This is a genomic window from Pseudoalteromonas sp. CNAT2-18.1, assembly GCF_022347865.1.
Classification (GTDB): Bacteria; Pseudomonadota; Gammaproteobacteria; order Enterobacterales; family Alteromonadaceae; genus Pseudoalteromonas; species Pseudoalteromonas ruthenica.
Genome location: NZ_JAKRFR010000005.1, coordinates 401,496 through 446,121, shown reverse-complemented (window position 1 = coordinate 446,121; position 44,626 = coordinate 401,496). Strand labels below are relative to the sequence as shown.

Genomic DNA, 44,626 nt, shown 5'->3' with positions numbered 1-44,626 from the left:
TTGAGATGTTCCGTAAGCTTCTAGACGAAGGCCGTGCAGGTGAGAACATTGGTGCCCTACTACGTGGTACTAAGCGTGACGAAGTAGAGCGTGGTCAAGTACTAGCAGCTCCAGGCACAATCACTCCACACACCAAGTTCGAAGCAGAAGTATACGTACTGTCTAAAGATGAAGGTGGTCGTCACACGCCATTCTTCAAAGGCTACCGTCCACAGTTCTACTTCCGTACAACTGACGTAACTGGTGACATCCAGCTACCAGAAGGCGTAGAAATGGTAATGCCAGGTGACAACATCAAGATGGTAGTAGAGCTAATCTGCCCAATCGCGATGGATGAAGGTCTACGCTTCGCAATCCGTGAAGGTGGCCGTACAGTTGGTGCTGGTGTTGTAGCATCAATCGTAGAATAAGCTTTTACGCTTAAGAAAGAGGCGCCTTAGGGCGCCTTTTTTTATGCGTGAAAACCTAATCGGCTACCTTCACGGCCGTGAAGGGCGACGAGCGACCGAAGCACAGCTTTGCAGCGCTCGGAGGTGAAGGCATGGATGCCGACAGGAACCAAGCTTGATGGATGAATTCCTTGCAGGGTAGTGATACAGGTCGTTCTACCCTTACTCTCCACCGCCAATATAAACACCAAAGGCCACTTCAGCGGCCTTTTAAACACTCTTCTTTTATTATCTGTCACTATACTCACTTCTGAGTTTAAAACGCCCCATAGCTCTCTGTAGTGCGATCTTGTCGCGTTGGCGACGACAACCAAAGAGGGAGTGATTCGACTCCCTCTTTGGAAACTCCGCGAACCCGTAATTCGCCATTGCTTCCGAACTCAGGTTTTTGCTAACCGCTCCACTTAGGCTGCGACACGATTTAACGGCACTTCCCTGTGCCGGTAAATCTAGCTCGGCGTCGTGCCTCGCTGTCTTAGCCACGCTCCACAGCAAACGCCGATTTCTCCAGCGCGAATTTAAACGGGAAAGTCGATACCTGTAGGTCAGGTTTCAACCTGACAATTTTTGTCGGGTCGCCGACTACGACCAAAAGGAAATGTTTGTCCATTTCCTCTTGGGACACCTAGGACACCCCAACATTGCATCATTTCCTCAACGCTCTACGAGAAATGAACGTAACCAACAGGCACAGAACGTCCCTGCTCTGAGCCTGTTTTCGCCCGCTATCCATGTGGACGATCACTCTTCTCGTATCTCGTTTCGGATGCAATGTAAGGGGGATTTGGCTGATAGATAGGTGGTAAAATCACACAGTAGTACTGAATGGAAAAATGGCTGTAAGCTTCAATTCTTATTACTTCATTCGGTAAATTTAGTAGCTGTAATTGGAGATATTCGTTTTTTACTACGTTGATAGTATCTTAAAAAGTTGTTTTCATCTTCGTCTACTATTAATATTAGGGTTACTAAGTAACGCCACTATAGTTTTGAGTGTTCTTTACTTGTAAAATTAAGCTTATGTTTTTTAGGGAAGAAATGAGTACATTAGCCAAAGATTTAAAAGCTGCTGCAACAGCCAGCGATAGTTCAATGCTTCCATACTTTATATGCGTTGGCATCATTTCTTCAATTGTTACTCTTACAATTGCAATATTACGATTCATGAATCGGCGTCTTGAGATTAAAGTCCAACATAAAAAGAATTTGATGGATTACAGGGCGCAAATACATAAACAATGCTTAGAAGAAAAAGCTAAACGCTTTAAAGCTGTGCGACAGGAGGCTGAAGATGCAAAGTGATTTAATTACGATTATCTTGGTTACGTCTGCTATATGTGTATATGTGTTGCTTTTTGCTTGGTTGGCTTTGAATGCTAAAGAAAAGCTTGTGGAAAAGGTCGATAACTACCTAGGTTCAGATGCTCCAGACTGCATGAAAGAACAAGCGTTTTTTGTATTTGAATCGTGTAGTGATGCGTTTATGTTGCATCGTGTAGTGTTATCGATTCTGTTCAACGGAAAAGAGCGCCTTGATTCTGAAGAAGATCAATCAAGACGGAGAGAGTTTCTTAGGGAGTCAAGCATGCTTACTTCCGAAAATCGTAAATACCACAAAACTCTTATGGAAGAACTATTTAGAGTAATGGTAATTCGTTCCCCTATATTTTCTCTGATTTTAGCGTTAGTTACTGCGCTGCTAGCAGTTTTAGGTTTCATTCTGTTTAAGAGCTTTGATAAAACGACAGATAATTTGAGAGACGGAATTCGAAAGTCTTTTTACCCTCACTAAGATATATATTCAATGGAAGCCTCCCGATGGAGGCTTCTATCTATGAGAATTTTGGTTGGCTCTTTTTGCCAACAAACATTCTAAATAACGCTTTCGTGCTATGAAGCCTAAAGCCTTTACTCCACGACTGCCGTCATCCTTGAAATGCAACGCAAATCACCGATACTGTTGTAAACCTTTGCTTCCCACTTAGGTGAGCGGCTGCCCAATCGCGATGGACGAAGGTCTACGCTTCGCAATCCGTGAAGGTGGCCGTACAGTTGGTGCTGGTGTTGTAGCATCAATCGTAGAGTAATAGCTACTCTCGAGAAAAAGGTCGCTTAGGCGACCTTTTTTTATGCCTGAAATTCGGGTGTTGTTGTAGGTTAGGCTAAAGCCCAACCCACAGAAACAGATGTTGTAGGCAAAGCTTTAGCCTTGCAACCGGCAAAGGCGGTCATATTCCAGAGGCCAGAGCCTAGCCAAAACCGTGTTCCTTACCTGTCTATCTTACATGGTTAGGCTGAAGCCCAACCTACAGGGGGTGTTGTTGTAGGCAAGGCTTTAGCCTTGCAACTGCCAAAGGCGGTCAGATCCGAGAGGCCGGGGTTTAGCAGACAACCGTGCTGCTTAACTATTTCTCACACATGGTTAGGCTAAAGCCCAACCCACAGGGCCTGATGTTGTAGGCAAGGCTTCAGCCTTGCCACCGCCAAAGACGGTCACATTCCAGAGGCCAGTACCTAGCCACAACCGTGTTTTTTATATGTTTCTCACACATGGTTAGGCTAAAGCCCAACCTACAGGTCCTGATGTTGTAGGCAAGGCTTTAGCCTTGCAACTGGCAAAGGAGGCCACATTCCAAAGGTCAGTGCCTAGTCACAACCAATTATTCACAGCGTAGTGAGATTCAACTGTATCTGCGAATCTATACTCACTCATTCCTCTTGATATCATTGCGTCGCAATGAGAGCGTCTACCAGCTCAATGCTACCTCACCTATGATGTTGTCTACCGGAACGAAGCCCCAATAGCGGCTATCTAAGCTATTATCACGGTTATCTCCGAGCACAAAGTAGTGATTATCCGGCACTTTCCACTTTGATTTTCCTTGATAATATCGCTCAGTTCGTGGGGAGGCATGTTTGTTTAGCCAGATATTATAAGTGTGTTCCTCTATCGACTCTGAATAACCCTGATACGGCGGCTCGCTTATAGCGCCTTGCTCAATTTGATGCAGAGCTTGCAAAGGTGCACATTGAGCATCAAGCGTATCGCACGCGGGTTGAATGAATACTTGCTTGCCCTTCAGCGCTATCGTATCCCCGGGCAGGCCAACAACGCGACTTATGTAGTTGATACTGAGCTGCTCTGGGAACTGAAAGACAATAAGGTTACCTCGCTGAGGCCTTTTGGAAGGGGATTCTTTTTTTAGTTGAATGCCCGCTAAGCGGTGATTTTCATAACCGAGCTTATTTACCACCACTACGCTATTAGGCGTTAACGTAGGGCTCATCGAAGAGGATGGTGCAGCAAACAATTCAAAGGCATTGATTCGCGTAAACAATATAAGTACCAGAAATAGGATGAAACCTAACAGCGATATCCACCAGTTAGCATACCAACTACGGGGTTGGTTGCTGTCATAGTTTTTTGCGAGCCAAAGAGTGTGGATGAACATCAATATAAGTAATAAAAATGCGAGATCGATGTAGCTAGGTAAAAAAGGTGTCAGCTTGGGGCCTAATAGAGCGACCAGTGCAAAAAGGCCCAAATATGCGAAAAATAACCGTCCTCTATTAACATAAAGGAACGCGAAAGGTTGCATAAAAATACCTAAAATGACTGAAACCCAAGTATTTGGTTTCCATAGCTGTTTTTGAGTTGTCATACTTATCCTTGTATATCTTGTTCTCCATGGTGGGAGTCATGACTCTACAACAATTCCCATTAAAGGCCAAAGGTATGGTGTTTTTCCTGTTAGGTTGAAGCCCGGTGTTTCTATTCGCTATTTACTGAATACCTTAAACCTTATTTTCCGTGTATCCATGTCGATGCAGAGGGATTGGGCTGATACATTGATGCTTATAAAAAGAAATGAGCATATGGTTGTAGGTCAGGCTTTTAGCCTGACAGCGTTGATTTTTCTTTTGCTACCTTTAAAGCTCATGATTGCCTTTTTTATTAAACCTACCTACAACGCTAAATAGTGTTATCTTGTAGGGGAGTGAGGTAGTAACCTAAAGGGGAGCGATAACCCTCTTCTTTAGGAAGTTTCCTCCCCCGAGAAGCATTTATTTTCGCTCTTTATTCATGAGTAACATAAGTGTTATTGAGAAGTTAACGGCTTTGGTATGGCTAAAGCCTTGCCTATTTATTTTCAGACTGAAGTCTGACCTACAGGTGATCATCCCGCTTTAAAGCCCTGTGCCTTTTGAACGCTTCTCCACCACCGCAGCCGTCATCCTTGAAATACAGCACAAATCGCCAGCGCTGTTGTAAATTTTTATCTCCCACACTGATGAGCGGCCGCCTAGATGCACGGGCTTGGTCACGGCTTTAAGTGTGCCGGTGCGTGAGGCTTTAAGGTGGTTGGCGTTGATCTCCTGGCCGACGCAGTAGTATTTGCGGGTATCGACCACAAAATTGGCGGCGTAGCTGGCCACAGTTTCGGCTAATGCCACGTAAACGCCGCCATGAACAATGCCCATGGGGTTATATAATTCGTTGCTCACAGGGAGGCAGGCGACCAGGTAATCGTCGCCTATCTCTGTAATCTCAATGCCGAGTTTAGTCATTAAGGTGCCTTTTTCACCTACACCTAAATCAAGCTTTTTACATAAGGCTAAATCAATCTCTTGGGCCCAAATACTCATCTGTAATCCTTAAATAGCAACGCGGGTAAAGGTTTTAATTCGGTGTTCAGTGGCTAATGTATCGACATAGTTGAGTACATGCTCTGGAAAGGTTAAGCCTTTGACCACAGTGAGGTTGCGCAGAAAAGGAAACAACGCCACATCGGCCCAAGTAATATGTTCTGGGGTTTGCAGCCATGTTAACTCACTCAATGCGTGCTCCATCGTGGCGATGTCAGCGTCGCTATTGGCTAACACGCTATCGAAAGATTCGCCCAGGCGCTGCTCTTTCTTCTCGCGAAAATAGCTGATAGCGGTATCAATAGCGTATTCCGGCAGGGCCAGTTGCGGCCAACGCACAAAGGTCAGCCGTAAAAAGGTTTCAAGATGCTTTTCAACCCACTGCTGGGCTTGACTAAAGTGCTCTCCCTGTGACAGCTCCTTGTTGGCAAGAGTACAGAAATACTCGGCAATATCTAAGCTTTCGGCCATCGCGGTATCATCATCTTTGACCAAAATAGGCACTATTTTTTTACCCACTAACTGGTTGGGCGTGGCCTCGTCATCGTTGAGTAGGAAGCGCACATCCACCTCTAGCCCCAAGGCGCGTGCAACCAGTAATGACTTTATACAATAGGGGCAATGTTCAAATATAAACAGCTTCATAAAAAATACCTCAGAGCTTGCGAATTACTACCTTTTGGCCTTAGCTGTAACTAAACAATAGTTGCCGGACGAAAGCAAACTTTCGCCATTAGATCATCATGCAATATGAATCCGTTTACGAATTTTGGTTTACTCACAGCAGTCCACAGGATTGGTTTAAAAAAAGCGCCGACTTTGACGCCACAGTAAAAAAGCAATTTTTACCTACTTACGAGGCAGCGCGCCAAGGCGAGCTTTATTCTTGGCGAAAATCTGCTCGAGGCGCGTTATGTGAAATTATAGTGCTGGATCAGTTTCCTCGTAATATGTTCCGCGATACGGCCCAAGCGTTTGCAACCGATGCACTGGCTTTATGTTTGGCGCAGAATGCGGTGGAGAAAAAGTTTGCTTTAGAACTTGATGATACCGAGCGTAGTTTCTTATACATGCCCTATATGCACAGTGAGAGCCAGGCGATTCATGTGGTGGCAGAGCAGCTTTTTCGGCCCTTAAGTAACTATAAATATGAACTGGCTCACAAAGAAATCATTGACCGTTTTGGGCGTTATCCACATCGTAATGATATTCTCGGTCGGCAATCGAGCGACGCTGAGCAGGCGTTTTTGAATCAGCCTGGTAGCCGCTTTTAGTTAAGGGCTTTGTGCCCAGCGCTTCGCTTGTTCACGTTGTTCATAACGAAAGGATTTAACCTCTGCATGAATAAAGTGTGCGCCAAGGTGCTTGGCAAAGTCACCAAGCAACGAATTGGTGGCAATGGCTACTTTATTCACCTTTTGATGATGGTCGCGCACAAATTGCAGATGAGAGAGTAACGCGGCAAATGAGTCCCACCCCGGAAAGTGTTCAGTAGCAATAATGAGAGCATGTAGCTTTGCATGCTGTTCAATATAAGGGTCGATAATACGCACGGCTGCTGCAAAGTCTTCTGCTGTCAGCTGGCCTTGTGGTTCGAGTAGGGCGGTATTGTGTGTTTCGTTTATAGTGATATTGAGCATATATCCTCGCCAACGAGTTCATTGGATGCTCTATCAATATAGAATATTTACTTACAAGCGGTTGGTTATTGGTGCAAGGTTGTAGGTAGTGCGCTGAGGTTTAAAGTTTCACCTACGCAGCTTTGCAGCAAACTCTGAACTTGGTCTTTTTCGTTTTGCGAGTAGCGAAGGTCATATTTGCTCATGATGTAATTAAAGCGCTGAATGTACTGACAGCGGTAATCTTGATGCGGCGGCAACCATTGCCAAGGGCCTTTTGCGCCTTTGCTACGATTTAGGCCATCATCAACAGCAAGCAAATTCTCCATATCGTTGGCAAATTGTGCCTTTTGCGAACGACTCCAAGTGGCAGCACCGTGTTCATAGGCAAATTTAAGCGGCACAATATGGTCTATATCTAAGTCATCGTCATTGCGTAGTATCTGCCCCGAATAAGGGTCATGCCACTGGCCGCTGGTGACGGTGCAGCGCGCTTGAGTGGTGTAGCTTACATCACTGTGTGATTGGGCAATCAGCACTTCAGCACGGGCGTCTTGGCAGTCGTGATCGGTGTCTAACCAATGTGGCCAGTTATCCCGATGATAACTATTTTCTGATGTTTGTTTAGTGTAGTTCTTTGGTAAACGTCCACCGTCTGCTAGACAGCTTTCTAAGTTCGCATAGGGGGTAAAAGATTGAGTGCGTTGATAATGAGCCGAATCTTCAGGGTGACAAAGGCCGCTGCGCGACATCTTGACCGTATCGGCTTTGCACGCACCTATCGTCAGTGCCGAAATAAGTAAAAGGAACGCTGAAAATACACCTTGGCGAGTCATCTAACTGCTTAATAACATGACTAAAACAGCGCTACTTTAAAGCATTGTCGCGCATTCGTCACCTATCACTTTATGAGTATGAGGTGAGGTTGCATATGAACAAAAGCGAAGTTGCATTAATTAAGGTTGCAACGGTCAGCAAATTCCCTGATTTTATTTGCGATTTTCATTTAACTGTATATACTCACAGTTAAATGTACTGTATGGAAACCCAGTTGTATGCGCCCATTAACTAAACGCCAATCGCAAATTCTTGAGCTGATTAAAGTCTTTATTAAAGATACCGGCATGCCGCCGACGCGTGCAGAAATTGCACAAACACTGGGGTTTCGCAGTGCTAACGCCGCAGAAGAACATCTTAAGGCGTTGGCTAAGAAAGGCGTAATCAAAATGAAGCCTGGCGCGAGTCGAGGTATTCAATTGGTCGAGGAAGAAGAACCCGAACAATTGGGCCTGCCTTTAATTGGCCGCGTTGCTGCGGGCGAGCCCATTCTTGCCCAACAGCATATAGAGAGTCACTGCCAGATAGACCCACTGTTGTTCAAGCCTGCTGCAGATTATTTGCTGCGCGTAAATGGCATGAGTATGAAAGATATCGGCATTATGGATGGTGACTTATTAGCGGTACATCGCACTCAAGTGGCTGAAAACGGCCAAGTGGTGGTCGCGCGGGTTGATGAAGATGTCACCGTGAAGCGCTTAGAAAAAGCTGGGCGTAAGGTTCTGCTGCATGCAGAGAATGAAGAATTCACACCTATTGAAGTCGATTTAGAGAACGAATCCTTTAATATTGAAGGCTTAGCTGTAGGTGTGATCCGAAACGCCGACTGGATGTAATTAAATTTACTTATTTTGCCTCTAATAGGTCTGTTATTAGGGGCTTTCCCCATGTTCCCTCCTTAGCCACAGTGCTTTCTAACAGCTTGAATCTACCTGTTAATTTATTAATAAAACGTAAACAAAAATAGTGTATTAACTTGCTATTAGCTCAATCTTTGACTAATTGGTTATATTACAGGCTTTGCTGGTCGGTTTTTCAACAGTTTATTTAGGGTCAAAGTTGTCGACTGGTAAAAGCATAATAATAACGAAGATTGGGTATTAAGCTGTAACCGCCTCTTCCTTGCATTGCGCAACAATAAGGAGATGGTACACATGAAGAAGCTGAGCTCCCTCATGTTGCTATGTCTGTTATTCCCTCAATTGGTGTCCGCGAATAGCAAGTACAACTTGCGCCAAGGGGTAACTGACATTAGCGAAAATGTTTACCAACTACACATGACCATATTTATTATATGCTGTGTGATTGGTGTGGTTGTTTTCGCGGTGATGTTTTGGGCGCTGCTCAAACACCGCAAGTCAAAAGGGGTCACCCCCGCTACCTTTCATGAAAGCACCAAAGTAGAAATACTTTGGACAGCGATTCCATTTGTTATTCTTATAGCTATGGCTGTTCCGGCCACCAAAACCCTGATTGCTATGGAGGATACAACAAAGGCCGATATCACCATTAAGGTGACTGGTTCACAATGGAAATGGCACTACGAGTATATGGGTCACGATGTGGGCTTCTACTCACTGCTGTCAACGCCTCAAGAGCAAATCAAAAATGCGCAAAATAAGGGCGACAATTACCTCCTCGAAGTAGATAAACCCTTGGTTATTCCCACTAATCAAAAAGTACGTTTTTTAATGACCTCAGATGACGTCATTCACTCTTGGTGGGTGCCCGATTTTGCAGTAAAGAAAGACGCTAACCCTGGGTTTATCAACGAAGCTTGGACACGCGTAAACGAACCGGGTACGTATCGCGGCCAGTGCGCCGAGTTATGCGGTAAAGACCACGGCTTTATGCCGGTGGTCGTAGAAGCAAAACCCCCTGAAGAGTTTGACGCTTGGCTGGCAGAGCAGAAACAAGCGAAGCAAGCTCAGGCGCAGGCCGATGCTGAGCTGCTAGAACAAATCCTCTCTGAAGATGAGCTAATGGCATCGGGCGAGCAAGTGTACATCACGCGCTGTGCAGCTTGTCATCAGCCTACGGGGCTCGGTTTACCTGGAGTCTTCCCCGCCATTAAAGGCAGTCCAATAGCCACCGGCGATATTAACGACCATATCGATATTGTGGTGCACGGTAAGCCAGGGACTGCGATGCAGGCATTTGTCGGTCAACTTACGCTTAAAGAGTTGGCTGCGGTGGTTACTTACCAACGCAATGCCTTTGGTAATGAAACCGGTGACATCGTTCAACCAAGCGTGATTCAGGCCTATATTGATGGGGAGGAACAATGAGTACAGCAGCTGCAACACATGAACATCACGGGCCTGCAACCGGAATAAAACGCTGGCTTTTTACTACTAACCACAAAGACATCGGCACCTTGTACTTATTATTTTCGTTGTTGATGTTTTTAACCGGTGGCGCCATGGCAATGGTGATCCGAGCCGAGCTATTCCAACCAGGACTTCAGCTGGTTGACCCTCATTTTTTCAACCAAATGACCACAGTACATGGTTTGATTATGGTCTTCGGCGCCGTGATGCCTGCCTTTACGGGCTTAGCTAACTGGATGATCCCCATGATGATTGGCGCGCCAGATATGGCTTTGCCGCGAATGAATAACTGGAGCTTTTGGATTCTGCCATTCGCTTTTGCCATCCTATTGCTGTCGCTGTTTATGGAAGGCGGCGGTCCGGCCTTTGGGTGGACCTTCTATGCGCCCTTATCGACCACCTACAGCAACGACAATACTGCCCTGTTTGTATTTGCCATTCACATTATGGGGATAAGCTCCATCATGGGGGCCATTAATGTCATTGTCACCATCGTTAATATGCGTGCTCCAGGGATGAAGTGGATGAAATTACCGCTATTTGTGTGGACCTGGTTGATCACTGCGTTTTTATTAATTGCAGTGATGCCGGTGTTGGCGGGTGCGGTGACCATGGTGCTCACTGATAAGTATTTTGGCACTGATTTCTTCAATGCCGCCGGTGGTGGCGACCCTGTGATGTTCCAGCATATCTTTTGGTTCTTTGGTCACCCGGAAGTGTACATTATGATTTTGCCAGCGTTTGGCATTATCTCCACCATAGTTCCTACCTTTTCACGCAAAAAACTGTTCGGCTATTCGTCCATGGTATATGCCACGGCCTCCATCGCCTTGCTGTCTTTTGTGGTGTGGGCCCACCATATGTTTACCACTGGTATGCCATTGGCCGGGGAATTGTTCTTTATGTACTCGACCATGTTGATATCGGTGCCAACGGGAGTAAAAGTATTTAACTGGGTAGCCACTATGTGGCGCGGTGCCATCAGCTTTGAAATACCAATGATGTTTGCTATAGCCTTTATTGTGTTGTTTACCCTCGGGGGCTTCTCAGGATTGATGTTGGCAATTACCCCAGTGGATTTCCAGTACCATGACACCTACTTCGTGGTGGCGCACTTCCATTATGTTTTAGTGACCGGGGCGGTGTTCTCGATTATGGCCGCTGCTTATTACTGGCTGCCAAAATGGACTGGGCACATGTATAGCACCACGTTAGCGAAATGGCATTTCTGGCTGTCGTTAGTCAGCGTTAATGTGCTGTTCTTCCCCATGCATTTTGTAGGTTTGGCGGGTATGCCACGACGTATTCCAGACTATGCGCTGCAGTTTGCTGATTTTAACGCCATTATCAGTATTGGTGGTTTCGCCTTTGGACTCTCTCAACTGCTGTTCGTTGCCGTGGTGTTCAAGTGCATCAAGGCTGGAGAGCAAGCACCAGCGAAAGTGTGGGATAGCGCAGAAGGCTTGGAGTGGGAGGTAGCATCTCCGGCACCCTACCACACCTTTGAAACGCCACCTAAGGTGCAGTAATGAACCACGCACCGTTATTAAAGAAACTAGTCATCAGCGTCATCGGCATGTTTGCGTTCGCCTTTGCCTTGGTGCCGCTTTACGACGTGTTCTGCGAAGTAACAGGGCTTAATGGTAAGCCCTCACTCGAACAGGCGCAGCAAAGCGAGCATGTGGATGACTCTCGCGAAGTGACGGTGAGCTTTACAACCCATGCGCAAAGTGGTGCCCCCTTTGAAGTGTTAGCGCAAAAGCAAGAAGTGGTGGTGAAACCCGGGGCGATGACAGTGGTGACATTCGCCGCAGCGAATACCAGTGGTGAGCCGCGAGTCATGCAGGCTATTCCATCTGTTTCTCCAGGGCTCGCAGCCAAGTATTTACACAAATTGGCGTGTTTTTGCTTTGACCAGCAGCCGCTACAAGCCAATGAACGGCTTGAATACCAATTGCGCTTTTATGTCGACCCTGCGTTGCCGCAGGAGTATGAGGAATTAACGCTGTCTTACACCCTCTTTGATATCAGCGCTAAGCGACAAGACTTACTCGCAGCGCAAGCGCGATAAACCGAGCGAGGTTAACGAAATGAGTAATCAATACGAAAAATATTATGTTCCGGAGCAAAGCCCCTGGCCGATAGTGGGGGCTGTTGCGTTGTTTTTTATCGCTGTGGGCGCGGGTCTTAGCGTTATGCAGTTAGAGCAAGGCGGTGGCTCTGGTACCTATTGGCTTATTGCTGGTATTGCAGTGCTGGTGTACATGCTGGTGGGATGGTTTCGCAATGTGATTAATGAATCACAAAGTGGCTTGTATTCGGCGCAAATGGATCGTTCTTTTAAACAAGGAATGAGCTGGTTCATTTTCTCAGAAGTCATGTTCTTTGGCGCTTTTTTTGGGGCACTATTTTATGCCCGTATGTTGGCTGTACCTTGGCTTGGTGGTGAGGGTAATAACTTGATGACCAACGAAGTGTTATGGCCTGAATTTAGCGCCTCATGGCCGCTAGAGTTAACACCAGGCGGTGATACAACTCAGGCGATGGGATGGCAAGGTTTGCCGCTAATTAATACCATTATTTTGCTAGTTTCTTCGGTGACTTTACAGTTTGCGCATACTGCAATTGAGAAAGACAACCGTAAACAGCTTACGGTGTTTCTTGCCCTGACGGTGATACTCGGCGCGGTATTTCTGTTTCTTCAAGGTGAAGAATACATTCACGCATATCAGGATCTAGGCCTTAAGTTAGACTCGGGTATTTATGGCAATACCTTCTTCTTGCTCACAGGCTTCCACGGTATGCATGTCACCTTAGGGGCGATCATGCTTACCGTGGTACTCATTCGCGTAATCAAAGGGCACTTTAGCAGTGAAAAGCACTTCGCATTTCAGGCTGCGGCTTGGTATTGGCACTTTGTTGATGTGGTGTGGTTGTGTCTATTCGTATTTGTGTATGTGTTGTGATCGGAGAAGGGTTAAAGCGCAGCAAGCCAGCTTGCTGTGCGAGCAGAATAATAATCAGGACGATGGCGCACAAGGCAACACGTTTGCCTAAGTAGTGCGACATCGGCACCTTGGAGTCAGACTTCAGCATAGCCAACATGGCACGGAATAAGGTGTATATGACAAAAAGTAGCAGCGCAACAATAATAATTTTTATAAGCACAGTGCAGTTTTCCTCTAATTGGTGTGCGAGTGAATACTCATAAGCTTAGCGCATTTTTGTGGAGTAGCATTGTCGTGTTAGTAGTAAGTACTTGTGTAGGCTTGGGTTTCTGGCAGTTAGATCGTGCCGAGCAAAAGCAAGAGCGCGAGCAGCTATTACAGCAATGGGCCAGTAAAGGGCGCATTCCTTTTACCCAAGCTCAGCGCCTGATCAATTCAGATGTTGATGCTACAGGTATGCAAACCGCAGTGTCTGGTCGTGTGCTACAGCACTACTGGTTGCTTGATAACCAGGTTTATCAAGGCCGGGTTGGCTACGACGTATTGGTGCTGGTTATGCCTCAAGGAGCTAGTCGGTGGCTACTGGTCAACCTTGGCTTCATTGTTGCGCCAACAACACGTGAGCAACTGCCTCAGTTGCAGCTACCGACACAGATAACGCTTGATGATGTGCTCATTAAAGAAGGCCCGTTAGGGTCAATTACCTTGGCGCAAAGCTCACCATCAATGGGTTGGCCTAAGCGTGTACAGCAAATCGACATAACACAAATCGCGAATCAAGCGAGAGTCCCCGTTTATAATTTTATGGCGTATGCGCAAACGCCTTCGCCGTTAGTTGCTACCGAGCCACATTACCAGCCTGTGACCATGCCTGCAGAAAAGCATATAGCCTATGCATGGCAGTGGTTTCTCATCGCCTTAGCGGCGTTATTGATTGCGCTTACCGCCTTTTGGCGTGCAAGGAGAGGGTATGACAAATCGTAAACCATTAGTGATTTTTATTGCTTGTTTCATTATTCCCGTTGTTGCGGCTATTGCCGTTCTTAAAAGTGGCTGGCTACCAGCAAGTACCAGTAATAACGGCACTTTAATGAGTGAGCAGGTGGAACTTGAACAGTGGGGCCAATACCCCGTGTCGCCCTGGACTATCGCGCTAGTGAACCAAGCTGATTGTGGCCCTTGCCAAGCTCAGTGGCAAGACATGCAGTCGCTCTATGTAGCGCTCGGGAAAAACCAAAGTAAGGTGCGCATGGCAGTACTAGGGGAGAGGCCACGCAGCGCCGAGGTACCCGAGGTGTTGCATGTGGATTCAGTGCCCAGTGCATTAAAAGCAGGTCATCTGTACTTGATAGATCGCCATGGTTTGGTGGTATTGGAATATGACTACGCTGAGCAGGAGCAGCAAAATCGACTTATCCATAAAGGATTACTAAAAGACATTAAAAAACTACTTAACTATTCTCGCAGCAGCTAACGAGGCCAGTATGACAAAAAATTATAAAACTCTGGTGTTATGCACTGCCATTCTCGCAGTGTTGGTGGTGGGCTTGGGCGCTTATACACGTTTAAGTGATGCAGGGCTTGGGTGCCCGGATTGGCCCGGTTGTTATGGCTTTCTCACCGTACCCGATCAAGCCCATGAAATACAAAAAGTGCAGCAGCACTTTCCTGGTGCGCAGGTAGATCAAGGTAAAGCCCTCAAAGAGATGGTGCATCGCTATTTTGCCGGCGGCCTAGGCTTATTGATCCTAGCTTTAGCAGTGTATGCATTACGCCATGCAAAGTTGCCCCATGTCCCGTTGCGTCTACCAATGGTGTTGTTGTTACTGGTTATTTTCCAAGCCTTACTGGGCATGTGGACGGTGACCATGAATTTACAACCTTTGGTGGTGATGGGGCATCTTCTTGGTGGCTTTTCCATTGCTAGCTTACTGTGGTTACTTTACCTACGAACCCATTCTCAGCCCGTATTTGGTGGCGACCCCGGAGCGCGAGCAAGTCTAGGTTGGAGCCTGTCCGCGTTAGTTGTGGTGGTGATACAGATTGCCTTAGGGGGATGGCTCGCGGCAAATTATGCAGCCACACATTGTATTGGTTTCCCGATGTGTGCGGGCAGTGAGGCGTTCTCACTCAGTAGTGTTTTCCAGCTACCTACCGAGCACAGTAATTATGAGTTTGGGGTGTTGTCGTTCGAATCGCGTATGTCTATTCATCTATTGCATCGCTTTGGCGCACTCATTACCGCCGTGGTGTTGCTCAGTGCCATGTGGCAGGTATTTCGCAGTGCGCAATCACAGATGATTAAACAGGCGTGTGGCTGGGTTGTGGCGGCCTTAGTGGCGCAAATAAGTTTAGGTATCGCGTTAGTACAGATGAGTATTCCGTTAAATGTGGCACTTGCCCATAACTTGATGGCGCTATTGCTATTACTGACCTTAGTGCGGTTGTGTTATCTACAAAAATCAAAAAGTTAATAAGGGAGCAGGCTATGAGCAAAGCGATTTATTGGCAGTACGGAGATAGTAAAGACACCACATGGCGTGATTATTTAGCCATGTGCAAAGCGAAGGTTGTGCTGATGTTGGTATTAACCGCTTGGGTTGGCGTAGCTTTAGCTCCCGACATGGGGCGCAGTTGGCTATTACAAGCTGTGAGCTTACTGGGTATTGGCTTATTATCAGCAGCCGCAGCGGTGATTAACCATATTGTGGACCGAGAAATTGATATGAAAATGGCTCGCACTCGCCATCGCCCGGTGGCCCGTGGCAGAGTGAGTGAGCGCAATGGCTTTATGTTTGCAGCACTGATTGGTGGGCTTGGGTTTGCTGCTTTGGTTAGCGCTGCTAACTGGCTGTGTGCCATTTTGACGCTGATGGCACTGGTGGGTTACGCAGTTGTATATACATTATTTCTAAAGCGGGCAACGCCTCAAAATATTGTTATCGGGGGGCTTGCAGGGGCGATGCCTCCTTTGCTTGGTTGGGTTAGTGAAACGGGTCAACTTGCTGCAGCACCATGGCTCTTGGTGATGATCATTTTTACTTGGACCCCTCCGCATTTTTGGGCTTTAGCTATTGCTAGAGAGGCAGATTATCGTCGAGCGAATGTGCCTATGCTACCTGTGACGCACGGTATCGATTTTTGTAAGACATGTGTATTGGCGTATACCGTGATTCTCGCCTTAGTGTGCATCTTGCCCTATTTAATTGGTATGTCAGGGCTATTTTACTTGTTATCAGCAGTTATTCTTAATGGTGTGTTTATTGCCTACGCTTGGCGTTTAAAGCGCGAACAGGACCATCGCAGTGCAATGGCCGTTTTTAAGTTTTCAATTGTGCATTTAATGGTACTCTTTGTCGCATTGTTCATAGATAAGTGGATGTTTTATGTGGCGTAAATTAGGCGCGGCCGCGCTATTTTCTGTTCTGCTACAAGGGTGTTCAAAGCCGACATTAGAGGTTGATGCGCTGGTGTATGAGCCAGCCAAAGTCGTGAAGCCATTTAAGCTGAAAAATCAACACGGCAACGATGTCGGCGTTGATGATTTAAAATCGCAGTGGGATTTGCTGTTTTTAGGTTACACCAGTTGCCCTGATGTGTGTCCCATGACCTTGGCAAAGCTCCGGCAGGTAGAAAAAAAGCTTGCCATGGAAGATATAAACGTTTGGTTTATATCAGTAGATCCTAATCGCGATACTGCACAAAAGCGTCTACAGTATATTAATTACTTTAATCCTAATTATCAGGCCGTGTCGGGACCGCACAAGGCGCTTTACCCCTTTGTCCAGAATTTAGGGCTAATTTATGCAGTGACTGAAGAGCAAACAGGAGACTATTTAGTGGACCACAGTGCCTCGGTGGCACTGGTCGATCCGCATGGGAAAATACGGGCTATCTTCAAACCTGAATTTAAAGCTGGCAGTGTACCAACCATTAATACAGACACCATGATCAAGGACCTTAAATCTATACTCAGCTACTACGGTGGCTGAGCCAGTACCAGCGTGTCCCCCTTCGGTTGTCTATACATAGGCAACCAATTCACCTAACTCTCTATTTATTTAAAGATTTTTTTACAAAATTCGCTGGCAATCTAACTAACTAGGTCTAAGCTTTTGATATGAGAAATGTTAAATGCTCAAGCATAATTTATGTTTAGGTTGCCTAACGAATTAACCATTTCACAAGTTGAAAATTTACAGGCAGAGCTACTGAAGCAGCTCCAGCAGGGCAGTGATCTATGTTTGGATATGAGCGATGTAACTCGCGCCGATACTGCCTGTATTCAGCTTTTGTGTGCGTTACAAAAAGCATTACAACTTGGCGATCACAGCATTACATGGGAAGGCTCGAGTGAAGCGCTCATAAACGCTTGTCAAAGCTTGGGTGTAGCCAATTATTTAGCGCTAAATGGAAACTAAATTAGGGGTGGGTATGACGAAGATTCTAGCCGTGGATGACTCAGCTTCAATGCGTCAAATGGTGAGCTTTACCTTGAAAAAGGCAGGTTATGAAGTCACTGAAGCGAAAGATGGCAGTGAAGCGTTAGCGATCGCCAAAAAGGATAAGTTCGATGCCGTGATTTCAGACGTCAATATGCCGGTTATGGATGGCATCACCTTGATTCGAGAGCTAAGAACCTTAGGTGACTACAAATTTACCCCTTTGCTTATGCTTACTACCGAATCCGGGCTAGATAAAAAGTCTGAGGGCAAGGCTGCGGGGGCCACCGGCTGGATAGTTAAACCCTTTAATCCAGACCAACTACTTGCAGTAATGAAAAAAGTAATTCGCTAAGGCTGCGCGGCTATGAGTATCGATCTCAGCCAATTTTTCGAAGTTTTCTTTGAGGAGAGTTTCGAGGGCCTTGATGCCATGGAGAGTGAGCTGTTAAATCTTACTCCAGGCGAAGCCGATAGCGAAACGCTCAATACCATCTTCCGCGCAGCCCACTCAATCAAAGGCGGCAGTGGTACTTTTGGGTTCACTTCAGTGTCCGATTTTACCCACGTTTTAGAAACCTTGCTGGACCAAATACGCCAAGGTCAGCGTCAACTTGAAGCACAGCACGTAAACCTGCTATTGCGTTCGGTCGACTGCTTGCGAGAGATGTTGCAGGCACTGCAAAGCGAACAAGAGCCAGAGCTAGACACTGCCAAGGAGCTACAGCAACAATTTGAGGAAATTCTCGGTCTAAGTGAAGGGGAAGTGGCGGCCAACGAAAACGAAGCGAGCGCTTCACCGTCGCAGCAAGCAGAAACTAACACCTATCAAATTTTATTTAAACCGCACCATCATTTATTCAAAACAGGCAATGAACCCCTATTTATGCTCAGTGACTTGGGTGATCTCGGATCCATTGAAGTTGAAGCTGATTTATCCGCCATCCCTGAAATTCAGAATCTACAGGGTGATGAATGCTTCATGTCTTGGAAAGTATTTTTGCAAACTGAAGCAACACAAGAGCAAATTAAGGAAGTGTTTGAGTGGGTAGAAGATGATGCTGATATCGATATTAGTCTGTGCGGAGGTTTGTTCTCAGAGCAGGAATCATCCGCGCCGACTGAACCACTGGAGCACGATGATGCTGCACAGCAATCAAGTGAAAACGAACCGGTGGCCCAAGCGACTCAAGCACCGGCAAGTAAAGGCAAAGCAAATAAAGCTAAATCTAATGAGTCGACTTCCATCCGTGTTGGCATAGATAAAATTGACTCGTTAATCAATATGGTGGGTGAACTGGTTATTACGCAATCCATGCTCAGCCAACTGGGTGAGCAGGAAGTGACCGAAAATACCCTGGCTGCGCTGCAGGAAGGGCTTGCACAGTTAGCGCATAATACCCGCGATTTACAAGAAAATGTCATGCGTATTCGCATGCTGCCAATTAGCTTTGTATTCAGCCGATTCCCACGTTTAGTGCGAGATATTTCGCAAAAACTCGGTAAGCAGGTGGAGTTAAAAATTCTTGGCGAGGGTACCGAGCTTGATAAAACAGTGATGGAGAAGATCTCTGACCCCATGGTGCATTTAGTGCGCAATTCGTTAGATCACGGCCTAGAGACGCCAGAACAGCGTAAACAAAGTGGTAAACCTGAAATTGGCACGGTGACACTCAACGCCTTTCACCAAGGCGGCAATATTGTGATTGAAATAATGGACGATGGCCGAGGCCTAAATACCGAAAAAATCAGAGAAAAAGCCATCGCTAATGGCCTAATCGATGGCAATGAAGAGCTCAGTGACGACGACATTAACGAGCTCATTTTCGAACCTGGGTTCTCCACAGCCGACGAAGTGAGTGACATCTCCGGGCGCGGTGTCGGGATGGATGTGGTGCGCCAGAACATTAGCTCCTTAAGCGGTTCTATCGAAGTGGTGTCGACACCCGGTACGGGGTCAACTTTTACCATCCGTTTGCCACTAACGCTCGCTATTTTAGATGGTCAACTGGTCCGCATTGCCGAACATACCTATATTGTGCCGCTCATTACCATCGTTGAGTCATTACAAATTGATACGAATAAGGTCAGCCGGGTCGGCAAAAGCTTGGAGGTACTGCGGCTGCGTGATGAATATATTCCCATTTTACGGTTATACCAATTGTTCAATCATCATGATGCCATTACCGAACTTGATAAAGCTCTTCTGGTCGTGGTCGAGTGTGATAACCAAAAAGTGGGCCTGCTGGTGGACGACTTACTGGCGCAACAGCAAGTGGTAATAAAAAGTTTAGAGGCGAACTATCAGAAGGTTGATGGTGTTTCCGGTGCAACTATTCTCGGAGATGGGCGGGTATCGCTGATCGTTGATATTGCCGGGTTAACCAAAATGGCCGGTTTGAAAAAGCCAGGTGCACAAGAGGCACTCATTGATGCTGCAGCCCTGCATGAGGAGCAGGTATGAAAGTAGAAGGCATTAACGAACATATTATCTTGCAGAATAATCAGGGTCACATTCAGCAATACCTGACATTCATGATGGCTGACGAAGAGTACGGCATGGATATCCTGAGTGTACAAGAAATACGTGGTTGGGAGGAAATAACCGCGATTCCTAATGCCCCAGATTATATCAAAGGGGTCATTAACCTCAGAGGAACTATCGTACCGATCATTGACTTGCGTTTGCGCTTTGGGATTGAGCCACAGCCTTACGGGCCACTGACGGTCGTCATCGTGGTTAAAGAGCAAGTAAGAGAGAAAACTAAGGTAATGGGCTTGGTGGTTGACGCTGTGTCCGATGTTTACGCAATTAATCAACAGGATGCGAAAGGGATCCCGGAATTTAACGATTCAAGCGACAACGAACTGGTGGAGCGACTCGTTAATGTAGGGGAAACCATGGTCATTCTTCTGGATTTGCCAAAAATACTCGATTGTTAATGGCGAACAAGTACTAACAGGGTGGAAAAGCATGGGCTGGTTTACTAAGGAATCAAACACTTCAAATGAAGACACAATGCTATTAAAGGCATTAAACAGGTCTCAAGCAGTGATCGAATTCACCCCATCGGGGAATATCTTAACCGCTAATGATAACTTCCTGCGCGTGATGGGTTATAACCTTGAAGAAATCCAAGGCCAACATCACCGATTATTTGTCGACGCCAAGGAGGCTTCAAGCCCCGAATATAAACGTTTTTGGCAGCGTTTAAGCGCCGGCGAATATATTAGCGATGAGTTTCGGCGTGTAGACAAATCTGGAGAAGATATCTGGATCCAAGCATCGTATAACCCCGTTATGAATCAGCAGGGTGAGGTCGTTAAGGTGGTCAAGTTTGCCACCGATATTACCGAATCTAAGCTCAAGCGAGCCGAGCTAGAAGGACGAGCAAAAGCGATATCACGGGCGCAGGCGGTGATAGAGTTTGAGTTAGATGGCACCATTATCACTGCCAATGATAACTTCTTATCAACCTTGGGCTACCGCTTGGAAGAGATTAAAGGCCAGCATCATCGCATGTTTGTCGCCCCTGAGGAGGCGGCAAGCCCTGAGTATACTGTTTTTTGGCAGCGCTTAAGCCAAGGTGAGTATAATTCAGGACAATACAAACGTATCGGTAAGAATGGCGCAGAAATATGGATCCAAGCATCCTACAACCCTATTTTTGATATGAATGGTGACCCTGTAAAGGTAGTGAAATATGCCATTGATATCACCGAGCAGCGCCAACAAGAACGACAAGCACGGGAGTCAGCGCGCCTAGCAAGTGCATTAAAGGTTTGCCAAGCCAATGTCATGATGGCTGACAACGACCTTAATATTGTGTTTGTTAACGAACAAGTCAAAGCCATGCTGCGCAATCGCGAGAAACAAATTCAATCAGCATTGCCTAACTTTAAAGTGGATGACTTGATAGGAACGTGCGTGGATGACTTCCATGCTAAACCGTCGCACCAGCGGGCAATGCTGGCAAAACTTGATGAACCCTACAACACTAACCTTAAACTTGCCGGGCTGACTTTCAACCTAATAGCAACGCCTTGGGTTGACGAAGATGGCAAGCGTCTAGGGACCATTGTTGAATGGCAGGATATGACCGAAGAGCTTGCTCGAGAGGAGAAACAAAAACAGGCAGCACGAGAGAACCTACGTGTACGCCGTGCCTTAGATAATGTCTCGACCAATACCATGATTGCCGACAATGACCATAATATCGTGTATTTGAACGAGGCGGTGGTCAACATGATGCGCAATGCTGAGCGAGACTTACGCAAAGACTTACCCAACTTCGACAGTAACAACTTACTTGGTCAAAACATTGATGTATTTCATAAAAACCCAGCGCATCAACGCTCAATGTTAGAGAAACTCTCTACCACCTACAGTACAGAGATTGTCGTCGGTGGGCGGACCTTCGGATTAGTTGCCAATCCAATATTAACCGAGGAAGGTGAGCGTGCGGGGACCGTAGTCGAGTGGGACGATCGCACCGCCGAGGTCTCTATTGAAAAAGAAATTAATGACTTAGTAGGCGCTGCTCGCCGAGGGGAGTTGAATGCTCGCGTGAGTTTAGATGGCAAAGATGACTTCTTCCTGCGTTTATCTAAAGGCCTCAACCAACTGGTAGAGGTAGTGGATGAAGCAGTGGATGAAACGGCCACTATGCTGGATTCATTAGCTCATGGTGATTTAACTAAGCGTATTGATAGTGACTTCCAGGGAGCCTTCGAAAAGCTCAAGCGTGATGCCAACAGTACCGCTGATAAGCTCACCGAGATGATTGAGAAGATCACCAGCTCAGCCAACTTGGTGGCAACGGGAGCGGAGGAAATCTCACAAGGTAACACCGACTTAAGCCAGCGTACCGAGGAACAAGCTTCATCGTTGGAAGAAACCGCATCGAGTATGGAAGAGATGACCAGCACGGTGAAGCAAAATGCCGATAATGCCAAGGTTGCCAGTGAGCTTGCAGAGAAAACATGCGACAAAGCCAAGCAAGGTGGCGACGTGGTTAATCGTGCTGTCTCAGGCATGGCAGAGATTAACGAAGCGAGTAAGAAAATTGCCGACATTATTGGTGTTATTGATGAGATTGCTTTTCAAACCAACCTGCTTGCACTTAATGCCGCCGTGGAAGCGGCGCGAGCTGGTGAGCAAGGTCGCGGCTTTGCGGTGGTTGCCGGTGAAGTGCGTAACTTAGCACAACGCTCAGCGGGTGCGGCCAAAGAAATTAAGGAGCTTATCCGTGACAGTGTCGGCAAGGTTGAGGATGGCACCGTATTAGTGAATGAATCAGGTGCAACGTTGCAGGACATTGTTGAGTCGGTGCAAAAAGTAACGCAAATGATCTCTGATATTTCAGAAGCCTCAATTGAGCAAAGTTCAGGTATTGAACAAGTAAATAAAGCCGTGGCGCAAATGGATGAGATGACTCAACAAAATGCAGCCTTGGTTGAACAAGCCTCTGCTGCTAGCGAATCGATGGCGGAGCAGGCCAATAGTATGCGCCAGCTACTGAGTTTTTTCTCCATCAATATGCAAGCAGCTCTTCCGGATATGAGTACCAGCCCGAGTAATGCTGTGAAACGTTTGAACGGAGCTAAAACGCAAGCAAATAAATCACCTGCCCCCTCAGGGAATAACTTTGTTGATGATGGAGACGAGTGGGAAGAATTTTAATAGCGTAGTGGCTACATGATGTGCCCAACTAAAGTGCGTATTGGCGAGGAGGCCCAGCAATGTCGGAGTTTATTTTTACAGATAAAGACTTTAAAAGTATTGCTGGGCAAGTTTATCAAGCGTGCGGCATCGTGCTCGGACCGCATAAACGAGAAATGGTGTATTCGCGGCTGGCAAAACGGTTGCGCCAATACGGGTTTACCAAATTCAAGCAATACCTAGCGTTTTTGGAGCAGCATCCCGAGCAGGAGCTGAGCCACTTTATTAACGCATTGACCACCAATCTAACGTCATTTTACCGTGAGAAGCACCACTTCGATTACCTAGAAAAGGAGCTGCTCCCGCGAGCGTTAAAAGAAAATACTCGCGATCATAAAATTCGTATCTGGTCGGCAGGGTGTTCCACAGGCGAGGAACCATACTCCATTGCGATGTCGGTTGCCAAAGTTTGTCCGCGTGTTGGCTGGGATATCAAGATTCTCGCGACCGATTTAGACTCCAATGTGCTGCACAGCGCACAACAGGGAGTGTACAACCAGCGACAGGTCACAGGGATCCCGGAGCCACTGTTGAAAACATGGTTTTTAAAAAGCCGCAGTGGCGAACAAATGAAAGTGAAGCAGGCACTACAGAAGTACATTACTTTTAAGCGCTTAAACTTACTCGAGCCTTGGCCTATGAAGGGCCAATTCGACGTTATTTTTTGCCGAAATGTAGTGATTTACTTCGACAAAGTGACCAAAGAGCACCTCTACAATTTATTTGCACAGCGGCTCAAACCCGGAGGACACTTATTTTTAGGCCACTCCGAAACCATGGGTAAAGAGCAAACTCAGTTCAATAACCTAGGTCGTACTATGTATTCTAAGGTAGGTTCATGAACCCAGCATTCAAGCCAACCTTACGCGGGTTTGAGCAAATAAAACGGTTTTGGGACTCAGGCCGCAATAAAGTGATGGCTAAGGTGTTGCCCGGTGAGTTTTATGTCACCAAGCAAGATGAGTTGGTGTCAACGGTACTGGGATCATGTATTGCTGCGTGTATCTACGACCCGGTAATGGGGATCGGTGGTATGAATCATTTTATGTTACCCAGCTCTTTGCAGCTGGAGCAAATAGATCCCGATAGCACCGACTGCCGCTATGGGAACTGGGCAATGGAATTTTTGATTAATGAAATTGTTAAAAATGGTGGATTGCGCAAGAACCTACAAGTGAAACTATTTGGTGGCGGCAAGATTATTCGCTCTATGACCGATGTCGGTATGGGCAATATCCGCTTTGCCAATGCATATCTAAAGGAGGAAGGGCTCAACTTGGTTGCACATGATGTAGGTGGCCCTTGGCCGAGAAAAGTGCTCTTTCACCCAGAATCAGGCGCAGTGAAGGTGAAAAAGCTGCGCACAATGCACAACGACACTATTCAGAAACGAGAACTGAAATACCTTCGCGATCTTGAGCAGACAGACAGCAATACCGATATTGAGCTGTTTTAGGAGTGACCATGATCCGTGTATTAATTATCGATGACTCAGCGCTAATCCAGTCACTATTAAAGGAAATTATTACTGACGCCCATGATATGGAGGTGGTGGGCTGTGCCAGCGATCCCTACCAGGCAAGGGAGATGATAAAACAGCTCAACCCTGATGTGCTCACTCTCGATATTGAAATGCCAAAAATGGATGGCATCAGCTTTTTAAAAAACCTCATGCGCTTGCGACCAATGCCGGTGGTGATGATTTCGACACTGACCCAGCAGGGCGCACCCATTACACTCGAAGCGTTGGAGTTGGGAGCTGTAGACTTTGTTGCTAAGCCCACCAATAATGTTCGCGCCCAAATGCAAGCTTATGCAGGTTCAGTACAGCAAAAAGTGCGCACTGCGGCTAAGGCCAACATTCGTCGTCACTCCAGCAAAACACTTGCGCCGGTAACCGTTCAAAAAGACCAACAGTTTAAACTCAACCACCTCGTAGCCATAGGTGCATCTACCGGTGGTACCGAAGCTATTAAAGAAGTGATTACTCGCTTACCTGAAAACTTCCCTGCGGTGGTTATCACCCAACACATACCACCGGTATTCAGCCAGTCTTTTGCCATACGTATGAATAATGTTTGTGCGATGCAGGTGCATGAGGCAAGTGATGAGCAAGTCATTAAGGCGGGCAATATCTATATCGCGCCAGGTGGCGAGCACCTGATGGTGCAGCGTAAAGGCGGTAAACTGGAGTGTCGGTTGTCATCAAGCGAACCGGTTAATCGTCATCGTCCAGCGGTGGATGTGATGTTTTCGTCCATTGTTGAGCAACAACTAGCTAAGCACACCTGTGCACTATTACTAACGGGCATGGGGGCTGATGGTGCCAAGGGGCTGTTACAGTTAAAACAGGCAGGAGCAGTAACAGCGGCCCAGGATCAGGCAAGTTCAGTGGTTTGGGGCATGCCCAAGGCCGCCATTGACCTTGGGGCCGCACAGGTAACCTTGAGTTTAGCTAAATCTCCGCAATGGCTTATTGAGCAGGCGAAGAAGTGATCACCCAAGGTTGTGAAAACCAAAAGTAGCGCCCGCTCGCTTGTTGTGAAGGCGCAGTGCAGTTGTAACGGGCACGCCCGTCTCCCAACTCTTGTTTAGCGGTGATTTTAACCTGCTTAGCAGAGAGCCAGTTGAGTTCGGCCCGACCTTGACCAGACACATAGCAAGCGAATTGATTTTGATGAAAGCCTTTTTCTTTGAACGAGATCGTCAGTTCAGGTTGGCGTTTTGTCGTGACCGTATCGTCATAGGTTAAGGTATCGATATGAAACGGCAGGGATGCCAGTTTAGTAGACAGGGTATCCAAGTCTGCATAAAAACCAGATGCGGGAAAACGTGGTAAACGCGTAAAGTCGTTGTCTGGGCCTACGGCCCCTGAATGTTGTCCTATGCCAACATAACCCATGTCTTGCACCAGTTTTTGTAAGGCTCGGTCAAATTCGCCATAAGGGTAGGCTAAATACTTTAAGCTGTAACCCAACTCTTCCTCTATACGTTTTTCTGAATACTGTAAATCCGCGCGGATACGCTCTTGCCATTGGGCGTCACTCTCGCCATCTAAGCGGTGGTGCAGATAGTCATGCTGAGCGCTATGATTAGCGATAAGGGCACCTTGCTGACTGAGTGTCTTGAGCTGCTCCCAGGTCATGACATAGCTGCGCTGCTCATCAATAAGTTTGGGGTTAACAAATATGGTATAGGGGTAGCCGAACTCGTTAAGAATAGGCGCTGCTTGCTCAATGTTGTTGTCGTAACCATCATCAAAGGTAATGGCCACGGTTTTATCATTATAGTTTTCGCCCTGTTTGAGTCCTTCAATCAGAGTGTCTAACGCAATGACTTTAAAATCATTTTTTTTAAGGTACTGCATATGAGCACGAAATGTACTGGCATCAACACTGGTGACCTTAGGCAAGGTTTTACTTACGTGATGATACTGTAGAATAACGGCAGCTTGAGCCGATGCGCACGCCAGTGCAAAGAAAGAGAAAATTACTACATGGGACACTTTTTTAAACATAATACCCACCATAAAAGCTTATTGATGCTTGCTGGGCCTATGATTCTATCGAATATCACCGTGCCATTACTAGGCTTGGTTGATACGGCGGTCATAGGTCACCTCGGGAGTGCCCATTATTTAGCAGGTATAGCCCTAGGTGCAACGGTTATTTCCATGTTGTTTTGGCTGGCGGGCTTTTTGCGCATGAGTACCACCGGGCTTATTGCCACGGCCTATGGCGAACAAAACAAGCGCCAGCTTGTGGCCTCGCTACAGAAAAGTATCATGTTAGCGCTGCTGGTGGCGCTACTACTTATTGTTTGCCAGCATCCTTTAGCCTGGTTAATGGCACAACTCTCCGATGCCTCGGCGCAAACAATTGAGCAAGCCAATCATTACTTTTATATTCGTATTTACAGTGCCCCCGCAGCACTGAGTAACTTGGTGTTGTTGGGTTGGATGCTCGGTGTACAGTATGGTCGTGGCCCTTTTCTGCTGGTGTTATTAACCAATGTGGTCAATATAGCACTCGATCTTTACTTCGTATTGGGCCTAGAAATGGGAGTCAAAGGTGCGGCCTTAGCATCCGTGATGGCTGATTACTGCGCTCTCGTGTTTGCACTGTGGTTAGTGAGCCGTTTATTTAAACGCCATCAATTACAATGGCACTGGTATTTATCCCCTAAACTACTGCAGTTAGGCGCCTTGTTGCGTCTCAATGGCGATATTTTCTTTCGTTCGCTGATGCTGCAGCTGTGCTTTAGCTTTATGACTTTTTACGGGGCGCGTCTTGGTGATGTGGTGTTGGCGGCGAACGCGGTGTTAATGAATTTCTTACTGCTAATCAGTTTTGCTATGGATGGTATTGCTTATGCAGCGGAGGCCAAAGTGGGGCAGGCTAAAGGGGCCAAAGATGAGCAACGTGTGCGTATGTGGGTGCGTATCAGTATGCAATGGGGCTTAGTTTTTGCGTTGCTATATGCACTTATCTTCCTACTCGGTGGTGGGCAAATTATTCGTCTGCTGACCGATGTGCCCGCAGTTAACGCCATGGCGATTACTTATTTACCTTGGCTTATCGCCATGCCACTTATCGCTATGGGCTGTTTTCTATTCGATGGTGTTTTTGTGGGGCTAATGCGGGCCAAGGATATGCGCAATACCATGATCTTCTCAGCAGCTGTGGGCTTCTTTGGTGTTTTTGCCCTGACTCAAGGTTTAGGTAATCACGCGCTGTGGGCGGCGATGGCGGCCTTTATGGGCTTGCGCGGGATTACTTTGGCGCTGCGTTATCATCGTCTGGCCAAGTCACATCAGTTGCTGATATAACCTGCGAAAAGCGATTAGCAAAAATTCCCAGATAGCCCCAAAAGGCAAAAAATAGGGCAACGGCGAGTAGAATAAGGCCAGGGACTTGTAACAGTGGTACATAAAAGTAGCCTGCCGCAATCAGGCCCATGGCGATGGCAAATAAGCCTAAACCGATAAAAAATCGCCTGAGGCTTAGCTTGGGCTCGCTGCCCAAGCTATATACTAGGCGTTTAAACTTAGTAGTATGAGTGTTCGCCACGGCTATGCTCGGTGATATCACGCACGCCAGAGATTTCGCTAAATTTAGCGACCATTTCCTTCTCGATACCCTCTTTGAGGGTCACATCAATCATTGAACAACCATTACAGCCGCCGCCGAATTGTAAAATGGCAATGCCATCAGCGGTAATTTCTACTAGCTGTACTTGACCGCCGTGATTCGCAAGCTGTGGGTTCACATCAGTTTGCAACATGTGCTCTACACGCTCCTCTAATGAGGCATCGTCAGACAACTTACGTGCTTTAGCATTAGGTGCTTTGAGAGTGAGTTGTGTGCCCATTTGGTCGGTAACAAAGTCGATTTCGGCATCTTCCAAAAAGGGTGCACTCTCACTGTCGACAACAGCATCGAAGCCATTGAAGTTCAGACGAATGTCACCTTCCTCAACGGCATCGGCAGGGCAGTAAGACACCCCGCACTCAGCTTGTGATGTGCCAGGATTGACAACAAATACACGGATGTTGGTGCCTTCGGCTTGCTCACTAAGCAATTTGGCAAAGTGGCTTTGAGCAGATTCTGAAATTGTGATCATAGTAACAACGCTATACTTGACTATTTTACTCGGTTACTGCGTATCATACTCTGCTCATCGCGTTGTCGCCAGTGTTGACCGTAAAAAGTTGGCTTAATTTTAATCGGGTGGTAGCGTGAGGACTATGGTCCTCTAACAGCAATAAATTCCATGCGTCGAATACTTTTTCTAGTGGTGCTTTTATTTGCATCTTCACTGAGTGCTAAGCCGCTCGACTACTACTTTAACAATGATATTCAGTTCGATCCTAATGTCCCTACACCTCAGTCGGTGCTCGGGTATGAAGTCGGTGAATGGCATGTACGCCACGATCAACTGGTTTACTATATGCGTGCTTTGGCCGATGCCAGCGAACGTGTCAATATTGAAACCATTGGTTACACCCATGAGCAGCGACCATTGCTGATGTTAACGTTTGCTGCACCACAACGCCTAGCCGATATCGAACAAGTTCGCGCACAACACTTAGCGCGCTTAGAGGGTGAGCCAAGCACGAACGATGACCCAGCTGTGGTTTACATGGGTTATAGTGTTCATGGTAATGAATCTTCAGGCAGTAATGCGGCGTTATTAGTGGCGTATTACTTGGCCGCAGCACAAGATCAGCGTGTTGAGAAGCTACTCAATGACACTGTGGTGCTGTTGGACCCGTCGCTGAACCCAGATGGCTTGGCACGTTTTGCAAACTGGGCAAACTCAAACCGAGCCATGACACCCAGTGCCGACCCTCACACACGCGAACACGATGAAAACTGGCCGAGCAGTCGCACTAACCATTATTGGTTTGACTTAAATCGCGACTGGTTACTACTGCAACACCCTGAGTCTCGGGCACGTATTGCTCAGTTCCATAAGTGGCAGCCCAATGTGCTGACCGACTTTCATGAGATGGGGCCAAACAGCACTTATTTCTTTCAGCCAGGCATACCATCACGGAAAAACCCGCTAACACCCAATGGTAATGTTGATCTAACCAAAGCCATCGCGAAACATCATGCTCGCATCCTTGATAGTGAAGAGCGCTTATATTTTACCGAAGAAGCATTTGATGATTTTTATGTTGGTAAAGGTTCCACTTACCCAGATGTGAATGGCAGCATCGGTATTCTCTTTGAGCAGGCGAGTAGCCGAGGCCATGTTCAAGATACTGTTAATGGTCAAATGGACTTTGCTTTCACCATAAAAAACCAGCTCCTCACTAGCTTCTCTACTTTTGACGCGGTGCTTGAAAACCGTCAGCAGCTACTTGATTATCAGCAGGACTTTTACCAACAAGTAGGTAAGCTCGCAGATAAAGACAAGTTGAAAGGTTATGTGGTGAGCGCACCTAAGGATGCTACCCGTTTAGATTATTTCTTAGAGTTACTCGCGCAGCATCAAATTAAGGCTTATGCACTCGAAGAACAAACCACTGTTGATAAGCACACGTTTGCTGCGGCTAATAGCTACTTTGTGCCACTGGCGCAACGCCAATACCGACTGATTAAGTCAATTTTCTCTGAGCAGCAAAGTTTTAACGACAATACCTTTTATGACGTATCTGCTTGGACACTTGCCCATGCCTTTAACCTTGAGTTTGCGCCATTAAGCAGTACTTGGGGGCTGGAGCTTGCAGAGCAGCCATGGCAACAGGGTGCGCAGCCATCAGCGCAAGAACTAACAAGACACTACGCGTATGCCTTTGAGTGGTTCGACTATGATGCACCTAAATTATTGAGCTACTTGCTGCGTGAGGGAGTCAACGCTCGCGTTGCCTTAGCACCACTGAGTGCAAAAAGTGGTAACGCGACAAAAGAGTTTGCGGCGGGATCTATTGTTATTCCAGCAGGCATACAACAACACGAACATTGGCTAGATATTTTAAATGAGGCGCAACAACGCTTTGCTATACCTATCGTTGCCTTGGATTCAGGATTAACCAGTAAAGGCGTTGATTTAGGTTCGCGGCAGCTTGCTCCTGTGCACTTACCAAAAGTCTTGCTGGTGGGCGGTAAGCAAACCAGCCAGTACGAGGTGGGCGAGCTGTGGTATTACTTAGATCGCCATGTGGGTATCACGCCAAGCATTATTGAGTTGGACAACCTAAGTGGTGTGAATCTAGATAATTACACCCACATCGTGCTCGCCAATGGCCGCTACTCGGCAATGAGTAAAGCGCAAAAAGTGGCACTACAAAAATGGGTTAAACGCGGTGGTGTTATCTGGGGCCAAAAAGGTGGAGCTAAGTTCTTGGTTGACCAACAAATACTAAAAGCCAGTTATGTATCGCGTAAAGATATGGCCGCAGTATTCGCAACCGAAGGTCTCAAATATGGTGACCAAGATATGCTTGCCGGTAAGCAGCGTATCGCCGGGGCTATTTTTAATACGGAAGTCGATTTAACGCACCCGCTGAGCTACTCGTTAACTCGTAAGCAGCTGCCAGTATTCAAAAACAGCACCTTTTTGCTTGAGCAATCCAGTGCTCCATTTGTTAACGTAGCGAAATACACCGAGAAGCCGTTATTAGCTGGGTTTACCCATGATAATAACGTAACGCAAATCGCTAATGCAGGAGCCATTGTTGCGCACTCATATGGGCAAGGTACGGTGGTCGCGATGACAGACAATCCGGTTTTCCGAGGTTTCTGGTATGGCACTAGCCGTATCTTTAGTAATGCCTTATTCTTCGGTGAGCATATTCACGCTCGCGGTGAATAATCCAAAGAGCCGGCTTTAGCCGGCTCTTTTTACTTTGCGGTTAGGCACACAACCCAGGCCGATACCTCTTTTGCCCCAGCGTCTTTTAACTTACGAGCAGCATTGTCTACGGTAGCGCCTGTGGTCATGACATCATCAACGATGGCAATGTGCATACCCTGAACACGCATTCTAACGGTAAAGGCGTTAGCTAAGTTTTTGCGTCGCGAACGCGCTCCCAGCTTAGCTTGTTGCTTTGTGCTCAATGGTCTGGCAAGAGCATTGGCGACAAATAAACCTTGTGGCACCGCCTGCTGCCAAAGCAGCACACATTGATTGAAGCCGCGCCAAACAAGCCGGGGATGAGCTAAAGGGATAGGCACGATACTATCAGGCCATTGCCAATTATCAGCACGGCTAAGAGTATATAAATGCTGCTGTAAAAGCTGTGACACGGCGACCTGGTAGTGCAGCTGATGGGCGTACTTGTATTGCTTTAGCCAAGTACTCACGGGTGGCCGATACCACTGCAAAGCCACTAAGTGATCAACATAGCGCAATGGAAACAGTCGTTGAATATCGGCACGAACTAATAAGTCGGGCTCAGTGAAGGTGCTAAATGTCGCGCAACAGTGTTGACATAACTGTGCACCTATCGGCAGAGACTGTGAACAAAGCTTGCAGTACTGCGGAAATAGCCAACTGCGCAGGTGTGATAGAGCGTCCATTGCATAACCTTTAAATCCCGTTATTATTGCTACATTGCGTGCTTGGGCTCTTAGCCCAGGCGATCCGTTTTAATAGTGGGTGTGGTCGTTAGAAAATGCAAAAACAATTGGTGTTACTGCACGGTTGGGGAATGAATAATAAGGTATGGGAGCTTATTCGCCCAGAACTCAACTTTTTATTTGATGGCGAGGTACGTGCGTTGGACTTGCCAGGATATGGTGAGAGTCAGCAGTTACACACTTATGATTTACCGACTATGAGTGCGGTGCTTGCAGATCAACTGCAGGACAACAGCGTTATCGTGGGGTGGTCTTTAGGTGGGTTGGTGGCGCTTTACCTTGCCTATTTTCACCCGCATAAGGTCAGCAAAGTTATCCTTGTGGCATCCACTCCATTTTTTGCCCAACAAGCCGACTGGCCGGGTATAAAAGCACAGGTTCTAGAAGATTTTAGCTCGCAACTGCTGAACAACAGCGCAAAAACCATCGAACGCTTTTTGGCTATTCAAGCAATGGGTAGTGATACCGCCCGTGCCGATACAAAGCAATTAAAAGCGTTACTTAAGCAAGCACCACCGCCTCAGGCTGAGGCATTGCGCCAAGGCCTGGATATTTTACAACACCATGACTTACGCCACGAGTTTGCCCATATTAAGCAACCAGTGGGTGCTATTTTTGGTCGTTTGGATGCCTTGGTTCCCTACAAAGCTATTGCACAAATGCAGGCGTTGCGTAGCGATTTAGATATCGCCGTGCTTGATAAGGCCTCTCATGCGCCTTTCATATCTCATAAAGATGAATTTTTAGCTACTTTAAAATCAATGCTTTGACCTAAAACCAGCGAGACATAGCCGAAACACCTTTATTTCGTCTACTTTTTGCGCAATAATAACTATAAGTGTAATTGTAATGTAGGTGGGAAAGTTATGCCTGTAGGAGCTATTTTTAATGCTGGTGTAGAAGGCTTTAATCGCGCTCAACAAGATGTTGAGCAAGCGACCGCTAACATTAATCGCGCCACTATTGAGCGCCAAGACCAACAGCAAACTCAACAGGGTCGTCAACTTCAAGGTGCCAATGCTGATGAAGCGGTAACGGCTCCGGTGTCACAGGCTCCGCGCGTGGATGAGGAGCTGGTGAATCTTAAAGTAGCTGAGTTCAACGCTAAAGCTAACACTGAGTCAATTCGTACTGCCGATGAAGTGTTAGGAACAATTATTGATATTCGTGCATAGACATGAACATAGTCACGCCAACGCCAACTATTAATTTTAATACCGCAAACGTTTACACCGAGAGTGTAAGGCGTGACAACCAGCTGCGCGAAGTGATCCCCGAGCCTAAGCAGCCAGCACAGAGCGCAACCGATAATAAAGCTGCATCAGACGCAGACAAGGCACGTAATCCCGGTCAGAGTAAAGACGCGCAAAGCAGCGAAAAAGAAACAGTTGCCCAGCAGAAAACGATTAACGAGCGCGACAGTGAGGGGTCTGAGGAGCAATCTAGCGAGCAGCAGCAACAGCAGCGCGAGCAGGAACAGCAACAAATCCAAGAGCTTGCAGAACGTGACCGTGAAGTTCGAACCCACGAACAAGCCCATGCATCGATAGGGGGTCAATATGCCGGCTCACCGAGCTACGACTATCAACGTGGTCCAGATGGCAAAAATTACGCGGTGGGTGGGGAAGTACAAATAGATGTGGGTGAAGTACCGGGCGACCCACAAGCAACCATCGAGAAGATGCAGCAGGTACGCTCAGCGGCGTTGGCGCCAGCAGAGCCCTCCGGTGCTGATCGAGCCATAGCGAATGAAGCAACGCAAAAGCTGGCCCGGGCTCAGGCTGAGTTGGCTGGGCAACAGCTCAACATCTCTGAAGAGGACGAAACGCCAACACCGCCAGCATTCGCAACCAATGAGCCTACTCGTCGTTTTGAGCGTGACCAAGAGGTTGAATCAAGAGCCCTGCGTATTGCCGATTTTTATCAGCAAGTCAGTGCGCCGCAAGAGCGCAAGCAATCGGCTTTTATGGCGCAGGTTTAGCGCTACTTTCCCCTTACTCGTCACCCCTATACTCGACACATTTCCTATTTCTGCCTGAAATGATTTATTTAAAAGCAACGGCACCATCATAGCGACTGCTGATGCGTTAGTGAGGGCAAAAAAAACGCAGCGGTTGCTGCGTTTTCTATCTTAAAAAAGCTTACTTCTTAAGTTTGGCAAAGGCCTCAGCGAATGCATTACCCATAGCGGCGTTATTCGCTTCTTTAGGCTTGCGCGGTGCGCCTTTACCTTTGTTTGTAGCGCCTTGAGGCTTTCTCGTTTGTTTGCGCTCCGCTTTCGCCGCACCAGCAGCCGGTAGCTCATCGTTTAAGCGCATGGTGAAGCTGATGCGCTTACGCGACACATCCACTTCCATTACTTTTACTTTAACAATATCACCGGCTTTGACCACTTCGCGTGGATCGCTAATAAACTTGTCGGTTAACGCAGAAATATGAACTAAACCATCTTGATGGACGCCAACATCAACAAAGGCGCCAAAGTTGGCGACATTGGAAACGACTCCCTCAAGCACCATGCCCGGCTTTAAATCGGCTATGGTATCAACACCGGCTTTAAAGGCCGCAGTCTTAAACTCAGGGCGTGGGTCGCGGCCCGGTTTGTGTAGTTCTGCAATAATATCGGTGACCGTAGGCAGGCCAAACTTATCATCGATATATTCTTGTGGATTGACGTCTTTCAATGCTTCTGCATTGGCTATCAGGGCATCAATGGGCTTACCCGTTTTTGCGCAAATGGCCTTTACGACAGGGTAGGCTTCTGGGTGCACAGCTGAAGCGTCCAGAGCATCTTTACCACCGACAATACGCAAGAATCCGGCACTTTGTTCAAAGGCTTTAGGACCTAGGCGCTCTACTTTTTTCAGCTCAGAGCGACTTGCAAAGGCACCATGCTGATCACGGTATTGAACGATGTTCTGCGCCAAGGTTTTATTCAGTCCGGAAACTCTAGTTAATAGGGGCGCAGATGCGGTATTTACGTCAACACCCACGGCATTTACACAGTCTTCTACAACTGAAGTCAGGGTTTGCCCAAGCTGACTTTGTGATACATCGTGCTGGTATTGGCCAACACCGATAGATTTTGGTTCAATTTTTACCAGCTCTGCTAGCGGGTCTTGCAAGCGGCGGGCAATAGAAACCGCGCCACGTAATGAGACATCTAAATCCGGAAACTCTTGAGCTGCAAACTCAGACGCAGAATACACCGAGGCGCCCGCTTCACTGACCATCACTTTATTCAGTTTGAGCTCCGGTTGTGCCTTGATCAGTTCAGCGATGAGTTTATCGCTCTCGCGGCTGGCGGTGCCATTACCAATAGCAATTAACTCGACTTTATGCTGACGACACAGTTGCTCAATCGTACGTAGCGATTTATCCCATTGATTTTGTGGAGCATGTGGGAAGATGGTGGCGGTTGCTAAGACTTTGCCGGTGCTATCGACAACGGCCATTTTACACCCGGTACGCAAGCCAGGATCAAGGCCTAAAGTGACTTTTGCACCTGCTGGCGCAGCCATTAATAAATCTTTTAGGTTCTTGGCAAACACATCTATGGCACCGGTTTCTGCATGCTCACGCATCGCCGCTAAAAACTCATTCTCTAGATGCAGTGATAGCTTCACTTTCCATGTCCACTGCGCCACTTGTGCGAGCCAGGTACTGGCTGCTTTGCCTTCTAGCGGCAAATTGAAATGCTCGGCTATCATCGACACACATAAAGCATTGCCATCAGCACTCTCGGCGTCTGGGTTAATACTCAGTGCCAGTACGCCCTCGTTGCGCGCACGAAGCATGGCTAAAGCGCGATGAGAGGGAACACTCGCCACACCTTCACTGTGTTCAAAGTAATCTTGGTATTTAGTTCCTGACTGCTCTTGGCCAGCAATGACCTTACTTTCAATATGACCATGTTGCTTAATATGTGCACGTAACTTGGCGAGCAGCTTGGCATCTTCGGCAAAGCGCTCCATCAGAATAGCGCGGGCACCATCTAATGCTGCCTTATTATCTGCGATTCCTTTATCGGCATCGACATATTCTGAAGCTTGGCTTTGTGGGTCAAGATCAGGGTTCTCGAATAAGGCATCGGCCAAGGGCGCTAGACCCGCTTCGATAGCAATTTGCCCTTTTGTGCGGCGCTTGGGCTTGTAGGGAAGGTAGAGGTCTTCAAGCTCTGTTTTAGTCGTTGCTGCGGCGATGTCAGCTTGCAGTTCGCCAGTGAGCTTATCTTGCTCTGCAATGGTTTTAGTAATGAATTGACGGCGCTCCTCGAGCTCACGCAGGTAACCTAATCGCTGCTCTAGGGTGCGTAATTGAGTATCGTCTAATCCACCAGTAACTTCTTTTCGGTAACGCGCGATAAACGGTACTGTTGCCCCTTCATCAAGCAACTTGGTTGCTGCGATCACCTGTTGCTCTTGCGCTTGCAACTCTTGCGCAAGCAAAGTTGTGAGATTGCCCATTGAAAACCTTTACACTTGTCGCCCTAATACGGGCACATTAATCATAATTGCATTGGATAATATCACAGCCAACAGTGAACAGAAGGGCAAATTTCGCCGTCCCTGGCGAGGTGTTTCACTTTGCAAAACTTTGTTAATGCGGATGCTCGACGCTGGCTACAACCTCTTGAAAAGATTGTGCGACAGGAGTGATATCTAATGCGATACCTAACTTTCTGGCAATAGCACGGGCGCAGAAAACTCCAGTTACTTGCTCTTTGTCAGTCACTAATAAATAGAAACTGCCACGGTGTTCCATAGTGCTGAGTACATTACCCAAGGTGGTATTACGTGCAGCAAGCATACTGATACAGGGCAGGGTATGCAGCGAACGCATCATGTCATGAACCAGTAGCTCACTAGGGTTGATGCCCATTTGTGCGGCTTGGGTCGTGACTCGCGCGCTCTGTAATTCGACGCTAGAAGTAACGCCTAGCACGTTATTCTGTTCATCGACCACTAACAATGCGTTGGTGGGAGTAGCGCTGGCAAGTTTTCGTGCAGCGTTCAAAGGGGTGTTAGCCAAAATGCGAACAGGCGCTTGGGCTGTAAAATCTTGCAGTAATGTCATGGCATTACTGTTGGTGTTTAACGCCTCAGGTACAACTTGGGGAGCAGTAAATTGGCTCGCACTTGTTACATAATGAGTACGTAAGGTTTTAAAATCAGTCATGATCTTCTCCAAATAATTGTTAATAAAAAACAGCTTATTTAAAGAAAATGGGAGGCGCTCGTTGTTGTGGGCGTAAGTTACATAGTGCACCCTTACCTAGCTCGGTGTGAGTCGCTCTAAGTGCTAAGGATTGGTATGTATTTGCTGAAAGTGAAGCAGCGGTAAAGTCAAAATCTTTCTCGCTGTCTTTATCTTGAGCTGGGCTTGAGGTAGCTTCTAACTCGAGGGCGACACTCGGCTGATCAGTAACGCTACAAAATTGCGTGTGAGCATTGGCAACTCCCCAGCTGTTAAGCACAAGTAGGCTGAGTACCAATAATATTATGTGTTTTACACTGTATTTGTGCATCACTATACTCGCCTAAAAATACCGCTACATTTAACTATGTAATGCAGACTGTGAATTAAAACTGAACAAAAAGCAATGAAAACGAAATTAATTACACGCCGTGGATACCAGCAGTTGCAACGAGAGTTAGACCACTTATGGCGCACCGAGCGCCCAGAAGTAACGAAGAAAGTCGCTTGGGCGGCGAGCTTAGGTGATCGCTCGGAAAATGCCGATTATCAGTATAATAAAAAGCGTCTGAGGGAAATAGACAGGCGCGTGCGTTATTTGCGTAAGCGCTTAGAAGACCTTCAAGTTGTTGATTACAGCCCTCAGCAAGAAGGAAAAGTATTTTTTGGCGCCTATGTCGAAGTGGAAGATGAACAAGGCGAAGTGTTACGCTTTCAAATTGTCGGTCCAGATGAAATTTATGATAGCAAAACTGTCATCTCAATTGATGCACCAATGGCGCGAGCGTTGTTAAAAAAGCAGGTTGATGATGAGGCCTGGGTATCTACCCCGACAGGGCGCAAACTTTGGTACATCAATGACATTCACTATCGCAGTGACGATAGTTAGGCCGACAACAAATGTAACAATCTAATTGGTGTTGTACATTTCCCCTGCCCGCTATTTCGAATATAGTTAATGGAGGAAAAACAACGAAAAGAAAAATAATGGGACAGGAAACAACAAAAATCCTCGTTGTCGATGATGACATGCGCTTACGCAGCCTTTTGGAGCGCTATCTAGTTGAGCAAGGATTTATCGTACGCAGCGCCGCCAATGCCGAACAAATGGATAAGCTATTAGAACGAGAAAACTTTCATTTGATGGTTTTAGACTTAATGTTGCCCGGCGAAGATGGCCTTTCAATTTGTCGTCGTTTGCGACAAAAAGAAAATGAAATCCCTATCGTGATGTTGACCGCTAAGGGTGACGAGGTTGACCGCATTATTGGCCTCGAGTTAGGTGCTGACGATTACATTCCTAAACCGTTTAACCCACGCGAACTATTGGCTCGAGTGAAGGCCATTTTGCGTCGTCGCGCTAAAGAAGTGCCGGGTGCGCCTTCATCAGAAGAAAACTTAGTTAAGTTCGGTGATTTTGCGCTAAATCTGGCAACGCGAGAAATGACTCAAGGGGATGAGGTTATTTCACTGACCAGTGGTGAGTTCGCGGTGCTGAAAGCCCTCGTTTCACACCCACGTGAACCACTGAGCCGCGATAAGCTTATGAACTTGGCCAGGGGCCGTGATTATAGCGCTTTGGAGCGCAGTATCGATGTGCAAGTATCACGTCTAAGACGGATGATTGAAGCCGATGCCGCGAACCCTCGTTATATCCAAACAGTATGGGGACTGGGCTATGTATTTGTGCCCGACGGCAACAAGTAAATGAGCTTATTTCCCAAAAGCGCATTTGGGCAAACGGTATTTTTAGTTGGTGCTTTGCTACTTATAAACCAAGTGGTGTCCTATGTTGCGGTGAGCTTCTATGTGGTCAAGCCGACCATCGAGCAAGTGAATATCATGCTCGCAAAGCAGGTGAAAACGGTATTCATTGGTGTCGATGATGGCGTAGAAGTCAGTGATGAAGTGTCGAAACGCTTCTTAGAAGAAACAGGAATCGAGTTACTCACCCAGCGCGAGGCTTACATTAACGGGCTAGGGCAAGCTCGTGAATATTCAATGCTCTCCAACATTATGTCGGAACAGCTTAATGGCTCGGCCCGTGTGCGTATTAGTCAAACGAATCCATTGGTATATTGGATAGAACCGCCGCAGGCTCCAGGATACTGGGTGCGGGTGCCATTATCTGGCTTCACCGAAGCCAATATTGAGTTTTTAACCTTTTACCTAACCAGTATTGGCTTTCTCAGTGTGCTGGGAGGGTGGTTATTTGCGCGGCACCTAAACCGCCCACTCAAAGCACTCCAAGAAGCGGCGATGAAGGTGAGTAAAGGCGACTTTAGCACCGTTGTTGATGAGCAAGGTTCGACTGAAATGGTTGAGGTAACGCGAGCCTTCAATCAGATGTCGCGTAGCATTGCTGCGCTAGAGCAAGATCGGCGCTTGTTAATGGCTGGGGTATCACATGACTTGCGAACGCCGTTGACCCGTATTCGCCTAGCCACTGAAATGATGTCTGATGATGAGGACTATCTGCGCGAAGGTATTATTCACGATATAGAAGATATGAACGCAATCATTGATCAGTTCATTGAATATCTACGCCACCATGACAAAGGGGATAACCAACCTGAAGATCTCAACGCTTTGGTTGAAGAGGTGGTCCATGCTGAGCAACAGCATGGCCGAGATATCACACTCACTTTGAACCCCAGCCTTCCCAATGTGCCGATAAGTTGTGTGGCAATCAAGCGTGTACTCACCAATATGATAGAGAATGCCTTGCGCTATTCTGATGACAGCATAGAGGTGAATACTCACTTTTGTGCGCGCAAGAAATACGTCTGTGTCAGTGTGTTAGACAAAGGGCCTGGCATCCCTGAATCTGAGCTGGAGAAGGTGTTCGCGCCTTTTACCCAAGGTGATCAGGCACGAGGCAGTGAAGGCAGCGGTTTAGGGCTGGCGATTATTAAGCGCATCGTTACTATGCACAATGGCAAGGTTGAGCTCAAGAACCGTGAACAGGGCGGCTTGTGTGCAACTATATACTTACCAATAAAAACGCCAGCGTAATGCTGGCGTGGGATTGAATTCTCAGCGCAATGGCTAAGTATAAACAGCAGCCCTTAGCTTTGCGGGCCGGCTTGTTTAATCGCATCAGAAACATCGTATTTAGCGAAGTTCTGATTAAAGTCGTCTGCGAGTTTCTTCGCGTATTCGTTGTATTTGTCTTTATCAGCCCAAGTGTTGATAGGGTTCAGTACCTCAGTGTCGACACCAGGTACAGCCACCGGCACGTCTAGGTTTAATACATCGATATGTTGGGTCTCTACATCGGCTAAGTTGCCTGACACAATCGCATCAACTACAGCACGCGTGGTTGGGATATCAAAACGCTTACCAATACCGTAAGGACCGCCTGTCCAACCAGTGTTAACCAAGTATACTTTAGCGCCGAACTCACGCACGCGCTTCATTAATAGTTCCGCATAAACACCCGCTGGGCGAGGGAAGAATGGCGCGCCGAAACAGGTTGAGAAAGTAGATTCAATATCAGACGTTGAGCCAATTTCTGTTGAGCCCACTTTAGCGGTGTAGCCGCTTAAAAAGTGGTATGCTGCAGCTTCTTCACTTAATACTGATACTGGTGGTAACACACCGCTCACATCACAGGTTAGAAACACTACGGCTTTTGGTTCGCCGGCGCGATTTTCTTCTTTGCGCTTGGCAATGTGCTCTAGTGGGTAAGCTGCACGGGTATTTTGCGTCAAGCTAGCATCGCTGTAATCAGGCGTACGGGTGTCGTCTAGTACCACGTTCTCTAAAATAGTACCAAAGCGAATAGCATCCCAAATAACCGGTTCGTTCTTTTGCGATAAGTCGATACATTTGGCGTAACAACCGCCTTCAATATTGAAGACGCTACCAGGAGCCCAACCGTGCTCATCATCGCCAATCAAGAAACGACTAGGGTCGGCAGACAGGGTGGTTTTACCCGTGCCTGAAAGGCCAAAGAACAAGGCGGTATCGCCATTCTCACCCACGTTTGCAGAGCAGTGCATAGGTAAAACACCTTTCCCTGGCAATAAGAAGTTCTGCACTGAGAACATCGACTTCTTCATTTCACCAGCATAGTGCATACCAGCAAGTAACACTTTTCGCTCGGCAAAGTTAATGATCACAGTGCCATCACTATTAGTGCCATCGCGCTCTGGGTCGCATACGAATGAAGGTACATTCAAAATCTGCCATTGCGGTAAATTCGCGGCATTGAACTGCTTTGGCTCAATGAACATATTTTTCGCGAACACGTGGTGCCATGCAGTTTCTGTAGTAACAACAATAGGTAAATAATGCTCTGGATCGGCGCCTACTTCTAAGTGAGAGACAAAGTGATCGTTTTCAGCAACGTGGTTTTCCACACGTTCCCACAACGCATTAAATTTATCGGCATCGAATGGGCGGTTAACATTGCCCCACTGAATATCATTTTCAGTGCTTGCTTCTTTTACGATAAAGCGATCTTGAGGAGAGCGACCAGTGCGACGGCCTGTTTTAGCAACAAATGCACCGTTAGCGGCTAGAGTACCTTCGCCGCGACGAACTGCCTGCTCGATCAGTTCTGCGGTTGTAAGATCAACAAAACGAGTAGCGCTTGAAGTCATTTTTTTACCTAAAATTGTGAGAGGTTGAACGGGTTAATCTAAAGCTGTGTGAGAGTGCTTTATGGATTTTATAGTAACAGAAGGTTTGCCTGTATACGAGCGGTGAAAGCCCTAAAAATGGCGGTTTTATATGAAAAAACATGAATAATTTCAGTGATACCGGTGTCATAAAAAAGCAAAATTTCATGATACCGGTGTCATTATTTTAAACAAAAAAGCTCGAGTTTTTCGTACTCGAGCTTTTTAAATGAATGAACGCTTAATTAATTGAAGATTGCTTTAATTTGCTCTTCGTTAAAGCGGTATTCACTGAGGCAATAATGGCAGTTAATAACAATTTCGCCATTCGCCTGTACGTCGGCAAGTAATTCATCTTTGCCGACATTAACGAGTGCATCAATGGTTTTCTCGCGACTACAGGTACATTTAAACTGCACTGGCTGTGGCTCGAACAGTTTAGGGTTGTCTTCATGGTACAAGCGAGTCAATACGGTGTGTGCATCTAAATTTAATAACTCGTCTTCGGTTACCGTATCGCTGAGCGTCTCTAAATGACTAAAATCAGCAGTCGCTTTGTCTTGGTTGACGGGAAGGACTTGCAGGAAAAGGCCCGCTGCACGTTCTTGACCAGGGCTTATATCCGTGGCGAACCACATCCGTGTTTTTAGTTGCTCAGATTGGGCAAAATATTGTTCCACGCATTTAGCTAAGCTGTCATGCTCTAGCGGCACAATCCCTTGATAGCGTTCGCCTTTGACTGGGGTGATAGTAATAATCATATGACCCTTACCCATCAGCGCCAGTAACCCATCTCCTTTTACTTCACCTTGCATGCGAGCGACACCGCGTAGGTTTTGCTCATGATCGCCGTTGATGGCTGCAAACTTTACTGGTCCATCACCTTGGATTTGCACATTAATATGGCCTTGAAACTTGAGTGTCGCAGTCAACAACGAAGTGGTTACGAATAGCTCGCCCAAGAGCTTTTTTACGGCGTCAGGGTAGTCGCGGTCTTTGATCACTTGCGCGAAAGCATCGCTTACTTGAACGAGCTCACCACGAACATCGTGTTGCTCAAAAATATAACGGTGTAATAAATCGTTTTGCATGAGTTTCTCTATTTGGCTTTCATCTTAATCAGTTCACGGCGCTGCTTTTTGTCCGGTTTCTGATTAGGGTGTGGCGCAAAGAAGGCATTGTTTTTACGCGCAATGGCATTTTCTTCGCGTTTTAACTTACTTTGCTCGGTTTCTTCGTAGCAGGTCAGAGCAATGGGGGCACCCACACGCTTTTCAAGTAGTTTAAGCACTTTAATATGTTTTTCATCGAAGCCTTGAGCAAGGCGGATACTCGCTCCCACTTCGACCTGACGACTAGGCTTGCAACGTTGACCGTTATAGTGGACCTTGCCCCCTTGCACCATTTCTCGTGCTATGGCGCGAGTTTTGTAGAGGCGCACGGCCCATAACCATTTGTCTAAGCGCACAGATTCGCTGTGTTCGTTCGCTGCTGACTTGCTCACTTTACCTCGGTACTATTTTCTCTAAGTTAAGGGCGAAATTTAGCACAACACAACGACCAAAAAAAGCACAGAACGCTGTCATATTGCTGTCTTGCGCGGAGGTTATACTAGGCTACATGTTTTTACATTAATGCTACATGGTGTGCTTGTTGTCACTCAGTGATAGATGTACTATGTGACGTTAACGACTACAATAATAATAGTATAGAGTTTTGGATTCAGCCCAACTACAACAATGGCTTAAGCAGCTCCCACAGAAAAAAATCGTGGCCACTATCGTGCTGGTTGCGGTGTTGTATTGTGGTTATCTAGCCGCTGGGTTGCTTTGGCTGGTATGGCCACAACCGCAAGCAAGCACGGTGATGCCACCTGTGAGCCAAGCAAACAAAGGTGCAGAGCGAGCAAATATTGCCGCCATCCGTTCAGTTAATTTGTTCGGTGATGCCGCCGCTGTCGAGCAAGCTGAACCTAAACAGGAAGTTATCAGCGACGCCCCTGAAACACGTCTAAGCATAAACCTAACCGGCGTGGTAGCAGCTACCAACGACAAAACCGCCGGGCTCGCCATTATTGAATCCCAAGGGCGCCAAGAGACCTACGGTATTGATGATGTTATCAAAGGAACACGCGCTAAACTGGCAAAAGTACTTCCTGACCGAGCTATTTTGGATGTCGGTGGGCGCTTTGAAACACTGATGCTTGACGGCTTGAGCTTCACTAAAACCGTATCTATGCCTGTGCCAGCAAGTCGGCCACAAGCTGATAATGCTCCCAAAGCGAGTGCCGGTAAGGCGAAAACCATCAATGCCACAGCCAGTGCCGAGGCCAAGCAAGCTCTACAGCAAACACGCAAACAAATTCTTTCCGACCCGGGAAAGTTATCGGAGTATCTACGCATCACTCCGGCACGTAACCAAGGTCGTCTACAAGGGTATAAATTAAGCCCTGGAAAAGACCCGGCTCTATTTAAACAAATGGGCCTTGAAAATAATGACATCGCCATTGCTATAAATGGTTATCAGCTAACCGATATGAAACAAGCCATGGCAGCATTGCAAGAGCTGCGCAATAGCACCGACGCATCTATTACCGTGAACCGCAACGGGCAACTGTTCGATGTGCAATTTAGCCTGCAATAATCACACGTTTGGAGTAAGAACAATGGGCGCGAAATTTCGCACAAAAATAATAAAAGGGCTTGCCAAGTATGGCGCGCTA

At 47.0% G+C, this 44,626-nt stretch carries 47 protein-coding genes and 1 pseudogene (1 of these 48 running past the window's edge); 32 read left to right on the top strand and 16 right to left on the bottom strand.

Features of this window, described 5'->3' with window-relative positions; genetic code table 11:
- The 3 genes and pseudogenes from tuf to MHM94_RS13680 all read left to right on the top strand — a co-directional run.
- Positions 1 to 410: pseudogene (gene tuf / locus MHM94_RS13690) on the top strand (elongation factor Tu); the annotation flags it as partial.
- Between the two features lie 1,077 nt (positions 411 to 1,487).
- Positions 1,488 to 1,751, top strand: a complete 264-nt coding sequence (locus MHM94_RS13685) for a hypothetical protein (protein WP_235419444.1) — start codon at positions 1,488 to 1,490, stop codon at positions 1,749 to 1,751.
- Positions 1,741 to 2,241, top strand: coding sequence for a hypothetical protein (locus MHM94_RS13680; protein ID WP_235419445.1), 501 nt, complete (start codon positions 1,741 to 1,743; stop codon positions 2,239 to 2,241). The genes MHM94_RS13685 and MHM94_RS13680 overlap by 11 nt, the downstream gene beginning before the upstream one ends.
- A 955-nt stretch (positions 2,242 to 3,196) precedes the next feature.
- Here the strand turns inward: MHM94_RS13680 and lepB are convergent.
- The 3 genes from lepB to grxB form a co-directional block, all read right to left on the bottom strand.
- Positions 3,197 to 4,111, bottom strand: coding sequence for a signal peptidase I (lepB, locus tag MHM94_RS13675; RefSeq protein WP_235419446.1), 915 nt, complete (start codon positions 4,109 to 4,111; stop codon positions 3,197 to 3,199).
- A 526-nt stretch (positions 4,112 to 4,637) separates the two neighbouring features.
- A complete protein-coding gene (locus tag MHM94_RS13670) occupies positions 4,638 to 5,096 on the bottom strand; it encodes a hotdog fold thioesterase (protein ID WP_053909958.1) in 459 nt (152 codons plus the stop codon).
- A 9-nt stretch (positions 5,097 to 5,105) separates the two neighbouring features.
- Positions 5,106 to 5,741: a glutaredoxin 2 gene (grxB, locus tag MHM94_RS13665; protein WP_235419447.1), complete on the bottom strand. Its 636-nt coding sequence runs from the start codon at positions 5,739 to 5,741 to the stop codon at positions 5,106 to 5,108.
- A gap of 98 nt (positions 5,742 to 5,839) precedes the next feature.
- Between grxB and MHM94_RS13660 the strand changes: the two genes are divergently transcribed.
- Positions 5,840 to 6,370 carry a DUF924 family protein gene (locus MHM94_RS13660; RefSeq protein ID WP_022943696.1) on the top strand — a complete coding sequence of 177 codons (531 nt, stop codon included), beginning with the start codon at positions 5,840 to 5,842 and terminating at the stop codon, positions 6,368 to 6,370.
- Here the strand turns inward: MHM94_RS13660 and MHM94_RS13655 are convergent, their stop codons facing one another.
- Together MHM94_RS13655 and MHM94_RS13650 are read right to left on the bottom strand one after the other, a co-directional pair.
- Positions 6,371 to 6,736, bottom strand: a complete 366-nt coding sequence (locus MHM94_RS13655; protein WP_235419448.1) for an STAS/SEC14 domain-containing protein — start codon at positions 6,734 to 6,736, stop codon at positions 6,371 to 6,373.
- A 65-nt stretch (positions 6,737 to 6,801) separates the two neighbouring features.
- Positions 6,802 to 7,551: an HNH endonuclease family protein gene (locus MHM94_RS13650; protein ID WP_235419449.1), complete on the bottom strand. Its 750-nt coding sequence runs from the start codon at positions 7,549 to 7,551 to the stop codon at positions 6,802 to 6,804.
- 219 nt (positions 7,552 to 7,770) lie between these two features.
- On the opposite strand from MHM94_RS13650, the gene lexA reads away from it, so the two are divergent.
- The 5 genes from lexA to MHM94_RS13625 all read left to right on the top strand — a co-directional run bounded on the left by lexA (position 7,771) and on the right by MHM94_RS13625 (position 12,848).
- Positions 7,771 to 8,388, top strand: a complete 618-nt coding sequence (gene lexA / locus MHM94_RS13645) for a transcriptional repressor LexA (RefSeq protein WP_022943698.1) — start codon at positions 7,771 to 7,773, stop codon at positions 8,386 to 8,388.
- A gap of 318 nt (positions 8,389 to 8,706) precedes the next feature.
- Positions 8,707 to 9,840, top strand: a complete 1,134-nt coding sequence (gene coxB / locus MHM94_RS13640) for a cytochrome c oxidase subunit II (protein ID WP_022943699.1) — start codon at positions 8,707 to 8,709, stop codon at positions 9,838 to 9,840.
- A complete protein-coding gene (ctaD, locus tag MHM94_RS13635; RefSeq protein ID WP_235419450.1) occupies positions 9,837 to 11,411 on the top strand; it encodes a cytochrome c oxidase subunit I in 1,575 nt (524 codons plus the stop codon). The genes coxB and ctaD overlap by 4 nt, the downstream gene beginning before the upstream one ends.
- Positions 11,411 to 11,953, top strand: coding sequence for a cytochrome c oxidase assembly protein (locus tag MHM94_RS13630; RefSeq protein WP_022943701.1), 543 nt, complete (start codon positions 11,411 to 11,413; stop codon positions 11,951 to 11,953). Before ctaD ends, MHM94_RS13630 begins: the two co-directional genes overlap by 1 nt.
- Positions 11,954 to 11,972: 19 nt before the next feature.
- Complete coding sequence (locus MHM94_RS13625; protein ID WP_045979080.1) at positions 11,973 to 12,848, top strand: cytochrome c oxidase subunit 3; 876 nt, start codon at positions 11,973 to 11,975, stop codon at positions 12,846 to 12,848.
- On the opposite strand, the gene MHM94_RS13620 is transcribed toward MHM94_RS13625, so the two are convergent.
- Positions 12,748 to 13,050 (bottom strand): DUF2909 domain-containing protein, encoded by a 303-nt coding sequence (locus MHM94_RS13620; protein WP_081604362.1) that lies wholly within the window; start codon positions 13,048 to 13,050, stop codon positions 12,748 to 12,750. The genes MHM94_RS13625 and MHM94_RS13620 overlap by 101 nt on opposite strands.
- Before the next feature lie 29 nt (positions 13,051 to 13,079).
- On the opposite strand from MHM94_RS13620, the gene MHM94_RS13615 reads away from it, so the two are divergent.
- The 13 genes from MHM94_RS13615 to MHM94_RS13555 all read left to right on the top strand — a co-directional run bounded on the left by MHM94_RS13615 (position 13,080) and on the right by MHM94_RS13555 (position 25,490).
- Positions 13,080 to 13,814, top strand: coding sequence for an SURF1 family protein (locus MHM94_RS13615; RefSeq protein ID WP_022943703.1), 735 nt, complete (start codon positions 13,080 to 13,082; stop codon positions 13,812 to 13,814).
- A complete protein-coding gene (locus MHM94_RS13610; RefSeq protein ID WP_152441319.1) occupies positions 13,801 to 14,304 on the top strand; it encodes a transmembrane cytochrome oxidase associated protein in 504 nt (167 codons plus the stop codon). The genes MHM94_RS13615 and MHM94_RS13610 overlap by 14 nt, the downstream gene beginning before the upstream one ends.
- A 10-nt stretch (positions 14,305 to 14,314) precedes the next feature.
- Positions 14,315 to 15,304, top strand: a complete 990-nt coding sequence (locus MHM94_RS13605) for a COX15/CtaA family protein (RefSeq protein ID WP_022943705.1) — start codon at positions 14,315 to 14,317, stop codon at positions 15,302 to 15,304.
- 14 nt (positions 15,305 to 15,318) lie between these two features.
- On the top strand, positions 15,319 to 16,227 hold the full coding sequence (gene cyoE / locus MHM94_RS13600) for a heme o synthase (protein ID WP_053909944.1): 909 nt from the start codon (positions 15,319 to 15,321) through the stop codon (positions 16,225 to 16,227).
- Entirely contained in the window at positions 16,217 to 16,822 is a 606-nt protein-coding gene (locus MHM94_RS13595; RefSeq protein WP_235419451.1) for an SCO family protein, read from the top strand. Before cyoE ends, MHM94_RS13595 begins: the two co-directional genes overlap by 11 nt.
- Positions 16,823 to 16,981: 159 nt before the next feature.
- Positions 16,982 to 17,251 carry an STAS domain-containing protein gene (locus tag MHM94_RS13590; protein ID WP_022943708.1) on the top strand — a complete coding sequence of 90 codons (270 nt, stop codon included), beginning with the start codon at positions 16,982 to 16,984 and terminating at the stop codon, positions 17,249 to 17,251.
- A gap of 13 nt (positions 17,252 to 17,264) precedes the next feature.
- Complete coding sequence (locus MHM94_RS13585; protein WP_026110938.1) at positions 17,265 to 17,627, top strand: response regulator; 363 nt, start codon at positions 17,265 to 17,267, stop codon at positions 17,625 to 17,627.
- 12 nt (positions 17,628 to 17,639) lie between these two features.
- Positions 17,640 to 19,736, top strand: a complete 2,097-nt coding sequence (locus MHM94_RS13580; protein WP_235419452.1) for a chemotaxis protein CheA — start codon at positions 17,640 to 17,642, stop codon at positions 19,734 to 19,736.
- Complete coding sequence (locus MHM94_RS13575) at positions 19,733 to 20,215, top strand: chemotaxis protein CheW (RefSeq protein WP_022943711.1); 483 nt, start codon at positions 19,733 to 19,735, stop codon at positions 20,213 to 20,215. The genes MHM94_RS13580 and MHM94_RS13575 overlap by 4 nt, the downstream gene beginning before the upstream one ends.
- Before the next feature lie 31 nt (positions 20,216 to 20,246).
- Entirely contained in the window at positions 20,247 to 22,955 is a 2,709-nt protein-coding gene (locus MHM94_RS13570) for a methyl-accepting chemotaxis protein (protein ID WP_235419453.1), read from the top strand.
- Between the two features lie 59 nt (positions 22,956 to 23,014).
- Entirely contained in the window at positions 23,015 to 23,836 is an 822-nt protein-coding gene (locus tag MHM94_RS13565) for a protein-glutamate O-methyltransferase CheR (protein WP_022943713.1), read from the top strand.
- Positions 23,833 to 24,450 carry a chemoreceptor glutamine deamidase CheD gene (gene cheD, locus MHM94_RS13560; protein WP_022943714.1) on the top strand — a complete coding sequence of 206 codons (618 nt, stop codon included), beginning with the start codon at positions 23,833 to 23,835 and terminating at the stop codon, positions 24,448 to 24,450. Before MHM94_RS13565 ends, cheD begins: the two co-directional genes overlap by 4 nt.
- Positions 24,451 to 24,458: 8 nt before the next feature.
- Entirely contained in the window at positions 24,459 to 25,490 is a 1,032-nt protein-coding gene (locus MHM94_RS13555; RefSeq protein WP_235419454.1) for a chemotaxis response regulator protein-glutamate methylesterase, read from the top strand.
- Here MHM94_RS13555 and MHM94_RS13550 read toward each other — a convergent pair.
- Positions 25,468 to 26,511: a polysaccharide deacetylase family protein gene (locus tag MHM94_RS13550; RefSeq protein ID WP_235419455.1), complete on the bottom strand. Its 1,044-nt coding sequence runs from the start codon at positions 26,509 to 26,511 to the stop codon at positions 25,468 to 25,470. The two genes, MHM94_RS13555 and MHM94_RS13550, sit on opposite strands and share 23 nt — an antisense overlap.
- Positions 26,512 to 26,550: 39 nt before the next feature.
- Here MHM94_RS13550 and dinF point away from each other — a divergent pair, with 39 nt between their 5' ends.
- The gene (dinF, locus tag MHM94_RS13545) at positions 26,551 to 27,822 is read left to right on the top strand and encodes an MATE family efflux transporter DinF (RefSeq protein ID WP_235419456.1); all 1,272 of its coding nucleotides are present in this window, start codon (positions 26,551 to 26,553) and stop codon (positions 27,820 to 27,822) included.
- On the opposite strand, the gene MHM94_RS13540 is transcribed toward dinF, so the two are convergent.
- Both MHM94_RS13540 and nfuA read right to left on the bottom strand, forming a co-directional pair.
- Positions 27,767 to 28,063 (bottom strand): hypothetical protein, encoded by a 297-nt coding sequence (locus tag MHM94_RS13540; protein ID WP_045979089.1) that lies wholly within the window; start codon positions 28,061 to 28,063, stop codon positions 27,767 to 27,769. The genes dinF and MHM94_RS13540 overlap by 56 nt on opposite strands.
- Complete coding sequence (gene nfuA, locus MHM94_RS13535) at positions 28,041 to 28,616, bottom strand: Fe-S biogenesis protein NfuA (RefSeq protein ID WP_022943718.1); 576 nt, start codon at positions 28,614 to 28,616, stop codon at positions 28,041 to 28,043. The genes MHM94_RS13540 and nfuA overlap by 23 nt, the downstream gene beginning before the upstream one ends.
- 150 nt (positions 28,617 to 28,766) lie before the next feature.
- On the opposite strand from nfuA, the gene MHM94_RS13530 reads away from it, so the two are divergent.
- Positions 28,767 to 31,316 (top strand): M14 metallopeptidase family protein, encoded by a 2,550-nt coding sequence (locus tag MHM94_RS13530; RefSeq protein ID WP_235419457.1) that lies wholly within the window; start codon positions 28,767 to 28,769, stop codon positions 31,314 to 31,316.
- A 29-nt stretch (positions 31,317 to 31,345) separates the two neighbouring features.
- Here MHM94_RS13530 and MHM94_RS13525 read toward each other — a convergent pair whose 3' ends face one another.
- On the bottom strand, positions 31,346 to 32,023 hold the full coding sequence (locus MHM94_RS13525) for a ComF family protein (RefSeq protein ID WP_235419458.1): 678 nt from the start codon (positions 32,021 to 32,023) through the stop codon (positions 31,346 to 31,348).
- A gap of 95 nt (positions 32,024 to 32,118) precedes the next feature.
- Between MHM94_RS13525 and bioH the strand changes: the two genes are divergently transcribed.
- The 3 genes from bioH to MHM94_RS13510 all read left to right on the top strand — a co-directional run bounded on the left by bioH (position 32,119) and on the right by MHM94_RS13510 (position 34,064).
- Complete coding sequence (gene bioH, locus MHM94_RS13520; protein WP_235419459.1) at positions 32,119 to 32,853, top strand: pimeloyl-ACP methyl ester esterase BioH; 735 nt, start codon at positions 32,119 to 32,121, stop codon at positions 32,851 to 32,853.
- A gap of 96 nt (positions 32,854 to 32,949) precedes the next feature.
- Positions 32,950 to 33,258 carry a hypothetical protein gene (locus MHM94_RS13515; RefSeq protein ID WP_022943722.1) on the top strand — a complete coding sequence of 103 codons (309 nt, stop codon included), beginning with the start codon at positions 32,950 to 32,952 and terminating at the stop codon, positions 33,256 to 33,258.
- Positions 33,259 to 33,260: 2 nt separating this feature from the next.
- Complete coding sequence (locus tag MHM94_RS13510; protein WP_235419460.1) at positions 33,261 to 34,064, top strand: putative metalloprotease CJM1_0395 family protein; 804 nt, start codon at positions 33,261 to 33,263, stop codon at positions 34,062 to 34,064.
- A 160-nt stretch (positions 34,065 to 34,224) separates the two neighbouring features.
- Here the strand turns inward: MHM94_RS13510 and MHM94_RS13505 are convergent, their stop codons facing one another.
- From MHM94_RS13505 to MHM94_RS13495, 3 genes are all read right to left on the bottom strand, one after another.
- Positions 34,225 to 36,549, bottom strand: coding sequence for a Tex family protein (locus tag MHM94_RS13505; RefSeq protein WP_235419461.1), 2,325 nt, complete (start codon positions 36,547 to 36,549; stop codon positions 34,225 to 34,227).
- A 133-nt stretch (positions 36,550 to 36,682) separates the two neighbouring features.
- Positions 36,683 to 37,261 (bottom strand): hypothetical protein, encoded by a 579-nt coding sequence (locus MHM94_RS13500; protein ID WP_045979094.1) that lies wholly within the window; start codon positions 37,259 to 37,261, stop codon positions 36,683 to 36,685.
- Positions 37,262 to 37,295: 34 nt separating this feature from the next.
- Positions 37,296 to 37,610, bottom strand: a complete 315-nt coding sequence (locus MHM94_RS13495; protein WP_235419462.1) for a hypothetical protein — start codon at positions 37,608 to 37,610, stop codon at positions 37,296 to 37,298.
- Positions 37,611 to 37,685: 75 nt separating this feature from the next.
- On the opposite strand from MHM94_RS13495, the gene greB reads away from it, so the two are divergent.
- The 3 genes from greB (at position 37,686) to envZ (ending at position 40,294) form a co-directional block, all read left to right on the top strand.
- Entirely contained in the window at positions 37,686 to 38,168 is a 483-nt protein-coding gene (gene greB / locus MHM94_RS13490) for a transcription elongation factor GreB (protein ID WP_022943727.1), read from the top strand.
- Between the two features lie 98 nt (positions 38,169 to 38,266).
- A complete protein-coding gene (ompR, locus tag MHM94_RS13485) occupies positions 38,267 to 38,986 on the top strand; it encodes a two-component system response regulator OmpR (RefSeq protein WP_022943728.1) in 720 nt (239 codons plus the stop codon).
- On the top strand, positions 38,987 to 40,294 hold the full coding sequence (envZ, locus tag MHM94_RS13480) for a two-component system sensor histidine kinase EnvZ (RefSeq protein WP_022943729.1): 1,308 nt from the start codon (positions 38,987 to 38,989) through the stop codon (positions 40,292 to 40,294). It begins immediately after the preceding gene.
- 53 nt (positions 40,295 to 40,347) lie between these two features.
- On the opposite strand, the gene MHM94_RS13475 is transcribed toward envZ, so the two are convergent.
- The 3 genes from MHM94_RS13475 to hslR all read right to left on the bottom strand — a co-directional run bounded on the left by MHM94_RS13475 (position 40,348) and on the right by hslR (position 43,408).
- The gene (locus tag MHM94_RS13475; protein WP_022943730.1) at positions 40,348 to 41,886 is read right to left on the bottom strand and encodes a phosphoenolpyruvate carboxykinase; all 1,539 of its coding nucleotides are present in this window, start codon (positions 41,884 to 41,886) and stop codon (positions 40,348 to 40,350) included.
- A gap of 263 nt (positions 41,887 to 42,149) precedes the next feature.
- Positions 42,150 to 42,995 (bottom strand): Hsp33 family molecular chaperone HslO, encoded by an 846-nt coding sequence (gene hslO / locus MHM94_RS13470; protein ID WP_045979096.1) that lies wholly within the window; start codon positions 42,993 to 42,995, stop codon positions 42,150 to 42,152.
- A gap of 8 nt (positions 42,996 to 43,003) precedes the next feature.
- The gene (gene hslR, locus MHM94_RS13465) at positions 43,004 to 43,408 is read right to left on the bottom strand and encodes a ribosome-associated heat shock protein Hsp15 (RefSeq protein ID WP_022943732.1); all 405 of its coding nucleotides are present in this window, start codon (positions 43,406 to 43,408) and stop codon (positions 43,004 to 43,006) included.
- A gap of 212 nt (positions 43,409 to 43,620) precedes the next feature.
- Between hslR and gspC the strand changes: the two genes are divergently transcribed.
- Together gspC and gspD are read left to right on the top strand one after the other, a co-directional pair.
- A complete protein-coding gene (gene gspC, locus MHM94_RS13460) occupies positions 43,621 to 44,547 on the top strand; it encodes a type II secretion system protein GspC (protein ID WP_235419463.1) in 927 nt (308 codons plus the stop codon).
- 22 nt (positions 44,548 to 44,569) lie between these two features.
- A protein-coding gene (gene gspD, locus MHM94_RS13455) for a type II secretion system secretin GspD (RefSeq protein WP_022943734.1) crosses the window boundary here: on the top strand, positions 44,570 to 44,626 show its 5' portion. 2,010 nt of this gene lie beyond the right edge of the window; only the first 57 of its 2,067 coding nucleotides appear in the window; its start codon is at positions 44,570 to 44,572; the stop codon falls past the right edge of the window.

What these genes read in the sequence shown, in the direction of transcription:
- MHM94_RS13685 (WP_235419444.1), top strand. Translation starts at nt 1,488, where the DNA reads ATGAGTACATTAGCCAAAGATTTAAAAGCTGCTGCAACAGCCAGCGAT.
- MHM94_RS13680 (WP_235419445.1), top strand. Translation starts at nt 1,741, where the DNA reads ATGCAAAGTGATTTAATTACGATTATCTTGGTTACGTCTGCTATATGT.
- lepB (WP_235419446.1), bottom strand. Translation starts at nt 4,111, where the DNA reads ATGACAACTCAAAAACAGCTATGGAAACCAAATACTTGGGTTTCAGTC.
- MHM94_RS13670 (WP_053909958.1), bottom strand. Translation starts at nt 5,096, where the DNA reads ATGAGTATTTGGGCCCAAGAGATTGATTTAGCCTTATGTAAAAAGCTT.
- grxB (WP_235419447.1), bottom strand. Translation starts at nt 5,741, where the DNA reads ATGAAGCTGTTTATATTTGAACATTGCCCCTATTGTATAAAGTCATTA.
- MHM94_RS13660 (WP_022943696.1), top strand. Translation starts at nt 5,840, where the DNA reads ATGCAATATGAATCCGTTTACGAATTTTGGTTTACTCACAGCAGTCCA.
- MHM94_RS13655 (WP_235419448.1), bottom strand. Translation starts at nt 6,736, where the DNA reads ATGCTCAATATCACTATAAACGAAACACACAATACCGCCCTACTCGAA.
- MHM94_RS13650 (WP_235419449.1), bottom strand. Translation starts at nt 7,551, where the DNA reads ATGACTCGCCAAGGTGTATTTTCAGCGTTCCTTTTACTTATTTCGGCA.
- lexA (WP_022943698.1), top strand. Translation starts at nt 7,771, where the DNA reads ATGCGCCCATTAACTAAACGCCAATCGCAAATTCTTGAGCTGATTAAA.
- coxB (WP_022943699.1), top strand. Translation starts at nt 8,707, where the DNA reads ATGAAGAAGCTGAGCTCCCTCATGTTGCTATGTCTGTTATTCCCTCAA.
- ctaD (WP_235419450.1), top strand. Translation starts at nt 9,837, where the DNA reads ATGAGTACAGCAGCTGCAACACATGAACATCACGGGCCTGCAACCGGA.
- MHM94_RS13630 (WP_022943701.1), top strand. Translation starts at nt 11,411, where the DNA reads ATGAACCACGCACCGTTATTAAAGAAACTAGTCATCAGCGTCATCGGC.
- MHM94_RS13625 (WP_045979080.1), top strand. Translation starts at nt 11,973, where the DNA reads ATGAGTAATCAATACGAAAAATATTATGTTCCGGAGCAAAGCCCCTGG.
- MHM94_RS13610 (WP_152441319.1), top strand. Translation starts at nt 13,801, where the DNA reads ATGACAAATCGTAAACCATTAGTGATTTTTATTGCTTGTTTCATTATT.
- MHM94_RS13605 (WP_022943705.1), top strand. Translation starts at nt 14,315, where the DNA reads ATGACAAAAAATTATAAAACTCTGGTGTTATGCACTGCCATTCTCGCA.
- cyoE (WP_053909944.1), top strand. Translation starts at nt 15,319, where the DNA reads ATGAGCAAAGCGATTTATTGGCAGTACGGAGATAGTAAAGACACCACA.
- MHM94_RS13595 (WP_235419451.1), top strand. Translation starts at nt 16,217, where the DNA reads ATGTGGCGTAAATTAGGCGCGGCCGCGCTATTTTCTGTTCTGCTACAA.
- MHM94_RS13590 (WP_022943708.1), top strand. Translation starts at nt 16,982, where the DNA reads ATGTTTAGGTTGCCTAACGAATTAACCATTTCACAAGTTGAAAATTTA.
- MHM94_RS13585 (WP_026110938.1), top strand. Translation starts at nt 17,265, where the DNA reads ATGACGAAGATTCTAGCCGTGGATGACTCAGCTTCAATGCGTCAAATG.
- MHM94_RS13580 (WP_235419452.1), top strand. Translation starts at nt 17,640, where the DNA reads ATGAGTATCGATCTCAGCCAATTTTTCGAAGTTTTCTTTGAGGAGAGT.
- MHM94_RS13575 (WP_022943711.1), top strand. Translation starts at nt 19,733, where the DNA reads ATGAAAGTAGAAGGCATTAACGAACATATTATCTTGCAGAATAATCAG.
- MHM94_RS13570 (WP_235419453.1), top strand. Translation starts at nt 20,247, where the DNA reads ATGGGCTGGTTTACTAAGGAATCAAACACTTCAAATGAAGACACAATG.
- MHM94_RS13565 (WP_022943713.1), top strand. Translation starts at nt 23,015, where the DNA reads ATGTCGGAGTTTATTTTTACAGATAAAGACTTTAAAAGTATTGCTGGG.
- cheD (WP_022943714.1), top strand. Translation starts at nt 23,833, where the DNA reads ATGAACCCAGCATTCAAGCCAACCTTACGCGGGTTTGAGCAAATAAAA.
- MHM94_RS13555 (WP_235419454.1), top strand. Translation starts at nt 24,459, where the DNA reads ATGATCCGTGTATTAATTATCGATGACTCAGCGCTAATCCAGTCACTA.
- MHM94_RS13550 (WP_235419455.1), bottom strand. Translation starts at nt 26,511, where the DNA reads ATGTTTAAAAAAGTGTCCCATGTAGTAATTTTCTCTTTCTTTGCACTG.
- dinF (WP_235419456.1), top strand. Translation starts at nt 26,551, where the DNA reads ATGATTCTATCGAATATCACCGTGCCATTACTAGGCTTGGTTGATACG.
- nfuA (WP_022943718.1), bottom strand. Translation starts at nt 28,616, where the DNA reads ATGATCACAATTTCAGAATCTGCTCAAAGCCACTTTGCCAAATTGCTT.
- MHM94_RS13530 (WP_235419457.1), top strand. Translation starts at nt 28,767, where the DNA reads ATGCGTCGAATACTTTTTCTAGTGGTGCTTTTATTTGCATCTTCACTG.
- MHM94_RS13525 (WP_235419458.1), bottom strand. Translation starts at nt 32,023, where the DNA reads ATGGACGCTCTATCACACCTGCGCAGTTGGCTATTTCCGCAGTACTGC.
- bioH (WP_235419459.1), top strand. Translation starts at nt 32,119, where the DNA reads ATGCAAAAACAATTGGTGTTACTGCACGGTTGGGGAATGAATAATAAG.
- MHM94_RS13515 (WP_022943722.1), top strand. Translation starts at nt 32,950, where the DNA reads ATGCCTGTAGGAGCTATTTTTAATGCTGGTGTAGAAGGCTTTAATCGC.
- MHM94_RS13510 (WP_235419460.1), top strand. Translation starts at nt 33,261, where the DNA reads ATGAACATAGTCACGCCAACGCCAACTATTAATTTTAATACCGCAAAC.
- MHM94_RS13505 (WP_235419461.1), bottom strand. Translation starts at nt 36,549, where the DNA reads ATGGGCAATCTCACAACTTTGCTTGCGCAAGAGTTGCAAGCGCAAGAG.
- MHM94_RS13500 (WP_045979094.1), bottom strand. Translation starts at nt 37,261, where the DNA reads ATGACTGATTTTAAAACCTTACGTACTCATTATGTAACAAGTGCGAGC.
- MHM94_RS13495 (WP_235419462.1), bottom strand. Translation starts at nt 37,610, where the DNA reads ATGCACAAATACAGTGTAAAACACATAATATTATTGGTACTCAGCCTA.
- greB (WP_022943727.1), top strand. Translation starts at nt 37,686, where the DNA reads ATGAAAACGAAATTAATTACACGCCGTGGATACCAGCAGTTGCAACGA.
- ompR (WP_022943728.1), top strand. Translation starts at nt 38,267, where the DNA reads ATGGGACAGGAAACAACAAAAATCCTCGTTGTCGATGATGACATGCGC.
- envZ (WP_022943729.1), top strand. Translation starts at nt 38,987, where the DNA reads ATGAGCTTATTTCCCAAAAGCGCATTTGGGCAAACGGTATTTTTAGTT.
- MHM94_RS13475 (WP_022943730.1), bottom strand. Translation starts at nt 41,886, where the DNA reads ATGACTTCAAGCGCTACTCGTTTTGTTGATCTTACAACCGCAGAACTG.
- hslO (WP_045979096.1), bottom strand. Translation starts at nt 42,995, where the DNA reads ATGCAAAACGATTTATTACACCGTTATATTTTTGAGCAACACGATGTT.